A 57,671-nucleotide genomic window follows, 5' to 3' on the forward strand; every position below is an offset into this window, starting at 1 on the left:
GAATACATTAATTTTTTAAACGAAAGGAATTGTCCTAAATATCTTTATTAGTTCGTCTTTTTTTATTCCCCTAAAACTAAAAAGTTATTTTTTACATTAAAAAAATACAAAAAAATAACTTTTTGCTTTTTTCATTAGTTGTATAATTAATACATAAAAGGAGTAAATATGTTACACGAATCAAATAAAACTCAAGTAAATGAAGTTCTAACAACTAAACCATCATTATTATTAGAAGTATTTTATGCTTCATGATGTGGTCCATGTAAAATGTTTAAAGCTGTCTTAGAAGAATTAGCACAAAAAGATAATATTGAAGTTTACAGAATTAATATTGATGAAAACAGAGATTATGCTTATGAAGCAAATGTAGCTTCAATTCCTTATACACGTGTTTACAAAGATGGTGTTTTAGTTTCAACATTTTTAGGTTACAAACCTTATGCTGAATTAAAACAACTTTTAGGACTTTAATAATTAGTAGCTTAGGCTACTTTTTTATATTTTTGTTATCTGACTAAATTGTTACATTTTCAATTACTTTTTTTTTTTTTTTACAGTTACACCTTGAGGAAAAAGATATAATTTATATTATTAAATTTGAAATTAATAATATAAATATTATTAATAAATCAAGATAGGCGACATATCATGATCAAAGCAAAGAAAAGAAAAATATTAAAAACAAGTTTAATTCTCGGAAGTGGAGCACTATTAACTGGTGCTGTTTTTGGTGTAACCTTTGGAGTTATAAATCAACATGGTAAAGGATACATTTATTCTTCAAGTGATATTAATAAGCCAAATTTAACCAACGTTACAATTAAACTTATTCCCGCCCAAGTTTCAGGAACTGATGCAAATACTGAATCAGCTAAAAAGGATGATACTGACAAATCTCAAGTCAAAACCACCTTATCATTTACTGATTCTAAAAATAATAAGGTTGTTAAGAAAATAGTTTTATTAACTAACTCAGATGAAGAATTGCAAATGCAAATTCAAAACTTAATTCCAAATGGTTATAACTTTGATCCAGCTAAATATGCTGACTCAACCACTATAACAGCTGAAATTGGAAAAGATAATGTAATTTATGTGGTACCTGAAATTAAATCTCAAACTAAGACCACATTTGTTTTCTATACCCAAGGTGAAAATGGTACTCAAGAAACTGTTAAAACAGTTGAAAAAGATAACACAGATGTTAGTTCACAAAGCAATTTTGACCTTTCAACCTTGCTTCCAGAAGGTTATGGCTTTGTAAATAGTCAAATTCCAACCTTTATAATTGGTTATACTAACAGATTTAATGTTAAGAAACTTGAAATTGATGTAACTTTTAACCTTAAATTCATGAACAATGATAAGCAAGTGGGCCAATTAGTCCCAATAAAAGCTCATAAAGGTGAAGTAGTTAATATCTTACGTTATCTACCTGAAGGATATAAGCTTGCTGAAAATGTGCCTGAAACTGTCACAGCGGATAATAATACTTTTGAAATTAAAGTAGTTGAAATTCCAAGACAAGTTGTAACTACTTTAAACTTTATTGAAATGCAAAATGGTAAAGAAGTAGTTGTGGAATCTCAAAAGGTCACAACTGATCAGTTTGCTACAATTGATTACACTAAATACTTACCTAAAAATTATCAACTAGCGCCAGGTCAAGATAAATTAACTATTACTTTAGGTCAAGTTAATACCATTAAAGTAACTAAAATTAAGAAAATTATTACTACAACTATTCGCTTTATTGACTCTAAAGATGGAACCCCTATTGGTGAACCTTTAAGCTTACAAACTTATGATGATGAAAATATAAACTTTGATAATGCTTGAGTTCCAAAAGGATATAAATTAGTTCAATCTGAAATCAAAATTATTCCTGGACAAGTTAATAATATTTCAGTTGAAAAAATTGTTAATAAGGTAACTGCCACTGTTGAATATAAATGAAATAATCGGATTGTTTCAACTACTAAAATTGAAGGCGAAGAAGGAACTGATGTTGATCTTTCTTCTTCAAGTTACATGCCTCAAGGCTTTGAATTACCTAAAGATGATAAACAAACTGTGGTAGTTAAGTTAGCTAACCAAACTTTTGTAATTAATGTAGTTAAGAAAACTATTGAAACAACCTTCAAATTTATGTTGAATAATGTCCAAATTGGAAATATTGCAACTATTCAAACAGCTCCAGATGCTTCAATTACTATTGATCAAGTTAAAGAGTATGTGCCTAGTGGATATCAAATTGTGCCAAAGGCCTCTTATGGATTTAAACTTGGACAAGAAAACATTATTGAAGTAAGCAAGATTGTAAAAGAAATTACTACAACTATTGTTTTCATGGATAATGGAACTAAAATAGGAGAGGCTCGTACCTTTAAAACTCTTGAAGGCGAAGCTAAACCAATTGATTGAAAACCTTTTATTCCTAAAGGTTACCATGTAACAGCTACCCCTATTATTACTAAAGGTAAAACTAATGAAATTCAAGTTGCTAGAGACAAGATTGAATATAGTTATACTTTAACCTTTAAAGATGGTGATAAGATTGTTGGTCAAGTTACAGGTAAATACTTTGATGATGCTATTCCAAAAGTAACTCAATTTGTGCCTCAAGGATACAAATTAGTAAGCTCAATAGAAGCTAACCAAATGCCTCAAAATGGAACAAAAATCTACCAAGTTACCCCTATTATTCCGCCTAAACCTCCAGTAGTAACTAAACCTAATTTAACTCCTGAAGAAAAGAAACAAGTGCAAGAAATTGTTAACACTCGTCAAGGAAAAGCTGTTGATGTAAATAACTTGCAAATTCCTGATAAAGATCAAGCACTTCCTGATGTCCCAAAAGGAACAGTGCCTAAAGAAGTAGCTGCAGAATCTTCTAGAAGACTTAAAGAATATCGTGACTTATTAAACTCTAACAGAGATATTACAGCTAATGATTTAAAGGACATTTACAAAGAAGTTTGAGAAAAGAATCCTGACTTACTTGAAGTCTTTGCTCAATATCTCAATGGCGCTATCTCAATGCCTGGTCGTGATCCAATTCCTAAAGATCAAATTAGACAAATAGCACGTGCTCAACTTGAAGCTGCTCAAAGAATTATGCAATCAGAAATTGCAGCTGGTAGAGTACCTGTCTTTGAGGTTACTGGAAATACCTTTGGATATGATGTAACTATCAAATATGACTACATGGATGATAAATACAATCCATCTGTGCAAAGAATGATTAATGACAATAAACAACGTGTTCTTTCAAACAGCAGTAAATACAATCGTCAACCTAGTGGTATTTTAAATGGAGACTACTTTGGATGATACAAATCTGATATTTCAAGCAGCGTTAGAGGTCTAACTCCATGACAAGATCGTGATAAAACAATAATTGATCCTAAAACAGGTCAAAGAGTCAAGATGGATGATGGACTTAGAGTTTACCAATATGATCCTACTGGTCAAGATGAATTTAGCAAAAATAAACCAAGTCAAAAAATGCTTACAGTTGATGCATCTAACCGTGCTGGATATGATAAATTCTTAAAAATCCTAAAAGAAAATCCTGATATTACTATGGTACGGGTAGATAAGATTGGATATGGTGATAAAAACGAATCATTAAGAAGCCTCTTATCACAATTACCAAATTCAGTTAAAGTTGTTAACTTATTCTTCTACACGAAAGATACTACAGCAATTGCAGGTCTTGAAAATATTCATCTAGATGAAGTTGGAATTTACACTACATTGCCTAACTTAGATAAACGTTCAGATAAGGATGATTGAGGAATTGACCCTGTTGGACTTAAGAATACTAAATTTGCTTCATTTGAAGGTGGAACAATTGAATCTTGAGAAGCTACTGCGCCTGGACAAAGAGCTGCTTCAATCTTCTTTAACACAATTAGACCTTCAAAACATGATAACTTTAGCGATATTAAAGAAGGATTTAAAATCGCTTTAAAAACAAAAGAAAATTGAAAAATCTTCAATGGTACTTTTGGAGTTGGGGGATACCCAACTGGAATTGACCTTTCTTTAAACCACAACATTAAATCAATGAAAGATCTCCCTCTAAATCAAAGAGTATTTAGAAAATTAACCCTACATGCTGATGGAGAAACCTTTACCTTACCAATTGGCGAAATTGTCTCAGGACAATTTGGCTCTCTAGTAGTGCAAGGTCCAGATCGTGCCAAAATGTATTTTGATAACCCAACTACCCACATTTTACATTTAACTGGTACAGCTAGTGATATTGGTACAAATTACGGAATTCATTTATATGGATTACTTGAAGCTGGAAAACAATCTTTAGATACTATTGTGGTCGATAATTTAGAAGCTAAACAACTAATTGAAAGCTCACAAGCTTGAGGACAATTTGGTTCAAGCTATAAACTTATCGTAAAAACTAATTAGAGGTATATATGAAAATAAAACTTAAACAAAACACCTTATTTTATTGACAGAATATATTTGGCTATTTGCTGCTTGGAATCCTGCTTCTTTTTAGCCTATTTTCTCTCTCAAACTTACTTGGCTGAAATCCATCCAAAACAGGTTTAAATGTTTACAAGCCTTTCTTACCAATAGAAAACTTTTTAGATATTTCACAGCCTAATTTCCAAGGACGCAATTTCGTTATTATCTATAACTTTATTGTTTTAATGGTTCCATTAATTCTGGCTCCATTTTGACTTGCCCGCAATGCAAGTAAGCAGCCACTCAGCTTTAGTAAATATTTACCATGAGCTTTTGGTTACTTAATCATTATGCTAGCTTCATTTGGATTGCTTATTGCTCTTCCTATTACTGAAGATAGCTCAATGATACTATTACTAATTAAAACTATTCCATTTACAGTCTTAATGCTACTTAATTTAGGCTTTGAAATTTATCACCTAACATATTGCACTAAAGTGTATACTGGAGCTAAGAAGTACATTCGTAACTTCTTAATCTCTAATATAGCAAAACTTATTATCCTAATTGCAGGTTGAATTCTTCTTACTTTCTTCCTAGTTGGAAATAGCCCTGAAACCTTATTTACAGATAAAAATAATCTTAAAGAAGGCTTTAGAACCCTATTTTATAACTATACAGCAGCTGGTGTGATAACAATTATTGCAATTGTTCTTACCTTCATGCTTTATTGAGGATTTAAGATTGCTAACTTATTTGAACTAGAGCCAAATAATGCACAAGCTAAAGCATTATCTAAACAAGCTTTAAACTTTAACTTCTATGTCCTAGCCTTATTTACTCTATGAATGTTTATTAACATCTTCATTATTAATATTAATGATGGTCCATTAATGAACCGTAAGCCAGCTCACATCTTATGAGCTCTTACATTAGTGATCTCACTAGTTTTACTAGTCCCTATATACTTCTTATTAAAATGAAAACCACTTAATAACTTAAGTAAAACAGCTAAAGGCTTTATCTTAGTTATTCTTTCAATTATATACTTATCAGCTTTACTAATTATTCGTATGCTTAATGCTGATAAGTTCAACAACTACATGGTAGTTTGAATCCTAGTTATTTCTTACTTTGCATTATTATTAGTCTACAAGCTAGCTGGAAATAACTTATCTTACATTACTCGCTATACTTTAGTTCTAATCTTTGCATCATTAAGCATTGCTATCTTCTTCTCAGTATTAGCAGCTTTACTAAATCAAGGAGACAATAATTTAACTGCCTCAATACCATTTAAATTTACTTTAGTTGATATCTTTATTATCATTCCAATTATTGCTTGCTTGCTACAAGTAATTATCCAAATTGGTATTTGAGCTAAAGCAACCTATGTTGTTTATAAATACAATAAAACTCAAGGAGCATCTCATGAAACTAAACTTTCTAAGTAATTTGAAAAACAATAAAGCTGCGCAAGCACTACTTGATCAACAGCAAGCTTATTTAAAGCAAATTTATTCAACTTATAATCAAGTAAAAACAGAAAGCAACTTTATTTCATATCAAGTCTTTACTAACCAATTCCTTATTTTAAATAACATTCAAAAACATGGTGGTCTTTGAGAGGAATTAGTTAATGAGCGTGATGAATTTATGGCCCATAAAAATCAAATCGCTTATCGAGACTTCTTTATTTCTTGAAGTATTAATCCAAGATTTAGTCAAAACATACTAGTACCTGTGATTAGTCACCAATTTGATTCAAATACTAAAGTATTGTCATGAGCTCAAGCTGAAAATGATGATATTGCTGCTATCTTAACTAAATATAATGATTATCTAGCTCAATATTTAGTTTCTAATGATTGTGCAGTTGAAATCATTCCTGGCATTATTGTTAAATACAATTTCGATTTAAAGGATTACAACTTATACTTCTCACCTGAGTTAATTTCTAATGCACATAAAGAAAATTAAACAAAAAGCTGAATCACTAGACAAAATATTAACCATTGTTGAATCACAAAAGAATATTAATTTAATTAACATCTTACGTCTTTCTCAACAAATTGGGATGTATTTCCAAAGAGCTAATCAAGCTAAATCTTATATTGATTATCTCGCTAGTAATTATGCAATTACCAATCCTTTAATCGAACCTGTTAATAATCATTACCTTTCTTTCTTAAATAAACTCACAGCTAAAAGTGCTATTAGTTATAAAACTATTTGAGTTTACATTACTGAAGAAGAAAAATATGAGACTAACTCATATCGTAAGTATGAAAACTACTTATTACAAAACGCCAATAAAAACGACTCTTTTGTTGTTATTGGCCAACGTGCTAAAACTTTTGCCCAAGAAAATAAGCTAGATATCATTTTTGAAAACAGCTTTAATGATGTTACTTATTTAACTGATGTACTACCAGACTTTTTAGAAGCTTATCTAGAAACTAATGGTTTTTGCAAAATTAAGTTTGTCCTCAACTCTTCTAAAACTAAACAACTAAGCTTAAATGTTATTCCACTTAGTGAACTAAACTTTGATTTAGACTTATACCGTAAGGAAAATAACTTTCTATCTATCCAAGGTTTAAATATTTATCCTGATATTAGTAGCTTTGTTAAGTCACAACTTAAGTCATATTTAACTTATATGACTCTAGCACTATTAAGTGAATCAAACTTAATTTATCAAAAATACGCCTTAGTTGCAATTAATCAAAAGATTAATGATCTTGAAAAGAAACAAAAACGCCTAGCGCTAGAAGTATTACGTGCTAAACGTGAATTAGAAGTTGAGCAAATTTCTATCTTATCTAAGAAAAAAGACTTGCTTCATGATGAAAAAGGAGATAGTTATGAATAGTATTAAATGTACCTTTATCTCTGAAAATTCACAAGAAACAAAAGAATACATCTCAAGTCTTGAACTTAACTTAAATCTTGAAGGTCAATGAAGTTTACTAAAACCTAATTCTGTTGGTTCCTATACCAAAGCCTTCTTTAGAATTAAGACTAAAGAAAACACTACTAAATACTATATTTTAGATAACGTCTTTATCACTTATATAAATAATGAAATCAACATCACTTATAGAGGATGCTTTAGAAGTTATTTACAAATTAAAAAGAGCAATGACTTCATTATGCAAAATGAAGCTAAATTAAAAACATTACTCACTGATTTAAATTATTACAAAAGTTGTAAACAACTTTCAGTTGATAATTTAAACAAAATTGCCATCTATAAACTTGAAAATGAAATCTTTATTCTAAAAGCTATTACCTTATTTAATCTCAACCCAGAGGAGTCTAAATGCGCAGAAAACTAAAATGACTAATTCTTGGCCCAGTGACTAGTGCTCTGCCACTAACTGTACTTTCAGCAGCTAGCACTAGCGCTTCTGCTACAGATAATAATGGTGACAATAACAACAATAATCAAGGTAAAAACTTATCCCCAGATTTCGATCAGTTTGCTAAACTAGAAAAAGATTTTCAAGCTGAAAAACTTGGCAAAATTCTAGAACAAGGAATTAAAGATTTACACAATGAGGCTAACACCTTATTAAGTAATACCACAATCAAAGATGCTCAAGATATCTTAAAAGGTATGTATCTTAAAAAAGTAGCTATTTACCTAGATACTCACAAAGCTGCTATTGTTAAGAATCCCAGAGATAATGGATTCTTTACCTTCTATCCTGAAATATTAGCTAACTCAAAAGCTTTTAAAAGCATGAGTCTAAGCTTTGATGATAAAACTTATCAACAAGTTTTAATTGATGCTAAAGAAGGCTCAATTAACCCATATCAAAACCTTCCTTTAGTTTCATCTCAAATTTCAGATCTAAAAGAATTTAGTAGCGAAACGCTAACTAACACTTTAACTAAAGAACAATTCAATTCTAAAATTGATGATTACTTCAAAAAGTTAGCTGGTGAATTTGACGATATCTTCCAAAACAGTGATGATATTCCTACTTTTGAAACTACCTCAATTGATTTTAATTCTTCAGGTGACTTTAATTTACATGCACCTAAAGAATACAACTCTTGAGATGACTATATTAAATCTAAATATAGCTCACGTTTCTTAAAGTTCGACCTTGATCAAAACTCTAAAGAAGACCAAGATCAAGACAAACCACCTTCACCTATTATTCCACCTCTTCCTCAAATTGAGGATCCTGCAGTGAAATCAAATGAAATTCAAAACATTCCTTCACTACACCCAATTGTTTCAGCTGCTATGTATGATGCCTTTAAAGCTCTAACTAGCATAGAAGCTAAAAACACTTTTATTACTAAATATAACAAGAATGTAGAGAAGAATTCTCCTATCTACTTCTTCTTTGATAACAACATTAACACTAGATATCAATATCAAGTTACTGAATTAAAACTTGATTCTAATAATGAATTATTAGCTGATGTTAAAATTCAGGATAAAGTTGATAAAAACAACTTACGTACATATAGCTATAGCATAGATACTTTAGCAAGTAAACAAGTTACATTAGCTACTCAAGCTGCTAATGGATTAATCGAAAATATCTTTATTCAACTATATACAGCTTTAGGAGTTAATGCTCAAATTGATTATCAACAATTAGTTGATCAAGAATTAGCTAACGTATTATTTAATATGATTTCACGTGCTATGAAAAATACTTATAAGCCTGAATACAAGGCTGATTTAGCTAAAATCATTCAAGATAATGCCTCTAGCGTTTCTACTTTAGATCTAAAAGCTAACTTAGAAAGCAAATTTGGCACAGACATTAATTACTTCGTACTTTCAAGCCTTAAAAATACAGTAATTAATGATACTTACTATTTTGCTTTATTACCTAATGCTTACTTAAATACTTATAAGTTGATATCTGAAGGTATTAAAAATAAAATGGATTTAATTAAAGCCAACTTGAAAGTACTTAATGAGTACTACAAGATTGATTATTTAGACATGAGTTGAATTAATCAAGGCTTAGATGTGCTTAATGATGATATTTCTTTCTTAAAGGGACTAGCTATAAATAATAGTTTTAACCTTTATTCACAATATCTTGACTATACAGAGCTAACCTCTCGTATTAATAAGACTTTTAGAGACTTATACATTATTTTACACACTGAACTATTAGCTAATACAGCTGAAAACAAAAAAGCCATTAATCAAATGTTTAATTCAATTTGAGCTATGCCTCAAATTCCATATACTCAGCCAGCAGCTAATAAAACATTACTTTACACACTTGGAGCAATCTTCTTATCATTCTCTTTAATCTTGATTCTGATTGCTTCAACTCTTGGAATTACACACAAGAGATTCAATATTAAAAATACAAGAAATAAAACAATATTAATGAGTTCGCTAGCTTCAATTTTCTTAATAATAGCAATTATTTTACTTGCTATCGGACTTGGAGGTCTATAATGACAAATAATAACTATCCTAAAATAACAGGTATATTTGACTATGTTGTAGAAATCACTGGTAAGTATCCTTACTTCCAGAATCAAATTTTTACTTTAGCAAGTAACCCTGAAGTCAATTTAATTTTAATCTCAGCTACTCAAAATAAAGCTTACTGTCTTTCAGAAGGTAAAATTGGAGACTTTCTTATTGGAGAAAGTGTTATTCCAACTGATCAACAACACTATATTGAAACTTCTTTAAGTTACTTTGGAAAAATCATTAGCATTGATGGAAGCATTTTATATCCAGCTGCTAGTGATAGCAAAACTATGCTTTCACACAAGTCTCTAGCTTTCAATAAACCTAATGCATTACTTTCATATCAACCACTAGAAGAACAATTGCACACAGGTTACATGGCAATTGATTTACTTATTCCAATAGGTAAAGGGCAAAGAGAACTAATTATTGGTGATAGAAAAACAGGTAAAACTCACTTAACACTTAATACCATCATTAATCAAAAGAATCAAAACGTTAAATGTATCTATGTTGGTATTGGAAAGCAACAATCAGATATTGCTTCAGTTTATAAAACTTTAAATGATAATGGAGCAATGGATTACACTATTATTATTAATGCACCTGCTGATCAACCATATGCACAATACTTAGCTCCTTATGTAGCTATGGCGCATGCAGAAAACTTAGCTCACCAATATGATGTTTTAATTGTTTTTGATGATTTAACAGCTCATGCTAATATTTACCGTGAAATTGCCTTATTAACTAATAAACCTGTTGGAAAAGAAGCCTTCCCTGGAGATATGTTCTTTGCACATGCTAGATTACTTGAACGTAGTGGAAAATTTGTAGGTAAAAAATCAATTACTGCACTTCCTATCTTACAAAGTGTTGAAAATGATATTACTTCTTTAGTAGCATCAAATGATATCTCAATTACTGATGGACAAATCGTTATGAATACAGATTTATTTGCACAAGGTAAATTACCTGCTATTGATATCGATTTATCTGTTTCACGTATTGGTGGATCAGTTCAAAAACCTTACATTGCAAAAGTAGCTGGTAAAATAGCTAAAATTTATAAAGCTTACAAGAGACAAATTAAACTTGCTTCACTTAAATATGACTTAAACGATGAAACTAGCGCACTATTAACTAATGGTTCTTTAGTTGAACAAATGTTTACTCAAAAAGGTATCTCAGTTTACAAAGGTAGCACAATGTTCCTTACAGCTAAACTGATTTCATGAGGTATTTTAAAGAAAGTAACTAACATTCCACTAGCTTTAAAATTCATTGAAGAATTATGCGTCTTTAATCCAATTGCTAAAGATATCTTAGATCGCATGATTAGTAATCAAGCTTACGATGATAACATGGCTAAAGATTTCTTTGCCTTTGCTTTAGCACAATATGCAAAATACAAACAACTCAATTGACAAATTGAAATTAACCAAAAATTCATGGACATAGATGAAAACGTCTTAAAATACATCGATGATAAATTAGGAGATAAATAATGACAAAAGGTATAGTAACTAAAATTTGAACAGATGTAGTTGAAGTTTCTTTTCCTAAAGATCAACTACCTAAAATTAACAATATTCTAGCTTCTGCTAGTGACCAAACTCACTTATTAGTTAAAAAAATTGTTAATGAAAACATTGTTTATGCAGTTATCATTGATGCTAATGAAACTATTGCAATTGATCAAGAATACTTTGATACCAACAATACCTTTATGGTACCAGTTGGTCCTAGTGCTAAAAATAACATCTTTGATGTTATGGGGAGATCACTAAATAACCCACAAGCAAGCTTTAAACGTGTGCCAATGGATTCAACCATTGTAACTAATAATGACTTTAATTTCGAACCTCAAATACTTGAAACCGGAATTAAGGCTATCGACTTCTTTATCCCTATTTTAAAGGGTTCTAAAATTGGAATCTTTGGAGGAGCTGGAGTAGGTAAAACAGTTTTAATGAAAGAAATTATCTTCAACCTTTCTAAGAAAGAAAAGAATACCTCTTCAATCTTTATTGGGGCAGGAGAACGTTCTAGAGAAGGGGTTGAATTATACGATGATTTAACTAAATCAGACCTTATGAAAAGCTCTATGATGTTTATTTCTAAAATGAACGAAAGTGCTGGAGCTAGAATGAGTATTGTACCAGTTGGAATTACAGCTGCTGAATACTTAAGAGACAATGAAAAAGAAAATGTCTTACTATTTATCGACAACATTTTTCGTTTCCTACAAGCTGGAAATGAAATCTCAGCTTCACTTGATAAAAAGCCTTCTTTAGGTGGATATCAAGCTACATTAAACACTGAAATTTCTTCAGTTGAAAACAGACTATTCTCTAACCAAAATGGGTCTATTACTTCATTCCAAACTGTTTTCTTACCAATGGATGATTTATCTGACCCATCAGCTTTAGCTGTCTTTAATCACCTAGGTGGTTCTCTAGTATTATCTCGTGATGTAGTAGCTAAAAACATTTATCCTGCTTTTGATCCACTTGAATCATCATCAGCAACTGTTGATGTTAAAATCATTGGTCAAAAACACTATGATGCAATCATGGAAGTTAAAAAGATCTTACAAAGATATAAAGAACTTGAAGATGTTATTTTAATTTTAGGTATTGAAGAACTTGATGATGATTCTAAAATCATTGTTAAGAAAGCCTTACAATTACAAAACTTCTTCTCTCAATACTTCCACACTACACAACACTTCACTCAAATGCCTGGTGTGTATGTTCCATTATCTAAAACAATTGAATCAGTAGAAAGAATTATTAATGGTGAATTTATCGATGTTAACCCTGAAAAATTCTCATTTATTGCTACTGTGGATGACATAAGAAATGAAAACTAAAATACTGAAAAATTCACTTTTAATCCTTGGAGCTAGTGCTTTTAGTTTACTACCTGTCTCATGTTTTCATGATTATCCAGTTAGACCTATAACTAAGCCCCTAGATCCCAATGATCCAATCAACAAACCAAAAGAACCTGAAAAGGATAAACAACCTACTAACCCTAAAGAAGGAGATCCAGTAGAACAACCACCTGTAGGTGGAGGATTTAATCCTTTTGATCCTAAACCAGTTAAGGATCCAACTACACCTCCAAGTGCAAATAGCCCTGAGTATCAAAATGCTAACTTCTTAAATAAATATTATGCAGATGAAGCTGCTTATATTAATTCACTTGTAAAATCACTTTGACCTGATGGAAATAATGAAGCATATCAAGAAATCTATGAAAGTTATAGCAAGTCTCATGTTGAAGAATTTGACACTAAAGCTTCAGATTTACACTTGCCAGCTTTCCTAGATTCATATGCTAAAAACTTTACAGTTACTGATAATAACAATAATTTAGTGCTTAATCCACTTGGTCAAATCAAGAGAAGAAAATATTGAGCTGATACTATGGGAGATAGAGGAACTGCTAGATATATTCCTAATAATCTTTATAAAGAAGTACTAGGAGAAACTTATTCAATTATTCTTTCTAACAATAACAAATATCTTGAAGAGCTCAATAATCCTCAAATTCCACCAGGACGTTTAGCTCAAGGTACTGCTTGAATTCTAGACTATGCAACTAATGAGGCTGGAGTTATTACTAAGTTGTATTTAGCAACTAACTTACACGTAGCTAGCGACCTAATTACTGCAAGTGATAATGGCAGCATTTATACCAATATTTTGCCAGATTCAGTTATGAAGCAAAATGCTGATAATTTAATCCAAGCTAATAGCAAGCTTCAAGAGCTAACTCCTGAAACTGCTAAATTAGAAAAAGAATATAACGATATTAAAATCAAATATGGTGAAAACTCACCTGAATTTAAAGCAATTAATGAAAAGTTTAGTAAAGCTTTAGTTCCATACAATGAAGCTCAACAAGCTGTAAAAGCAGCTGAAGATAGCATAATTGGTGTAACTAAAAATGTACGCCTAGCTCACTTTAATCCAAGTACACCAACTGAAACTGAACTTAAACGTACTGTTCTAGATCCTAGAGTTGATTTCTTTGATTTTGATCCTAAAAATGTCAAGATTGTGTATGCTGGAGCTAACTTCTTATCTACATCACCAAGTGCTTATTTAGAAGTTTCTTCTCCATATGCTAACTTAGAAGAAATGGCTGATTTTGCTGTATTAGAAATTACATTAGATCAAAATCAGTCTCAATATAAATATGAAAGTCCAACTGAAGCTGCTGGAATTAGTACAAGTACTATTGATTCATATTCAGATTATGTTTTATATCTTACTTCAGCATATCAAAACAAGGATAATCAATCAAAACCTGCTAACTTTGATTTATTAACTAATTATGATACTTTAGTCAGTGATAAGTTAACAGTTAATAATAAAGAAATTTCTAAAATTGATTATGACTTCTTAGCTTTAGGATTTCCTAATGCTAAAAGTGATGATGATTTAGTAACTTCAATTAGTAACAAGGATGAAATTCCTTCTCTTAACACTACTTCTTCAGTTTGAGTTAATAAATCTAAGAATAATAAGGATAATCAATATGGTGGAGGCTTATCTCAAAACGTTGCCTTACGTACCTTTATTGATAAGCCTGGATTAACTGATATCTTCCTTTCAAACCCATTAATTAATGCTCAAGATAAAAAAGGATTTGAAGTTAGATACCTTAAAGAAAAAGGCTCAACTTACAGCGGAAATTCATATATTAACTATGGTCTTGGATATATCTTACATAACTGAGAACCTGGTCAAGGTGGTTCAGGTTCTTCTGTAAGAGATATTAATGGAAATATATTAGGATTAACCTTTGCTGCAGCTGATGCACAATTCAATTCTCTTATTTCCTTAACTCAAGCATTAAGATCACCAGGATATGATTACCATGGACAATATGGCAAATATAACCTTGAACAATACGACTTAGTTTATGGTGGTGGACCAAACCAAAGAACTTCATATCGTCAAGCTCTTCAAAAAATGTATGGGGATAACTATAAAACCAAACTCTTCCCACAAGGAGTTTCAGTTATTCCTGAAGAATATAAGTTTAATAAATAACTTTTTATACCTAGGAGATAGCTTTCTAGGTATTTTTTATTCTAAAACTAAAAAACAACCCAAGTTTGAGTTGCTTTTATAATGTTTATTAATTAGCTTTCTTATAAATAGGTAAGCTAAGATCTTTAAGTTCTTGAATAGTTAATTGTTCTCAGTTTGTTTTTGTAAAGACAAATGTTAAAGAAGAAATAACTTTATATGACGTATTTGTTTTCTTATCAGTAATAGTATAAACTACATAATAAATTCCACTATTACTATTGCTAATTGTTCCTAAAAACTCTCTTCATTTAACTGCATTACCAGTAACATTGCTAAATGATTTAATTACTTGATCATTCTTTGTGTCAAAGTCTACAAAGTGAATATCAGCACTAATTGGATAAGTATCACTGTTAAATCAAGCAAATGTAAATTCTAGCCAGTTATCTTGATCTCAATTTTCATTTGTAGCATTATAGTTAGAACTTTGTGAGTTTCCATTAACTGTTACCCGAGAGAATCAGTCAAATATTGGTGCTGTATTACTACATTGTAGTTGTAAAACTTCGGAATTTACAGTATCACTTGGGAAGATTTGATTATATATCTCTACATAGTAATATCCATTAGGTGACTCTATAATGTTTTTAGTTAGTTTTAAGGCATCAATAGCACTATTTGAAATAATTTTTCTTCAACCACTAGCTCCTGGAGTCAGTTTTGTTTGAGAGTAATATACATTGGCTCTTAATGATAAATTACCTTGTAAAATTTGACTTTTACCATTAATTGCTGAAATCTCAATCTTATAGCCATATTGATCATATTGATTTAATGATAATGAGTCAAACTCATTTAAATTACGAGTAATTAAAATAGTTTTAGCCTTATTATAAGCTGGATTTAGTAAATTATTAGTATAGTTTTCTTCTAGTTGTTTAATTAATGCTGCAATTTGGTCTTGGCTTAAATCTTGTTGGCTTTGCAGTTGAATTTTATTTCAAGTAGCTAAATATGCATCGTGATTTGCTTGAGAAACTTGATATACATCATTCCCTACAACATATCCACCCATAACAAATTTATAGTAAGCTAATTGATTAATTAAATCTTGTTTAGTGAATTGAACTTGCTTACTAAATCACCTAGCTAAACCAGTATTTTCAATAGGAGTTTCAATCTTTTTATTATCTGCTCAAGTTACATAAACTTGATCGTTTTGAATATTAAAGTTATATAGATGTTTATCCTTATGTCCTAGGGATACAAGTTGATGTGACTTGTCTTTTAGATTATAAATTACAATAGAATATCCATTCTTATTATCATATATAGGGAATGATATTGTATCCTTGTAGCTATAAATATTAATTGCAAAGTTAGGTTGTTGTCAAAAATTACCATATGAATGTGCAATAGCAGCTGCAATTTGGTCTTTATATAAGGATGCTACATCTCAAGATACTTCGTCTCCATAAGCTTGTGAAAAATCTTGTTGAATAATTCTTGCTGTAGGGGCTACTTGTTTTCCATTGCTAGTTATCATCTTTGGAGTATATACAATTCCATATCATTTCTTATTATTGTAAACATAGTTAGGTAATACTCCATATGGAACTTGCGTATTTCCACCAAGTATAGTTTTAGAAGCTAAATAATCACGTTCTGAATTTAGTGCGACTTCATTATTTAAATAGAATGTATTAAAAGGTAAATCATAAAGGTTATTAAAGTTATATGGATTTAAATTACCTGACATATTTGGCACAAATTGAGAGGTACTTGGTGAGGTAATAATACCTCCAAAATCACCTCTATAGTGTGATAATGGGTATAAGTAATATGGTTCTGGAGCTTCATAAGTAATATCTGAGTCAAATCATTTATAGGTGGTTGAATTAGGATCTGGCATATTGTCTTGATTTACTGGTAATTTCATTCACGTTACCATGTGAGCATCAGCATCTTGTCCACCTGGTAAATTATTTGCCTTTCCTGTTGGTCAAGCAAAAGCCTTAATACCAGCCATTTGCAGTAAGATGGCATATGAAGTTGCAATATCTCTACATACTCCTGTGTGTCCTGCTATTGCAATATCTAATCTAGCTACAGCTTGATATACAAATCACATTCTTACAAATTTCCATAAAGTAAAAGCTTTATCTCATTGGCTCATGCCTTCTTTAATTTGACTCATTCCTTGTTGAATAAAGTCAAATACAACATTTTGCACTTGTCCAGGAGTTCTAAAATCTTCCATATAGGTATACTTAAATGATCCTGAATCTACATATCATTTCTTGTCATTAACATACTCTGGAGTATTTGGGAAATATCCATCAGAAACAAAGCTGCGATCAGCATTCTTATATCTAAATCCCATTTGGTTTGAATCTACTGTAAAGTATGAATAATTTGCTTTATTAGTAAATTGCCATTGTAAGAAAGCATTGTTTCAGGTATCGGTATCAATTAGTCTATCTCCTAGAGTAAAAGTAACTACTTTGTTACCAATTAATGTATCAAACATCTTAATTAACATCTCTTGTGTAATTTCATTATCCTGAACTCTAGGTAACGGAACGCTACCTCAATTGAAGTTATCAGGTTGTTCTTGATTGATATCTTTATATTGATTATAAATTGCTTGTAAGTTGTTTATAGCTTGCTGTAAGGTAGCTACATTACTATTTTCATCATAAGAATTATTTTCAATAGCTTGCTCAATTGCTTTAGCTGCTTGTGGATGCTTTTTACTATCTACATGTAAATCCTTAAGGGCTTGGATTGCACTTGAAACTTGTTGTTTTAAACTTGTAACTAGTGCATTATAAGTATCAAAAGCAGCTTTGATAGCACTTGAGACTTTTGCTTCTAGTTCTTGCAATTGTTCAATGGTAAACTGAGTTAAGCTGCTTGTGCTATTTTGATTTAACAATGTCTCTAAAGCATTATCTTGATATCCTTTTTGTTTTAATTCATCATAAGTGGCTTGGGCAGTAGTTAATTTAAGTTTAACATCTCTTATTAATTGCACTTTAGGATCAACTTTAGGTACATCTTTATATTGCTTATAAACATCTTTTAAGTTTTCAAGCATAACATTAAGTTCTTTTAAGTTTGTTGCATCAGTATAATTATTTTGGTTCAAAGCTTGATAAATAGCATTATAAGCCTTTGGATTATCTTCTTGGCTAAATCCTAGGGATAAAAGTTTATCTCTTTGACTTGATATTTGATTTCTAACTTGTAAGCAAGCTTGATTATAGCCTTCATTTGCTTGCTTTTGTTGTTCTTGTAATTGATTAATTATTCCAAGCAATTCTTTATAACTATCACTTGTAAGTGATTCTTCTTTAATACTTTGTACATAAGAATCTAAATTACTTGCTTGATATCCATTATTTGCTAATAGAGTAACTAATTGCTTACTTTGGGCAAGTAATTCTTTAATGTTGATTAGTGCCTCATTTTTCTTAGTTGCTGGAAGATCTTTATACTTGTTGTAAAGAGTTTGTAATGCAGTTACTTTGTTCTTTAAACTGCTTAAAGAATCTAACTTACTATAAGTATTATTGTTTAAGCCTTCTGTTATAGCTCTAGTAGCACTAGCATCCATAATTTGGTCAATTCCTAAAGCTTTAATCTTACTTATTAAATCTTCAATAGTAGTAATGGTTGCATTAACTGCTTGCGCGTAAGCATTATTAGCTTGCTTTTGTAATTCTGCTAGATGTTTAATAGCATCATTTAATTGAGCTAAATTTAGCCCATCAATATATTTTGTTGTTAAACTAGCTAAATATGTTCCTAATTCAATTGCATTATAGCCATTATTAGCTAATGAATTAACAATTCCTTTAGCTTTAGCTATTTCAAGATTTAAAGTAGCTTTAGCTTGTTCCTTTAAAATTTGTTCATGAGTTAGAGTTTTATTGATTTCCTTATATTCTTGATATAAGTTAGTTAAATTAGAAAGATAGATTTTAAGTTGTTTTAAAGTATCATTGGCACTGAAAGCATTTGCTTTTAGGCCTTGAACAATAACTTTATAAGCTTCTGGATAATTATTTTCAGTAACTCCTAAAGCTTGGATATTACTTACAATAGCCTTTAGTTGTTCAATTATTGCATTGCATGCAGTATCATAAGCATTATTTGCTTGTTGAATTTGTTGTTTTAAATTAGCTAATATAGTTTCAAGATTAGCTAAAGACATAGTTGTTAATGCATCTACATTAATGCTACTTAGATATTGACTTAATTCACTTGCTTTATAACCTTTTGTTTCTAGGTTAGATACTAGTGCACTAGCAAGTTGCATTTGTTTATTAATTTGGGTAATAGTTTCTTTCTTAGCTGGTTGTTCTGGATCTATTGCTGGTTTATTAGCTAGTTCCTTATATTTATTATATAAATTAGCTAGTTTGCTATTCCAATCTCTAATGTTATTTAAGCTATCTTTATTTGTAATTTGACTAGCTTGGCGTATAGCTGACGTTATTTCTTGTTTAGCTAACTTGTCTTCTTTAGTTAATTTGCTATTTAAGGTTGTTAGCTCTTGAATAATTTCTTTTAAATTATTTAAAGCAAAAGCAACTTGGTTTTGATACTCAGTTTCTATTTGATTTAGTAGTTCAGTACCACGAGATACTAAATTCTTTAATTTATCTAAGTTAGCTTGCTCATAGTCTTTATTTTGCTTTATAAATTGTCTAATTTCTAGTTGAACACTAGAGATTTCAATATCTTTTAATTGATTATCATAAGATTGTAATTGAGCAATGATTTCTTCAAAAGATTTAAGTTCTTTATCTCTTTGTTCCTTTTCTTCTTTAGCAGTATCGTTGCAACTAGTTGCAATAAAAGCTATTGGAGCTATAGCGCTTGCTCCAAGTAGTGTACTATTTACTGTTCTTTTCATTTTCTTATTCATATCTACCTCTTTTTTATAATTCTAAAATATTATTTTTAAAAATATCAAATTTTAACTTCCTTTTTAGGCAATAAAAAACTTATTAGAATCATAGTTCTAATAAGTAATATTAGCAAAACATCTTTTCTAATAAAGCTTGCTTAATGTTGTTTAGCTTTTCTAATTTTTGTTCTTGAGAACGGATAAGAGAGTCTAGATTTGAGAAGAATTGACCTATTTTTTGTTGTTCAGATAAATTAGTCATGGGAATGTTTAAAAGTTTATAATCACCTAAATTATAATTAGTTCTACCATCACCCGTTGAGATTTGAACTGCTCATTTTTTATGTGTTTCTGTATTTAAAAATACAGACAAGAAGCTAGAGTCTAATTTATTTTTATCTGGTCTTGTAACAATTGTGGCAAAACCTATTGATTTTGCTTCTTTTTCAGATACCACTGCTGAAGTTCCGACATCACCTGTATGCACAGTTACCACGTCGCCTACCATATGCATACGAGACTTATTTTTCATAGCAAAAGATTGTTCTAAATGAATTGGATTTTCATCAAATTCAAAACGCCCATCTTTTATATCAGAATTCCTTATTAAAAGTACTCCGTGTTTTGAATAATTAGTCGTCATAGTAGTCACAAGGCCAATAAATACTTTGCTACATTCTTGAATATTTACATAATACCAGTTATCATAATAGCTATTAAATCTCACACTTGGCATATGTTGGTTATTTTTTATAAACATTTTATCAAGCAATGATTGTTTCATTGATTGAAGTTTTTTAAGTTTTTGCTCTTGAGAATTTATATATGAATCAAAAGAAGATAATAAATCATTTATCTTTTTCTGTTCTAAAAGTGATGGTTTAATTACTGATAGTGAATTAAAATGTTCTCTATTTAAAACAAATCTTTGAACACCTTGTGCACGCAACATATATTGAGCACAAAGTCTTTTTTGATCTAAGCAATAGTTTGCAAAATTTTCACAGAATTCTTCAGAATTTGGACGAAAGCGCACTAAATGGTATGAATACACAAAATTAGGAATTGTTTCTTGAACAACAAATGTATGTCCTATATCATCAATAGTCTCTGACGATGGAGTGAATAAGATGTCACCTTTTATTAGATTATTTTTTAATAATTGAGAATTATTTGCAGTTGTTATCATAAAACTATCTATGTTATTTGATGTAATTGCTATTTTATTGTAGACATCCATGTAATTAACCATGTGAACTACATTATCTTTTTCTCGATAAACCTTATCAACTCCATTTGAATTGAAAGTTCCAATATTACCCAATTTAAATTCTTTTCATTCTTCTTTAAGCCCTTTAAACCTTATTTCTGGCACCATCTTTTTATCCAACATATTTCCTCTTTCATCGATTACTTAATTTTATCATATCTATAAGTAATATTTTTGCCTCAGTTGGGCTAAAAAATTGCAATAAAAAAATCCATTACTGGATCAATTTGGTGCCGGCAACTGGACTCGAACCAGCGACCCCTTCCTTACCATGGAAGTGCTCTACCTGCTGAGCTATGTCGGCAAATCGTTAATAATATAATACCAAAATATTATTAACGTATTAGAAAATTAATCTATGATTTCTAATTTTCTTAGTAATTCTAAAAATTCTTCAAGTTTTACAATTCTTTTTTGTAGTTTCTGAGCCTTAATATATTTAGAAGTTGTGGTTTGATCATCACAGCTGATTAAAAGGTTTGTCGATTTTAACACTGAGTTATTTACTTTTCCACCATTTAATTCAATAACATTTTCAAGACTTTCTCTGCTATAAGTACCATCACCTGTGATAGCAATATTAAAGCCTTCTAATAAGTTAGAAGTTGAATTCTTAGCCTTAAGAATAGGTTTTTTATTAATTTCTAAGTCAGAAGAAATTGGTGTTCTTGACACTTTGCGTCTTCAGCTTTTGTCCTTTTCTTGGCACAATCTTTTATACACTTCTTGAGTGCAAAGTACATCAGCTAAGGCTCTATGGTTCTTTTGTGCTGAATATTCAATTTCATAATAAGCACATAAGTCACCAAGTGTATTATGAGGTAATGACAATTTCCATCTAGCAAGTGCTAATGTATCTATAATTTCATTTTGGATATTTCAATCTAATTTATTAGTTGAATAATGATTTAAAAAGCGATAATCAAATGATTTTATATTGTGACCTATTAAAGGTAAATCATCAATAAATTTTAGAAATTGCTCTAGTACAATTTCAATCGGATCCTCATTTTGCAACATTTCATTTGTTATATGGGTCTTTTTAACAATAAAAGGAGGAATTTGACCTTCTATTTTAACTAATTTAGAAAATTCCTCTACTATTTGACCATCTTTTACTTTAATTGCTGCAATTTCAGTAATTTCATCATTATAGGGATGAAGTCCTGTGGTTTCAATATCTAAAACTATATAACTATTTGGATACATAAATTAGAATAGTCCACCCATTCCACCAAATCCTCCAAAACCACCTGTTTTCTTGAAGTTTTGTGCAATTTGAGTCATCTTTTTGCTCATTGCATCAAAGTCATTTAGTAGCTTGTTATATTCTTGGGCACTACGACCACTTCCTTTAAGGATTCTTTCTTTTCTTGAAGCTTGTTTAAGTAATTTAGGATTCTTTCTTTCAGCTTTAGTCATTGATGACATGAGAATTTGATATAGTTGCATTTTTTCTTCAGCTTTATCAATTTCAGCCTCATCAATTTTACCAGCTATATTTCCAGGAAGCATTTTAAGGATTTTTGAGAATTTTCCCATTTGTTTCATTTGCTTAATTTGTTCCATTAAGTCATCTAAAGTAAATTGTCCTGAGAAAATTCTTTCAACCATGTTTTTGGCTTTATCTTCATCAATAGCTTCACTAGCTTGTTCAATTAATCCCATTACATCACCCATACCTAGAATTCTTTCAGCCATTCTATCTGGGTGGAAAAGTTCTAAGTTAGAAGTCTTTTCTCCAGTACCAATAAATCTAATTGGGATATTTAGCACTTGTCTTAAGCTTAAGGCTGCTCCACCACGAGCATCTGAATCAAGTTTTGTAATAATTACACCAGTTAATTTTAATTTATCGTGGAAAGCACTAGCAACATTGATAATATCTTGCCCAGATAAAGCATCTGCAACAAAGAAGATTTCATCAGGATGAGCTATCTTTTTAATATTTGCTAATTCATCCATGAGTTTTTCATCAATTGCAAGTCTACCAGCAGTATCGATAATAATTAAATCATTCTTATTATCATGTGCTTGTTGTAAGGCGTTTTGTACAATAGTTTCAGCTGGTACATTAACTCCTTGTTCATAGTAATCAACTTGAATTCCTTTTGCTAAAGTTACTAATTGATCTACAGCAGCTGGACGATAAATATCAGCAGCTACTACTAAAGGTTTAGTAACAAATTTCTTCTTTCTTAAGTAGTAAGCTAACTTAGCACTTGCAGTAGTTTTCCCACTCCCTTGCAATCCACACATCATTACGACATAAGGCTTTTTGTCAATTTTAATTTCTTTAGTTTCTTTTCCAAGTACATCAACAAGTTCATCTCTAAAGATCTTAATCATAGTTTGAGAAGGGTTTAATCTTCCAATAATTCTTCCTTCTTCTAAAGCCTTTTCTTTAACGTTATTAACGAATTCTTTAACTACCCGTAAGTTAACGTCAGCTTCAAGTAAAGCCATCTTAACTTCACGAGTTACTTCTAAAATATCAGCTTCATTTAAGGTTGTTTTCTTAGCCATTTTTGCTAAGCTTTTTTGTATTCTTTTTTCTAAAAAATCTAACATAAAATTATTATACAACACATAAGTAAATAGCTAATAAATTTCAAAAAACTTATATAATATCTTTTATGAAAGAAATAGAAGTAAAATATCCAGAAAGATTAGACAAATACGTTTCAAATAATAGTGATATCTCACGTAATGATATTAAACAATTAGTTGAACAACATTGTGTCTATGTTGATAACATTTTGGTCAATAAACCAAAATTTACTGTTCGTGAAGGACAGATTATTAAAATTACAAAAGTAATTGACAAAGAAATTAAGATCGAACCTAAAGAAATGCCTTTAGAAATCTTATATGATGACGATTACTTATGTGTTTTAAACAAACCAAGTGGACTAACAGTTCACCCTGCCCCAGGTCATTATGATGACACGTTAGTAAATGGTTTATTACACCATTTTAAAAACAACTTATCAAATGAAAATGGATTACTTAGACCAGGAATTGTACATAGAATAGATAAAGATACTAGTGGACTGCTAATTGTTGCTAAAACAAATGAAGCTCATAATTTATTAGCTGATATGTTTGCAACTCACAGCATCAAGCGTTCATACTTAGCAATTTGTGATGGGATTATTGAAAATACTAAACTTAAGTTAGTACTTCCAATTGGACGTTCTACCAAAGATAGATTAAAGATGGAAGTAACTAACCACAATTCAAAACCTGCTGTTACTTATGTAACATTAGTTAAAGGTTTTTATTTAGATGGATTGCCAAAATCTTTAGTTAAATGTGAACTTGAAACCGGAAGAACTCACCAAATTAGAGTTCACATGGCTCACATTAAGAATCCAGTATATGGAGATCCTGTATACAATAAAGCCATTGATGATAAAGGGCAAAGATTACATGCTTATAAATTAACCTTTATTCACCCTGTAACGAAGGAAGAAATGGTTTTCTTTGCTAAGCCACCTAAAGAATTTGAAATTGCAGATTTTGACTTTGATCAATTCCTAAAAGAAGAAGCTCAAGGAGGTAAAAATGAATAATAATCAAGCTCTTGAATTAGAAAAATACGAAACACCAGAAGCCTTTTACCAAGATTATAAAAGCAAATTTAATCAATGAATGTGAATTTGATTAGCTGCATTAATTGCTTGCTTTGCATTACTTGTTGCAGACTTTGTTATTACACTTGTTTTCCAAGAAAGTTTCTTAAAGACTTTTTACTTTAAGTTAGGAACAAATGCAGCAGCTGAAGTTGGAAAATTAACTTCTAATATGATACTTAATACCTACATCTATAGAGTGGCAAGTATTGTAGCTTATATGCTTATCTTTGCATACTTAATTTATGCAATTATCAGTTATAAAATTTCAGCTAACAAAAATCAAACTTTTATTAGACAAAATATGTGATTAGGAATTCTTACATTTGTTGTTGCTATTTATGCAGTATTTAACTTAGTTCAATATATGTATAACAATGCATTAAACGAATATGCACCATTTGCAATCGCAATCTTTGCTGTTGAATTAATCTCATCAATTTTATATGTACTAATATACTTTATTCCAGCTGGACAAATTAGAAAGCTTGTGAAATACAATGTATTTGTAGTTCAAAACATTCAATTCAAATTAATCCAAAAGAAATTTAGAGAAAGCCAAGCCAATGGAGGAAATAATCCATTTGATATCTTCAACATATTTAACAATATGGCTGCAGAATTTAATGCTAATGCACAAGATGCAAGCGAAAGCAATTCCGAAGAAGAAGATGAAATGGCTCGTCAATACCATGAAGCAAAAGAAAAGGCTGCTAAAAAAGAACCTTATAATCCTGCTACATCAATGGATGAAGAAAAAGATCAAGCTATGGCAAAATTGCTATCAATGCCAAATCAACAATTATTCCAAATGGCAGCTATCTTAAACATTTCTGGATATGAAGACATGTCTAAAGATGAACTAGCTTCTTTAATTTACAATTACACCAAGCAAGCTCAAGAAAGATATGCTCAAACACAAAAAGAAATTCATCAAGATAATAATGATAAGAAGTAATCTCGCATTGCTTCTTTTTTTATTCAACATTGTATAATTAACTTATGAATTACAACACACTAGCAGACTTTAAATTAGCCACTATGACTATTAATAATCATCCTTATTCTTATTACTACTATGAAGTCAAAGATCGCTTAATGTATAAGTCTTTCATTAACAATAATGAGATTTATATTATCTACAATCCTAGCGTTCCTAAGTTACAAGATAAACTTATCAAAACTCTTAAATTCTATATTCCTAAATTAAAATATGAATTAAGCCCTAATTATGATACTTTCTACTTTATAGGCAAGCAATATAAATATAAGTACAAAAGTATTGGTTTAATTCTGCTAGTAGAAGTAAATAACCCTAGTAATGTGCTTGCTAGCATACCTTGCTTGCAAGGAAAAGAGCAAGATACTAAATACATTGTCAAGTGCATTACCATGCATCTAAATAAGTTATTTTGCACTTATATGCAAGCAATAACTAACCAAGTTACTCAAGCCTTTAAACGTGAGCCCATTGACATACAAATAGTGAATAACATTACTTCATATCATGGGCAATATAGATACAATAAAATTCACAATACTGAATTAATTAAATACAGTTTAAAGTCTTCTATTGCTAACCCTGATTTCTTACATTATATCGTTATACATGAAGTTGCTCATTCACTTAGTCATGGGTATGATAAGCATAGCCAAAAATTTTGATCCATAGTATCTTTATTATTACCAAACTACAAAGATTACAAAAATAAATTTATTTTTGATTTTATGTCAATTAGTAAATAATTTTAATAGAAGTCATATTAGTGGCTTTTTATTTTAGTTGAAAATAACGTCCAAATGCTTGTTTTGATTCAAAAACCCTTAATTATCACCATTATAATATCTACAAAACATAGATTTTAATATTTGTTATGTAAGTGAAAAAATCTTTCACAGTAGTAGCATAATTTTTTTATTATTATCAAATTTTAAATTCATATAATTTTTGCATGTTTTTTTGTTACTTTTCTTGTCAATCACCTTAAAAACACTTGTTTTTGCTCAAAAATTAACAAAAAATAGCCTAAACTAGCAAATTCTCAGAAAAAAACATGCAAAAAATTAAAGTTTTAATTTATGTTATATAGACAAAAAGCACTCTTCACAGCAGTAACATGATGTGAGCATATCATTTCTTTTCCAAGGAAAATATGGCTAAAAACTTTTATCCCTAAAATATAGGGATTTTTGTTTTTTATATACATAAAATTACATAGAAAAATTCTATGTAGATCTTTCCCAATAGTAGCATAATGTTTCATAATTACATTAAATTTTAAATTCATATAATTTTTGCATGTTTTTTTGGTGCCTTTGTCAAAAATCACCCACAAAATGCTTGTTTTTACCCAAAAATTGATAAAAAATAGCCTAAGCCAGCAAGTTCTCAGAAAAAAACATGCAAAAAATTAAAGCTTTAATTTATGTTATATAGACAAAAAAAGGGGCCTTTCCTAGCAGTAGCATAGTAGTTCTTTATATTTAGCCAACAGCAATTAATGGATTTGTTATAAATAATTAAAAATAGTCCATGCTAAATGGACTATAAAATTATATTTTTTATTATTGGTAATAGTTCTCTTGAGAATCTGGCTTAGATGGTATAAGTGATTCTATTTGTCATTTTAACATATTAAATGGATATTTGCTTCCGCATAAGTTAAATAGCATTTTAAGATAAAAGTTCTTAAAGTCTTCACAATTCATTCCATTTCATTTTATTGGGAAGTAAATACTTATTTTGGTTGAATAGATTGTTCACAATAGACCTAAGACAAATGTTGATAAATAAAGGTAAAATATTGTTATATTGACACTAGCAACATAGCTCATTAGTCCAAGTATTAGAATTGGTATTATAACTGTAAAAATAGGCATTATAGCAATTATAAACTTCACTAAATCACACTTTGCTTTAGATGATTTTACTCATCTTACATTATTAGCTTCATCAGCATTTAAGATATAAAAGTATCTATAAATAAATGAAATCATTTTACTTTTGTCTTCAGGAAATCTATTTTTTAGATTTCTGGTACTCTTCTTGAATCGAATCACGAAGTTAAATGAACTATATGTAAAATAGTAAATTACCGTAATTGATAGTGGGATAAATCAAATGGCTAGTAAACTAACTAATGCAATGTTAAATGCGTTTTGATTTGTGCCAGTTTTAAATACAAGTCATGAAGTATATCCAAAACATACACCTCAAATAGCAGCAACTAAGATAATGATTAGTAAAAAGAATGTTCACCAAAGCGTTAATATATTTTTCTTTTGTTCTTTTGAATTCATTAGTACCCACCTCAATATGAATTGGTAATTTCATTGTTTAAACTTGATAATTTCAAAATTTCTTCACGTTCTAAGTTCTCTTCTCTATTAAAAACATGTATTATATTGTCAATATTTTCTAAGAGATTTTTATCAAAAAAACCATTATTTGTATATTTATCTTTAATAAATGTTTTTAAATTGTTAAAACCACTAAGAATATCCTTAATAGCATCAAGTATCTTAGATTTTTTATTAATATCTGTTGATGAGTCAAATTCTCTTTTATAAATGTTATATTTAGATATTGATAATGATATTTTAATATTAATATCACTAAATTTATCAATATTTCTTATTAATGGTAAATACACTTCTTTATAAAGTTGCTCAACCTTATTATTTTTATACAGATCCATTATAAATAAATATCATCCAAGTCATGAAGACAATGCCGATGATGCCATTGATTCAGGAGCAATAATTATTGGTGAAAGTGTGATTTCATTTATGGCAATATCTTCAGCAACATCTTTTGAACTGCTGTTATAATTTACGAGAACATTATCACTAGTACTTTTGAGTTTTGCCTCATAAATTTTTAGTACATTATTCATCGCATTTAAGAATTCTCTCAAGCTTAACTTTTCATCCTTAGATAATGATCTATTTGTAAGCTTAACGAAACCGGGAAATTGATTCAAAAATTTATTTTTATTACTTTTTGACACCCCAAAAAATGATTCAAATGCATCATCTTCCATCTTAATAATATAATTCATAATAGTATTATATAAATTATTAGTTTCAAGAGTTTTTTCTGATTCAGTATTATACACAACCATTTATGCTCCTAGTAACTTGAATATTTCGTATTAATAAGATGACCTATTAAAGCATATAATCATTTTGATTCATTATCTATACGTTTTTTAAATTCATTAATCAATGATATTTCATCATCAAAATATTTAGTATTGTTGCCAATCTCATTTTTTAAAAAATTAAGTTCTTTCATTATGCCATCTAATGATTCTTTCATTTTTCACAAGTGATCAAACATACATGTTGCAGCCCAAATTCTATCCCATACATCAGAATCAGGATCTATGTTATATTGTGCTCATGCATTATTGAATTCTGCAAGCCTTATTGACATTCTACTAATGCTATCACGAATTTCAATTGCCTTTTGAGCTTTTTTATCTCTTTCACTAGATAATGCATAAGATGATGCTGCGGTAGATATTGTACCTACTATTGGTACAATAATGTTTACTATTGGGATTCAAGACACGAATGCACTAGCTGTTGCAGTGCTAGCAGCACTAACTGATGCAGCGAGAGCAATTTTTTTGTTTAATTCCTCTTTTTCTTTTTCTAAATTTTTTCCCTCTTTTTCTCCTAGAACCTTTAAGAATTCATAAATAGCATGCAATTTATTATATGCATCAACATCATCTGATGAAAATGTTCTTTCATTTGCATTTATTCTGTTCCCATCGAGTAATTCTTCTATTGTCTTATATAATTTTGAATTCTTAAAGATGTCGACATTTAGTATTGAATCTAACGTATCATATATGTATAACCAATTACTAATTTGTAGATTATCCATTTTAGATAAAATAGTAACTGTTCTATCTATATAATTCTTTTCGTTAATGATCTCTGATAATTCTTTTAACTGCACAGAGCTCAATCTTTGAATTTCTTTTTTTTCTATTTGTTCATTTATTTCATAATTAACTATCATAATAATCTCCTTTTTTATTTTATTTCACTTTAATTATAACTTTAGGTAATTAAACATAATTAAAAATAATTTATTTTGTGAAAATTTCCATATTTTTTCGCAATTTGTGGAAATTTTCACAAAATAGATTTTGATTTAAATAATTGAACTAAGATATAATATAAATATGAAAATAGATATTATTTATTCAGAATTCTTTAATAAAAATTGAAATCCCAAATATATTATTCAAGGGAGTTTTTCATTATATTTACATAATATTATAGAACGTATGCCAAGAGATATTGATATTTTGCTTGACTTCGATGATGAAGCAACTTTATTCGATCGAAATGCATATTGAAATGAAATTAAAAAACAATTTACTATAATTGATAAAAACGTTGAAAATGAGTTTTTTAACTCCCTTACTTTAAATGACAACAAAGAAAATGTTGAATTAGAATGTATGATATTTAAGAAAATACCTGAAAAAATGATAGTAAAAATTGACTCAGGTCAAAAAACTATTTCTCCTTTATATATGATTGGATTTAAATTTTGCCAGTTGTGTACAAATGCTATTAAAACTAAAAACAACTATCTAATGTCAAAAATACAAAACTGTATTTCAGATATAGATATACTTTTGAATAGATATGATTATCTTTCTGTATCGGAAATAATAAATATTTTTAAAGAATGTATATTAATTAATCTTCCTTATGAACTTCTAGCATATACAAATTCACCGTATAATTTTATTTGCACTCTAGATATCATTAATTTATTTGATACTTTTAATATAAGTTTCGAAAATAATCGTCGTGCTTTTTATATCCTAACTAGAATTTCTGAATCAAGCCAATATACAGACTTTATAGCATCCTTAAATAATATTTATAACAAAAAAATGGAATTAATATTGATGATTGAATTATTCGCATATAAAAATAATTTAAATTATAAAGATGTGGATAACTTCGGACAGTATTTTAGAATAAAAGACAATTATATGACAATGGGATGTGCAATTTATTTATATAATACATTTATTAATAATAAATTTTCTACTACACTTAATTCATTTATTGATGATAACACATATACAATTAATAATTATCTTTACATAAATATACTTAACATATTAGTTTCATTTTTTGGCAATGGCTTAAATTTTAGCTATACACCCTGCTAAAAATAAATAATATTTCATTGAACAACAAAAATTATAAAATAAGTACAAAATGATTATTTCATAAGCTACAATATCATCCATTTTAATTATGCATTAAAACAACCTATCAAGAGTGCTTGTTAGAAAAAGGCACAGTCTCCATTATCAGAAATAGCATATTGATATATGCTTTTTTTATTCATCTTTATAAAAAATAGTTGTCAATTATTGAGTTAAAGTTAATTTTTGATGTGTGTGCATTACCTCCATAATAAATGACATTTGTTTTATTAGTCTGAGCCATTTATATGTTTTCGAGATTGCAGAAATATTGAATCATTGTTGCAACAAGATAAAAACTATTTTCCTTTATTATATCTTTAATGCTTAATAAGAGTTTTATTTTTATTGTTTTGCAAGAAACTTTTATAAGTTTCATAGACAAATTCCAAATTTCAACACTTCTTAATATTTTTACCAGTAAAAGAAATAAAAAATACCAGAGTATAAACTCTGATATTTAACGATTAGTTGTCTAAAGACAATTATTTGTTAAGACCTTCTCATTTTCAGTATCTAACTTCATCAATGTCAATTCCAACTTCTTTGATGTATCTGTTGTGGTATGCAATTTTTTCGTCCATTAAAGCAACGAATTCTTTTGCTTTATCACCGTAAACTGCGTTAGCAGCTGTAATAGACATGTGGAATCTGTCCATTTCTGACATTAAACGAATGTCGAATGATGTTGTAATATCACCATTTTCTCTGTATCCGTGTACGAATAAGTTGTGGTTCTTACGTGAGAAGAAGATGTCACGAATTAATCCTTCAAATCCGTGGAATGCGAATAGAACTGGTTTGTCTTCTGTGAAGATTGCGTTGAATTCTGCATCACTTAATCCACGTGGGTCAATACTTGGGTGACGTAATCTTAATAAGTCAACAACGTTAACGAATCTGATTTTTAGTTCAGGGAAGTATTTGTTTAAGATTGAGATTGTAGCTAAAGCTTCTAAGTTTGGTTCTGTACCTGATGCAACTACTACTAAGTCTGGTTCTTCACCTTCTTTAGTTGTTGAAGCTCAGTCGATAACTTTAAGTCCTTTATCTACTAATTCTTGTGCTTCATCCATGTTGAAGAATTGATCTCTTGGTTGTTTTGAAGCAACGATAAGGTTAATAACGTCTCTTTCAGCAAATGCTTTATCTAAAACAGCAAGTAATGAGTTTGTGTCAGCTGGTAAGTATTCACGAATTAATTCTGGTTTCTTGTCAGCTAAGTGTCCTAAAATACCTGGATCTTGGTGTGTGTATCCGTTGTGGTCTTGTTGGAATGCTGTAGATGTAGCAATAACATTAAGAGATGGGTAGTCTTTTCTTCATGAAATTTTACGTGCTTTAGCGATTCATTTCATGTGTTGTGTTAACATTGAGTCAACAACTCTTAAGAATGATTCGTATGATGCAAAGAATCCGTGACGTCCTGTAAGAACGTATCCTTCTAAGAATCCTTCTGCTTGGTGTTCTGAAAGTTGTGAGTCAATAACTCTTCCAACTGGTCCAACAGCTTCATCTAATTCAGCATCAACTCTTTCAAGTCATTGTCTGTTTGTTAATTTAAGTACTGCATATAATCTATTTGATTTTGTTTCATCTGGTCCAAATACTCTAAAGTTATCTGGGTTTCTCTTGATTACTTCAGCAAATCAGTTACCTGCATTAACCATATCTTGGTCTTTTATTTCACCTGGTTTGTTAATTTCTAATCCGAATTCTCTTCAGTTAGGTAAGTTAAGAGCTCTAGGGTTTACACCACCATTTGTAATTGGTTGCATAGCCATTCTCTTGTTACCTTTAGGAGCGATTTCAGCGTATTCAGCTTTGAATTTTCCATTTTCGTCAAATAGTTCTTCTGGACGATATGAAGCTAATCAAGCTTGTAATTCACCTAATAATTTAGGATTTTCTGATGTTACAGGAAGTGGAACTTGGTGAGATCTAAAGCTTCCTTCGAATGTTTCACCATTAATTTGATGTGGACATGTTCATCCTTTTGGTGTACGAACAACAAGTGCTGGTCAGATTGGTCTTGTAGCAACTTCTGCTGGTAATTTTCTAGCTTCTGTTTGGATTTCTAAAATTCTTTCCACAGCTTTGTCGAAAGCATCAGCCATAAGTTGGTGAATACCTTCTTGGTCGAATACGTTAGCTTCTACAAAGATAGCTTCTCATCCGTATCCTCTTAACATTGAAGCAAGTTCTTCATCTGTTTTACGAGACATAATTGTTGGGTTTGAAATTTTTCCACCGTTAATGTGAATGATAGGTAATACAGCACCATCATTTACTGGGTTAATGAATGATGTTGAGAATCATCCAGCAGCAAGTGGCCCTGTTTCAGCTTCACCATCACCAATAACAGCAGCAGCGATAATGTTAGGGTTATCTAAAATAGCTCCTGTTGCGTGTGAAAGTGAGTAACCTAATTCTCCCCCTTCGTGAATTGATCCAGGTGTTTCAGGAGCAGCGTGTGATGCTGTTCCACCAGGGAATGAGAATCTTTTACACATTTTCTTAATTCCAGCTTCATCTTGTGTGATTTCTGGGAATAATTCTGTGTAACTTCCATCTAAGTATGAGTTTGAAATCATAACTTGTCCACCGTGTCCTGGTCCTTCAATGTAGAACATGTCTACACCATATTTGTTAATTACCCGGTTTAAGTGTGCGTAAATTAAGTTTTGTCCTGGGATTGTTCCTCAGTGTCCGATTGGGTACATTTTAACGTCTTCAGCTTTTAAACCATCTTTCATAAGAGGGTTGTTTCTTAAGTAGATTTGAGCTACTGAAAGAAAGTTAGCTGCACGCCATCAAGCATGTACTTTATCTAAATATTGTTTTTCATCAAATAAAGTCTTTTTCATAAATATTCCTTTTAAATTTTTGATATTTAACACATTAAGTTTAATGTCCAAAAAATTCCAACTCAATATGTATCCATATTTTACATTTTTTCCTATTTTATCCTCATAAAAATATTTTGCTTTTTATTGCCCTTGTTTTTTCCTAAAAAATAGTTTTTTTCAGTCCCATTTTAAAGTTACTTAATTTCTATATATTACTTAAAAGTACTACACTAAAGCAATAAGAGCACAAATTAGCTAAATAAAAAAATATTTTATTTCAATTCAAAAGTCTAAAAATCTGTTATTTTATTTATATTGAAGTTTAAAAATATTCAAACTATAATAAATAAAATTTTAAATAAGGAGACAAAATGAAGAAGCCAGAAATTATTTTTATTGACTTAGATGGAACTACACTTGATACTCAAGAAATCAAATTTTGACAAAGAAGTGCTACACCATATACCAGACAAGTTTTAACTGAATTAAATAAAACAATCCCAGTTGTTGTTTCAACCGGAAGAGGGGTTTCACCTAAAACAAGTAATCTTGTTAAAGAAATTACAGGAGTAGATACTTATATTGCTTGAAATGGTGCTAAAACAGTTGAAAATGGTGTTATTGTAAATGAAGAAGTTATGTCAAAAGAAGTTGCTCAACAACTTTTTGATGAACTTTCTAAAAACTTCTGCTTTGTAGTTTATAACTCAAACGCAAGAGAACAAGCTTATGTAAAAAATAGAGTATTTAGATGATTTATGGGAGGCTTTGGTAAAAAGACTGCTCACTCATATAAAGAATACAACAATGATTTTCCAGTTTATAAAGCACTTGTATGATCTCTGTCAGGTAGAAAAATTAGAAAACTTGCTTTAAAATGACAAAAACAATTTGCCGGTAAATTAGAAGTTTCACTTTCAGGTTCTAAAAATAATATTTTAGAAATTACTAAAGCAAACTGTTCAAAAGGTGATGAAGAAGTTCGTTACTGTTTATCAAAAGGAATTAATCCAGCTAATGCAATGCACGTTGGAGATTCTATGAACGATGCTTCAACTAAAAACCGGATTGGTACTTTAGTTGCTATGCAAAACTCGGTTGATGAATTAAAAGAAATCGCTGATGTAGTTACAGAATTTAGATGTGATCAAAGTGGATTAGCTAAATTCCTAGAACAATTTTTACCAGAAGAAAAATAGAGTTAGGTTTCCTAACTTTTTTTGTAAAAAATTTATTTTTGAAATAAAAAAATAACAAAAATAAACTTTTTGAGTTTTATAACGCTTGACTATCTTTTCGAAAGTGTTACAATATATTCGAAAAGAGGTTAACATGAATAATAAACAAGAATTAATTACATTACAAGCTTCATTATTTATTTTGCAAGCTAAAATTAAAAACTTCCACTGGAATATTAAAGGAGCTGATTTCTTTGAAATCCATGAACAATTAGATAAATTGTATGATGATACTACTGAACAACTTGATGCAGTAGCAGAAAAACTTTTAATGTTAGGTTACAATGCACTTGGAAGCTACCAAGAAGCAGCTAAATACTCATTAATTAAAGAAATCGAAGCTAAAGATTTTGTTTCAAGTGAAATCTTTGCTCATGTAGTTGATGATTTAAACACACTTCTTGAATATATTGGAAAAATGGATAACATTTCATATAGAGTTCAACCATTACTTGATGAAATCGTTATTTACTTAGATACATGACACTGAAAATTTTTAAAATCAACTAAATAATAACTTAGCAGTCTATTTATAGACTGTTTTTTTATACCTGTATAAGAAAATGCACCTATTGCTAGGTGCATCAGGAATACGTCTAAATATTTTTGGAGAAACGTATTTGTCCGAATAAAAAACTAACTTTTACATCCCTTAGGATCGTATACCCACAATATTTACTTCATCATGGATATACATTAATATAGTACAACAAAAATATAAAAATGGTACTAAAAAATATATTAAATTTAACTTTTTTAGATTTTTGGCCTAATAAGTAAATTTCAATATTTTTACATCAAAAAGCCCCAAAATTAACAAAAAAGTCACTTTTTAGTGACGATTTTGGAAGTGTGCCTTATGATGTTTATATGTACGATTAACTTGTCTAAACATATCTCCTTCTTCAGAATAATGTTTTTTGCCAAGTCTTGTATATCTTTCTGCTGCTTTATCAGTAATTAATTTATCAGCACGTAAAATTTCAAGATAATAATTTATTATTTCGTAGTTAAAGAAGTATTTATATTCACTATAAAGTTGCATTATTACTTTTAATTCCTCAAATAACAGATTCTTAAGCAATTCAGGATACTGCATTTGTCTTGAGTGTAAATTAAACTCATCTCTATCTACAACTTGCAATTCTTTATCAGGATAACATTTTACATCTAGGTCATAATCTATAAATTTAATGGTATTATCTTCAAATATAGGCTTAGAAGCCATATTAATGTAATAATAAGGACCAGAATCCTTTAATAATACAATCGCATTATACATGGCATCTTTTGGAATAAATCAGATGGCGTTTTCATTATATCTTCATCCATTTACATCTTTTTCGTATTCAGCTACTTTGGTATTTTTAAGGAATAATACTATATGTCTCTTATTATGAAATACTACTTTGGCTGAATTTCATTGACGATATAAATAACCATTATGTTTATAACCTTGTACATTAATCATTGAGCCAACTTTTAGCTTACTAAAATCTCATTCCATTGTTATCCTCCTTTCTTAATAATAATTTAATTATAACATTAGCGAGGGCTTTCTCACTTGATTGTAGTTTGATTATTTTTATTTTCGACTACATAATAATAATTAGCATTTTCAGCACGATAGGTAGTTACTCAACGATTAGAAGGAAGAGTAATTTGATGATCCTTTACTAATTCATTGTCTTCTACCAGACCATTTTTATTTAAATCATCTCAAAAGTATATAGTTCCTAATTCTCCAGGTATAATGTAATCTTTTGTAATGTAACTAATATAACCTTCTGGATAAATCCGGTTAGCTAGTTGTTGTTGTCTTCAAGCTTCACTTGCTTGTGTTTCATTTTCTATTCTAGCTCCCATATCAAAGTTATTATGTCCAAAGAAATTAAAGGTATCAAGATAAATAATATCACTATGAGCCACTACTTGTCCATCTGGATTAACTATTGCAATACCGGTGTGACTTTTATCTTTTAAGTATCCACTAAATTTTATTTTAGTAATGTTATTTTCATCTTTTTGCACTTGGGCATAGTTCTTTCCAACTCATTTTCATCCTGAATTATCATAATAAATTTGAGCTATTTCGCTACCATATCCCATAGTGTGTAAAAACATTTTATAAAAATCATGTGATTTATTATCTTTAATTTTATTTGCTTGATTAGAACTAATTCGATCAAGGGTTTTGTATGAATCAAGTGCAAAAGGTGAAGTTGGAATCATAATAGAACTTGATCCCTTAACTATTTTGGTTACTCAAGTCTTATTATATGGATCATAATAGGTTACTGGATTACTTGGATCAATATAACCTGAATTATCATTTATGTATCAGCCACTTCTTGATAGAGTGTCAAAATTATTCATAAAGACTTTACCATAGTCTTCTGCTATTGAACTCGGTCTAATTTCATATGAACTTGGTCTAGAATTATAGCTAAATTTCATGTTTCCAAAGAAACCTGAAGAAAATTCTTGATGGTTTTTTTCAGCTAGCATAGCAGGATTTGGTTCAGCAATATTATAGTAAGATTCAAAAGCATATTTAAGGTATTCTCTTGGCACTAATTCAGTTAATGAGTAATAGTATCTTAAATCACCATTATTCAGAGCAAATTTTTCATCAGGTGAGTATCAAAAGCCTGGTTTACTTTCTAGTTTTCTTTGTAATGCTAAGGGGTCTTTTGGAGATCCTTGTCAATTATATAGTCCATTAGAAACATCTCAAAGGTCTTTAGGTGAAAAGTTTGTATATAAGGCATCGGAAACATCTTGAGCTGCAGGTTCACCAAATCATCTTTCTCTTAATAATGCTAGAATTTCAGGTTTAATATATGATTTTGCGCTTACGTCATAGTTTAATAAGTATCTAAAATTATCAGCAAAATAGGCATTTCAATATTGCTCATTAGCTGATGAAAAGATCTTGTCTAGCAAGCCTGTCTTTTTACTTTGCCCAGGTTCATAATATTTGACAGTAACCATTTCTTTATCTTGAAGATTTGCCACTGGTCCAGCTACATTTCCAGTTGGAATAACTTTATCACCAGGCAGAGCTATTTCAGCATAGTTATTTGCTCAATGGTGCATATATTCATGGAATAAAGTTTGCATAATTGTTGCAACTCTATCATACAATGTTGCATTTGTTTCACACATGAATGCTCCATTAATATAAATATTCTTAGTACTTGGAATATAAAGTCCATTGGCAGTAGCCGGAATAATAGTGAAATCATTAATATTTATTGCTTCGAGATCATAAACTTCAGGGCCAAAGGTTACCTTACGCTTAAATTCATTAGCTAAGTAAGCTAAGCCACCAGGGCCAAGTAAATATCTATTATTAGCTGGATTTTGTTTATCAACACTATAAGCAAAATCTCTAAATTTGATCTTGGTATAAGGATCTATGTATTCTACATAAGTTCCTTCATCGTTAGTTTTTGCTTCTCAACTTATACTTCCAAGACTATTTACAAGTGCTAAAGCTTCTTCTTGTTGTTTTTGATCTAACTTATTAAAGATAGCAACTTCATTTGGCCCAATCTTTAATAACGTTGGATTTTCTTGCCAACTTGGGACATCATAATTAGGCTTAATATTAATAGTTTCTTTATTATCATTATCCTCATTTGAGCCTAAATATTGAATAGCAAAATAAGCACTAGTTGCAATCGCACCTAGTCCTAAAATCACTCCAGCTGAAAATACACTTCATCATATTATTTTTGTTTTCTTACTCATATTATTTATATTCTAATACATTTTAATTTTTATACTAGTTTTATATTATTAAGAAGTAATTCGTCTAAGTCTTATTTGTTCTTTTTGTTCCACATTATTCCACAAAAATGTGGAAATTTGTGGAAACTTATTCATTTTTGCTATATCATGAATTAATTAGGATTATAATAAAGATGAACAAACGGAGGTACTCATGTACAAATACAAAGCAAAATTATTAACAAATGATGAAATTATCGCCCAAGCAAATACAATTGAAGAATTAGAAGGGCTAATTAAAGGATTCCGCCGTGGTCAAAAACATGGATTACACACAATGGGTAATGAAAAAATTGAAATAATTCGTGTTGAAAGAAACCATCTTGAAGGTAAAGAAGGTTCAAAAGAAGTTTTACTTAAAGTAGTTTAAAATATAAATTAAAAATGAGGTAACCCCTCATTTTTAATTTATGCTATTTTATTTTCTAATGCAAACATTGGAATAGATTGTGGAATTTGAATTGTAGTACTTGAATTATTATTTCCTGTAGCATCTTGTATTTCGATTTCTAATGTGAAATTTCACTTGAAGTTAATTCCATTATTTCCATCACTAGGTTTTTGTAATGTAAAATCGCTTAAGCTTTTTGTATCAATAGCAATTCGACCAATTTGGAAGTATTTACCACCTAGAATTCTACTTTCTAAACTTGTTGCCAATTCATTTAGCGATTTATTCTTGTAATATACGTTAATATATTGTTTAAATGAATCAAGGAAGTATTCAAGTTTCTCTCCACTATTATTGTTTCAAGCTAGACGTGTTAATATTGCATTTGAGCCACCTAGTTGTCCCATAATTCTTTTAAGATCATCACTATTTGTAATTTCAAATGTTTTTTGTTCCTCAGGAGATAATGCCATAAAAGTATTAACTAGTTGTCTGTATTGTGTTCTTTCCATAAATCCGAATGAATCAGGAACCACCATAAAGTCTTTGGCTAATTCTGCTTCAGTTAATTTCTTAAATCCTGAGAATTTAAATGATTTATAGCCAACTTGGACATTTCCTAGACCATTTTCTGGATTATACTCTAATGAAACTGTCACATATAATTCACCCGTTAAGTCATTTGGGTAATATGAACAAGATACAATAATAGGTTCATTATTTAAACGTTCGTATTTTTCATTTAAGTCAAAAAAGTGATTTCAGAAGTCTAGTGTAATAGCTTTTTTACCAGCAAAGAATGAAGGATAATAATTGTAATCAATGTTGGCTTTTACTTTTAGCTGATTGTTTAGTACATATTGTAAATATTGCTCATTTGAATAATCAAGTCCAGATAAATAATCAAAAGTTCTATGATATACAGTAATTGGCTTTTGGATTACAACTTCACCATCCTGATTTAGCATTTCTGGATGGTAAGAAATGCTAATAAATGCACTTAATCTATTTCTTTCTTCACTTAGGTTAAATGAATTGACACTAAAACTGTCATCTTTTAAGACATCAAATGCGTTCCCGTTAAATGATAAAACAACTGAACTTAAATAAGGCTTAATTTCGCTAAATGGTTTACCAATGAAATCTTTTGAAGTTTTTTGTTCTTCCATAATCTTAGTTGTATTTCAATCAACATTTAATACCATTGTGCTTTTTACTATAAATAAATTTGAAATATTAAACACTTTATTATCAAGTGAAATACCTTTATAAGTTCCTTTTACAGTGAAACTTAATGTTCCTGTTAAGTCATTAAAAGCAGTTACTTCAACTTCAGATAACTTGTAATCATCATTGCTTAGAACTTTATCACTTAAAATTGAATATGCCTTGCTTGCAGTCATTTCACTATTTAAGTTATAAAGTGCAATTAATCCTTTATATTCGTTGATTGTAAGTCCATTATATATTCCACCTTGAGTATTTTCATCAACTGCTTTGTCACCTTGGCCTTGATTTAAATTTCCATTTCCTGTATCTGGTTCTTTAGCACCTGGAGTTGGGTTTGGTTTATCCTTATCAGGATTTGGCTTTTGTCCTGGTTGAGTATTTTTGCCTGGGTTGCCTTGATCTCCTTTACCAGGTTTGTCTCCCTCACCCGGAACAATAGGGGTTGGCGCAGGTGCTGGTGTTTCTTTATTATCTGTCCCTTGCACTTCTTTTTCAGTTCTACCACAAGCGATAGCTGCTAGTGGAAGTAAACTAAAAGATCCTAATCCTAAAAGTGTAAATAGTTTGATTTTCTTCATTTTTCTCCTTACAAACTTGTTTTTTTATAAATTTGTATTATTTTATAGGAAAAAGTAAAAATTCCAAATAAAAATGTCCCAAAAAGGAACATTTTACATTATCAAATTTTAATTCTTTTTTCAGGTGCTAAATACATTTTGTCTGATTCTTGAAGTTTGTATGTATCAGCAAATAAGTCAAGGTTCATCATTAAGACATTTCCTCTTTCTTTAGCTGGTGAGTGTACATCTGTTTCAAGTAATCTTCTAGCATAACCTTCACCAGATTTTTGCCTTCAAACTCTAACTCAGTTTTCGAAGAATTTTTCAGCTGAGAAGTCAGCTTCTTTTTGTGCAGCTTCAAGTGCACAAGCAACACCACCAATATCAGCAATATTTTCTGATACTGTTAATTTACCATTAACTTTTCCATATGGTGTTTCACGTGTGTCATATAAATCAATAACTGCTTGAGTTTTTTCAGCAAATTTAGCTCTATCATGATCAGTTCATCAGTTTACCATTGAACCATTTTCATCAAATTGAGCTCCATTATTGTCAAATGCGTGAGAAATTTCGTGTGCAATTACTGCTCCAATTCCACCAAAGTTAGCTGATGAAGATTGATTAATATCGTAATATGGAGCTTGTAAGATAGCAGCAGGGAATACAATGTGATTTCCAAATGGGTTAAAGTAAGCATTAATTGTATCAGGTGACATTCCTCAGTATTTAGGATTTACATGTTCTAAATATTGTGACATTTGATATTCATACATAATTTGATCGAATGCAAGTACATTTTCAAATACATTTGAGCCTTCTTCATAGGTGTGAGTGATTAATTGAGCATAGAATGGTTGGATTTCTTCAGGGTATCCTACCATTACACCTAATTTAGAAAGTTTTAAGATGGCTTTATCTTTTGTTGCTTGAGTTAATCAGGTATTTTCTTCTAAACGCTTCTTATAAACATCAATCATGCTTGCTACCATGTGTTCAACATCTTTTTTAGCTTTTTCACCAAAGTACTCTCTAGCATAGTACATACCAAGAGGCATTCCGAAGTATTTTGTAGCTACGTCATAGGCATATAATTCTAAATCACGTGGTTTAGCAATTGAGTAAAGTACATTTTTAAAGTGTGAAGCTTTTAATCTAGTTTCTTCAGACATAAATGAAGCAGCATATAATAAGTTTTTAATAAACATTAATGATCTGAAAGCTTCAAAGTTAGCTTCTGTATAAATCTTGTCAATGTTTTGAACAAATCTTGGGTTTGAACATGAGATTTCTTTAACTTCTTTGTTTACTAGCTCTTCAACAATTTTCTTAATATCAAATGTTTTAACTGTTTCTTGATATCATGCAATATCTTTTAGGTTGTATAAAGAAGTGTAGTCAGCTTTTTCTTCATTAGAAAGGACAAAGTCTACTAAGAAATTGTCAAATTCTAAAGCTTGAGCAACCATTTTGTTAGCTTGTTCAGTTGTTTTACCATATGAAATAAGTAAATCAAATGACATTTCTTTTCAAGCTGTTAAAAGTTTTTCTTTTTGTGTTGGGTTTGCATATGTTTCTTTAGATCCTAAAATTAATCTTGGATCTTCTAATCATAAAATGTATTTTTTATTATCAATAAAGTCTTCACCGATTCCAAATGGTAATGGTAATGAAGAATATCTTTTATCAAAAGCAGCATAATTATTTGCTAAATCTTTAAAACTTGTTAAGCTTTCAATTTTATCTAAGTGCTTTCTAGCTGGTTCTCATCCAAGTTGTGCTCTTTTTTCAGTATTAACAAGCATTTGATATAGTTTGACATATTCATGAATCATTTTATCAGCTGGTAAAGGTTGTTTTCCTGCAGCTCAGTTTGCAGTTAAACCTTTTAATAATTTTTCAATTTTAATATCTAATTCACCGAAACAAGAAATTGAAGCACGATCTGCTGGAATTTCTGTATCTCTTAATCATTCGAAGTTGACATATTCATAAAAGTCATCTTGTAATCTAGGTTTATTCATTTTGTCTCCTTGTTTTTAAATAATAATATTTAAATTATACTTTACTTTTCAGTTATGAAAACACAGTATATAAATCATTAGTATCTGCTTCACTTAAATACTTTATCACTTAAAATAACTTATCTTAAAATAAGCATACTCAGTAATTATTGCGATAATAATAGTAATAATTTATGCAGATTAATACAATACTTATTGTTTTTAAATTCAAGGGCTTGCATCGCAAGTAATGATTTACTATTATCACTTATTGTCATGTGCGCGACAATATAACTGAAAATTTGTAGAGTCTTTTCATCAGTTTCAAACCAGTAATAGTAACCATATCTTTTAACATCAATAATCCCCATTTTCGTCATTGACATATCTATATAAACGCGAAATTCTTTTTTTAATTGAAAAATATTTTCAATTTGTTTTATTGTTTTGATTATTTCTTCATCATTTTTTAATTTATTAAGTAAATCAAATACTCGACTCAAGCTTTCAATATATTCTTGGTTTGGTAGAATGCTAATCAAAAACTTGTGAAAATTTTCATCGATTAAATTACTATAAGGACTATTTTTATATACATACATTTCATACGGAATATTAAAAAACATAGATTCTTTTACTATATTTATGAAATTCATATTTGGTAGTTTTTCTAGAATTTTATTCAAATCCAAAAGGCTATTAATTATTTTTTTAGTTCTTGGTTTCGTTTTATTAATAACATAGCTTGTGAGTAGCTGACAAACTTTAAAACCAACCATCATATCTAATTTAATTACTTTAATATCACCAATTTTTTCTATATATGAATCAGGTATAGCTTTGAATTTCATACATTCTAGGTTTAATATTTTATTTTTATTACCGATGATTTTTATAGAATTATAGAATTCGTGATTAATAGATTCTTCAACTACTTTGTAATTCTTTTTACATATTTCTCAATATTCATTTCTTTTATATAGATCATTATCGTTAAACAATAAAATATCAATATCATTTGGCATTCTTTCTATAACTCCTCTAATATATAAGGAATAGCTTCCTTGAAGAATATAGTTTTTATCTCAATATCTTAAATCCTCGATCAAATTAATTATCTTTTCTTTCATAATTAAATTATATTTTTATTTTAGATAATTGCTAATAAGATAAATAACATATACACACTTATCCAAATGTATATCTTATATAAATTAAAATTTTTGACATTTTTATAAATTTTTCACTTATATTCAATTAAAAAGATTTAATTAATAAACGCCTTAAAGAAAGATTTTTTATTAATTAACAAAATAATATAAATTATATTTGCCTGAATTTTTTAAAAATACTAAGAACTATTTTTACTAAAAATATGAATATAAAAATTGATTTTTCTTTTCTCAGCGCACTTTTATGTCTATTTATTAGTATAAAAAGTTATGCATAAATATTATCCTTAGAACAGAAACCATTTCCGGAACAATCCCCTTGATATGACGTGTAGGCTATATTATTGCTATAATAAAATTGGACAATTGTCCGAAAGGAGTAAGATGAAAAATGAATTAATAAATTTAGTTGTTGCTGTCGCTAATACAACAAATGCGATTAATCCAATCAACACAAAAACCACTGAATCAGACAATGAGCTCAGTTCAAAATTAAAACTATATATTAGCTCTTTTTCTGAATATGAAAAAAACGTACTATTAGCCTACTATGATGAAGTAGATGAATTATCTAAATCTCATTTTTTGAGAAATTTATGAATCTATAAATTTACAGAATCTACATTGACTACAAAGAGATATAATTTTGCCACTAGAAATCTTCATGAATCTGATTTAAATAATTCAGATAAATTAAAAGAACTCGCAAGTAAGCTAACAAAGATTCTTACCAATAAAGCTAACGAATACCAAGCTGAATCAGATAAAAAATATAAGGATGGTGGAGCTACATTAGGTGCAGGAAACGCTGGCGTAGCACTGCTAGGGGCATTTTTGTGGTTTGCACCATGAATTGCTGCTATTGCTGCTATTCCTGTAAACGCAGCTGGTGGAGCTTTAATTTCTGAAGCAAAAGACTTAAAAAATAAAGCTAATCAGTTAAATAACAAAGTTGCTAATATAAATAAGACTTTTTCAGATTTAGGAAACGATTTTGCAATTGTTTCTGCAATGCAAACAACAGCATTTGAAAATATGACAGATTCTGAAAAAAATAAATATAAGACCATACTACAAGAAATCATAAATAATTGTGTGCTTGTTGTCTCACAATTGGAAGGAATTGCTGTAGAAATCGATGACAAAAATGCTAAAAATCAAATTAATGAAGTCAAAAATATTGTTTTTGAATTAAAAAATTCAATTATTAATGAAATTGACTCAATACAGCCAAAAGTTGTGCCATCAACATATTCAACCTATAATTCAGATGATTACGATGAAGGTTATTAATATTTTAGGAGAAATATGATCGCTTATACATATAATGTAAATAATGATAAAAATAGTGATAGCCCATATATATTGTATTCAATTGCTATGAATGCATTTTTTAGGCTTTCTGACAAAGATAAAAATAAAATATTAAATAACCTTAATATTACCATTGATAAATTTAATAGTTTGTTTCCGGGATGGTTGCGCATTAAAGAAAAAACTCTCAGTAAAGATGATACTATATCAATTATTGAATTTAATAAGCTGTTAAAATTAATATCAGATAAATTACAACAAATGAATAATGATAATTCTGCAATTCTTAATTCACATACTGACTCTGAATATGCAAAGCTAGGAAATGATCTAATTTCAGCTGCCTCTTCATATTTAGAACATTGTGGAAGTTTAGCTTTAACTCGAGTAGGGGCTAAATGAGTCAATTGATTAAGTTTCATTTTAACATTGAAAGATGCACAAGATTTTAATGCAGATTATCTTAAATTTAAAAACTTAATTGATAATTCTAATAAATTTTATGAGTTAAATTACAATCTATCTATGTCAATAGCAAGATACTTTGTCTATATTAACGATAATAAAGAAAATTCGATTTCCACTTATAGTGAGACTTTGGAAAGAGTAAATAATATTTTGATTAATTTAAATAATTTGTTCTTATTTCTCAAACAAAATGGAATTCCATACGAAAAAAAGTCAGATGTACTTTCAGCACTATTGCAAATTAATGAAATATTTATCAATGAAAAAAATCAATTAGTTACAAAGATAAATGATTTAAAAGAAATAGTTAATGATGATGAAGATTATGGATGAGGATATTAAAATGAAACGTGAAAACTCCTGAATAATATTCAGTTTTTTACTCATAAGCTTTGCCTATATAGCAATATTTACCGGACAATTTGGGGCTATATTAGGACTATCACATTTTAATTGAAAAGACAGAAATAATACAATCGGGAACATTATTTATCTAATCGACCTTGCCTTTGTCTTTGTCACCGAACTTTTATATTTTATATATCGTGTTATCAGCGATTTTAATGTACAAGTTAGATTATCTAGAAAGTTTAGAAATCAAGAATTTTGTTTTAAAAACAGAACGACAAATAAATTTATAGGTTGGATCTATAAATATGTTTATTTCAAAAAAACAGATAATACTGAACAAACAAATTTAAAATTACCATCACTGAACAAAAGTAAAATTAAGCTACATATTTATTTAGTTTTTTGATGTTCAGTTGTTATCAGTTTATTATCATTGATAATGAATATATCATATACAGCATGATTCTGTAGTACAAATCAAAATGCATATCAATCAATATTTATATATACTATTTGAGTGTATCAAGTAGTTGCAGTATTATGATTATTTTCTTATTTACGCTTTCGTACTTATTACTATTGTAAGAAATATAATTTACAATATGATATGTTTGATGAAAATAACCATTTAATCAGATGGATTCTAGGCAATTATAGTAAATGACCTTATCTACATTTTTCAACTGTGTACAATGCGTTTGGCTGAAATGACGAATACAAGTAAGAAATATAGATACTATATTTAAATGAAGCTGGCATAACTGCCAGTTTTTTTTCTTAGCCTATAAAAACCATTGAATAAAAGTTACATTATTAGTATTTTTAATTCCAATTTTATAAGACATTTTTTCTAAAAATACAAAATTACCACTTTTATAATAATGCTATAATTCTAATAATCTTTAGATAAAGATTAATTATTTGCAAATAAGACAAAATCTTAAATTTAAAAAGGAGACAAATATGTCAGCAATTACAAAAATTCATGCACGTGAAATTTTAGACTCACGTGGAAACCCAACAGTTGAAGTTGAAGTATTCACAGAATTTGGTGGATACGGAATCGCTAAAGTTCCATCAGGTGCTTCAACAGGTTCACGTGAAGCTCTTGAATTAAGAGACAAAGGATCAGAATTTGAAGGTAACTGATTCGGTGGTAAAGGTGTTATGTTAGCTGTTAACCACGTTAACAACGACATCGTTCCTCACATCTTAGGAATGGAAGTTACAGACCAACGTAAAATCGACATGAAAATGATCGAATTAGATGGTACAGAAAACAAATCTAAATTTGGTGCTAACGCTATCTTAGGAGTTTCTCTTGCTGTTGCTAGAGCTGCTGCTAATGAATTACAAATCCCTCTATACAAATACTTAGGTGGATTCAACGCACACGAATTACCAGTTCCTATGTTAAACGTTATTAACGGTGGAGAACACGCTTCAAATACAATCGACTTCCAAGAATTCATGATTATGCCAGTTGGTGCTAAATCATTCAGAGAAGCTTTACAAATGGCTAACTTTGTATTCCACAACTTAGCTAAATTACTTAAAAAACACGGACACGGTGTTCAAGTTGGTGATGAAGGTGGATTTGCTCCTAACTTCAAATCACACGAAGAAGCTTTAGACTTCTTAGTTGAAGCTATTAAAGCAGCTGGATACACACCTGCTAAAGAAGGTAAAAATGCTGTTGCTATTGCTATGGACTGTGCTTCATCAGAATTATACGAAGATGGAATTTACACATTCAAGAAATTAAAAGCAGCTATCGAATCTAAAAAACCTGGATTTGAGCACTTAGAAGATGTTAAATTATCATACACATCAGATGAAATGGCTGAATACTTAAAATCACTTGTTGCTAAATACCCAATCATCTCAATCGAAGATGGATTTGCAGAAAGTGACTGAGCAGGATTCAAGAAATTTACAGCTGAAATGGGTGATAAATTACAAATCGTTGGTGATGACTTAACAGTTACAAACACAGCTATTCTTAAACGTGCTATTGAAGAAAAATCAATGAACTCAATCTTAATCAAAATTAACCAAATTGGTTCAATTACAGAAACATTTGATGCTATCCAAATGGCTCAAAAAGCAAACATGACAGCAGTTGTTTCACACCGTTCAGGAGAAACTGAAGATACATCAATTGCTGATATTGCTGTTGCTATGAACTCAGGACAAATTAAGACAGGTTCATTATCACGTACAGACAGAATCGCAAAATACAATCGTTTATTAGCTATCGAAGAAGAACTTGGTTCATCAGCTGAATTCAAGGGAATCAAAGCTTTCTACAACATTGTTAAATAATTTATTCAACATAATAATTACGTTCCATTATATGGAGCGTTTTTATTATCTTTTGCACTATGTCCTAGAGATAAAGATAATAAAAAGCTCAAGGATATAAGCCTTGAACTAACTATTTAAATTACTTTTCGTATAGATATATTTAAGCTTTATAAAACCATCTATTTTACATTTTAAATTAAAGAAAAATGCACTATTGTGCATCCTTTTGTTCTTTCTTGTTTTTGCTTCATTTTCTTTCTTCACCTTTTAATAGGCGTTGAATGTTACCTCTATGTGTAAATAAGATAAGTGCAACAGCACCTAAATATATAAATCCAGTATAAATAGAAGCATAGTTAACAACATATGTTCCAATGTAATGTATAAATCCTCTTTGATCCGGGGCAATTAGTTGTAAATCAATTGTTTTAGTTCATCCAAGTCATTGATAATTTGTAGCTCATGCTATAACGCTATTGCTCATTCATGGAACAAATACAAATGGAATTAATAATACAGCTGCACTCATACTTGCAAGTGAAATATATTTCTTTCAGAATGCTACTGTAAAGAATATTACAGCTGCAATAGGTAATAATACAATGTTATAACTAATTATTAATCCAATGCTGCAAGCTACTCCTTTTCCACCTTTAAAGCCAAAAAAGACTGGGAAGCAGTGGCCAAGCACAACTCCAAAACCAGCTAGCATTGGCACAGCAATAATTGCTTGGTATTGTTGAAATGACATTTGGTTTACTGGTCCTCTTGAAGAAACTTGAGGAGCAGCATTTACTCAATAAGCAATACCTGTAGCTATTGCAACAGCTGCAATTGTTTTGAAAACGTCTATGAGCAAGATTAAAACACCAACTTTTACCCCAAAAACTCTAGATGAATTTGTGGCTCCAGCATTTTGTGAATGTTGCTCACGCACATCTTTCTTTAAAAACTTACTAAATATGATTGAAGTATTTAGCGAACCAATTAAATATCCCATTACTAAAAAAGCTATATTTAGGACTACAGTGGTAAAAACTACAATATTATAATTTCCGTTCATATTCACCTTTCTATAATTAATATATTAATTATAGTAATTTTCTATATATATTATAATTTAAATATGAACAAAAAATATGATATTAAAATAGTACAGTTACCAGACCCTGTACTTAGAAAAAGATCACATGATGTTCCAATTCCTCTTACAGATGAGGATATTGATTTAGCAGAGAGAATGATCTATCACATTGATGATTCTCAAACTGAAGGAACACAATTCCGTCCAGGAGTTGGTGTTGCTGCTGTTCAATACGGAATATTAAAAAATGTATTCTATGTTTTTGTCCAAGACGATAAGGGTAATGTCTTATTTAAAGATGTTTTATTTAACCCTCGTGTTGTGGCAAAAAGCAATAAAAAAATAGCCCTAGATGAAGGAGAGGGTTGTTTATCAGTTGATGAATCATGGCCAAACCAAGAAGGCTATGTACATCGCTCAGATCGTGTTGTAGTCGATGCTTACAGCTACTACAATAGAAAATGATTGCGTTATGAAGTATCAGGTTACATTGCAATTGTTTTCCAACACGAATTAGACCACTTAGATGGTCACTTATTTATTGATCGCATTTCTCGTAAAGATCCTTGAAAAAAATTACCTAAGGCTCAATACTTATAATGAACACATTATTTGAAGCTGCTGCTAGTGCTTCAGCACAATCAGCACCTAATTCAACCACAGGAATTCAACAACTTGATGATATTGTTAAAACATTAAAAAATATTACTACCTCAGTTGGTAATGCTGGAGTTTGACTCCCAATTGTAATTGTTGTTTTATTTGCATTAGCTTTTGTGATTGGATTTTGATTCAATTACAAATGATCTATCTTTAAAGTAGTCGCAATTGTTTTAACAATGATTATTTCTGCTGTGGTTTATAAATATGGATCAGATCTTGTACATTCACAATTAAAAGATCAAAAAGAAGTCGATCAAATTATTAGGTCAGGACTACCATTTGCCTTGACTGTTTTAGCAATGATAATTTACTTATCTCTTAGAGGATTCTTCTTTGTTATTACATTTATTATTCACTTATGTACAATTAATAAACGTAAAGATAAGAAAACAAAAAGAATCGCATCTGGTAAAAGAGGAAACAGAATTTGAACTAGATTTTTATTTGGTACCACTAATGCTGTTTTAACTTTACCCGGAACACTTTTACTTTCAAACGTTGTAACTACAGCTATGGTTAATGATACTTCAACCTCTAAAGCTACAACTTTTGGTGTTAAATTAATGACAGCTGGTAAAGGTGCTTCACTTTCAGGAATTGGGGTTGGTACAGTTTCTCTAATTGAACTCTTCCAAAAAGGTTCTAAACTATTCCAAACTCTTCAAAACCCTGAAAATAAATGAACTAAAGAACAACTAAAAGAAATAGTTGATACTTTAAATTCTTCAGCTGCTTTATTAAATAACCCAGATGTTAGAAATGTTATTTCTCAAGCTGCTAAAGAATATGCTGCAGATAATGCTAAATTAATTGCTACTGCCTCAGGAGCTCTTGACTACATTAGCAATACTAGAGATAAACTTAGAGAACAAAATCCATTGTTTGATACATTATCTGCTCAAGAACAATCTAAACAAGTTACAGATTATGCAATTAATCAAATTAATTCAATTAAGAATTATGAAGATTTAGGCATAAATAAAGATGTTGTTTCTTACTTAAATGTTGCTAAATATGTAATTTCTTCTGTATCTGATGATACAAGAAAAGCTATAGCACACATTGCTGCTGAAACTCTTAATGCAGATAAAGAAATTAAAGATCAAATTAATACTGAAGCTGTAGTTAATGCTTTATTTGAAAGCTTATCTAAATTTAAAGTTACACAAGCTGAAGATAACAAAGAAAACGCAGACAAACCTAAAACAGCTCAACCAGAAACAAACACTAATACAAATTCAAACGCTAATGCTCAACCAGCAATAGCAAATAACTAGGAGAAAGTGATTTATGAACTATTCACAAAATAATGGTGATTTACATCAAATCACTACTCAAGTACCTCAAACACTTGAAACAACTGTTGAATCACAAGTTGCTTCAGATCCTCAAAGAATCATTGCAACACCTGTATATAACGTAATTAGAAGAGAAAAACGCCTAACTATCATGCAATTTCTTTTCTGATTCATTCTATTTTTAGTGTCAATAGCTGGAATCTTAACCAACTATTTCCTAAATAGTAGAGTTGATAAAAACCAAGGTATTGCTTGATATGTATTAGTTGGAATTGTCTTTCTAGTTTCTTTAAGCTTATTTGCTAAAGCTTTAACTAAAAATAAAGCTTGAAGACGCACAGAACAAATGTGTCGTGATAACTATCGCAATGGTAATCTAGCTGCTGTAACAGTTATTTCTGATACTTATCGTGCTATTCGTTTTAAATTATTACGTTTATCATGATTATTTGCTTTCTTCATGACTTATTTTGCTCTCTTTAATGGAGTTATCTTATTACTTCTAAACCTATGAGATGGGCATTGAGTGCTCAATGTTGATAAAGCAAACTTAAAATTAAATCTTGATTTAGATTGAGAAAAAATCCTTAATGGTGCCTTTGGTAATGTTCATGTATTACTTTATGTAGACTTAGCAGTTGCAATTGGATTTACAGTACTTTTTGTTCTAATGGTTATGTATGATCGCAAACGTTACATTGAAGCTTCTACCTTCCTTGGAACTGATGCTACAGCTATTAAGAATGCAGTTAATGCAGAACTTAAAAGTGAAAATAAAGCTTGAATTAAAGCTTATATCATTGTCTTTATTATAGTTGTCTTATTACCATTAGCTCTACTATGCTACTTAATTTGAAAAGGTGTCCTAAAAAGAGGTAAGAAATAATGAAACTAAAATTACTAGTTATAATAGAAGATAAATTTAACGATGTTGAATTAACATCAACTCTATCAGTGCTTAAAGCAGCTGATGTAATTGAATCAATAACTTACTATGCTCCAGAAATTTCTTCAGCTACAGGTCAATTTGACTTAGCTCATGTAGATAATATAGTTCACCAATATAATCTTGAAGACTATAATGCTATCTTTATTCCAGGTGGAAAAGGTTGTCAAACTTTAAGAAACAATCCAACTTCACTAGCTGTTATTAAAGAATTTTATCAAGCTAATAAATACTTATTTGCTATCTGTGATGCTCCAAATGTTTTAATGGAAGCTAAAATTTTACCTCCTTACATTCACTATTCTTCATATCCATCTCAATGAAGTCTTCCAACTCGTGGAAGCAACCGTTCAGATGAAATGACTAGTTGTGATGGTAAAATCATTACAGGTAAAAATGCTTTTGCAGCTCCTGAATTAGGACTTAGAATCATTCATGAACTATTTAGTGAAGAATTATCATTACGTACCTACATTAAAATTAATGGAGATCAATATTAAATATAATTTCTGCCTTCGGGCAGATTTTTTTATGCCTGCAAGCAAAGTATAAAAAAATCGCTATTGCTAGCGACTTAATTACTATATCAAGCTACTATTTGTTAGCTTGAAGTGAACGATTTACCCCTTTACTTAATAAGTACTTATCGTGAAGAGTATATCCAAGTTGAATACTGAAAATTGTTAATGAAATTATTTGTCAAATTAGTCCAGCGATTAATGATCCGTAGTTTGGTTTTGGTTCATATGATTGTAATCCCATTCCAAGTCCTCATCAAATGATTCAGATAATGTTGTTTACAACATATAATACATACATTCAGTATGTAACACCTTGTCATTCATTTGTTTTGAATGATTGAATTAATTGAGGTGTGAATGCTAATGTTGTAGCAGCAGGGAAGACAAATCCCATTACTGTTGAAACTGTGTCTGGTAATTTGAAAAAATAGTGACCAGGTAGTCTATTGTAGTCTACGATGTAGAATACAATAAATACTGTACCAATTAGGTATGTAGCAAGAACACCAAGGTATCCTCACATTTTTTTCTTAGCTGAAAATTCTTTCTTGTGTTTATAAAGAAGAATAGTCATAACTCCATTTACAAATAAACTGATTCCGTCAGCAAACATAACGTTAAGCATAGCTTTATTTAAGTTGTTTGTTGCCCCTCAGATAACTCATAATAAGATTCCAACGTGGAAAATTCAGAATGAAGTGAAACTTACGTTTCCTGTTCTTTTTTCTTTGATAAGTTTAATTAATTGAGGAACACTTAAGGAAATAATGAAAACAACAGTTAATCAAATAAATACTTGAAATGATACATCTAAAGCTTTAGGCGCTTTAGTAACTGCTGCTTGTGCTCCTTCACTAAAAAATTTAACTATATTTTGCATACTGTTATATTTTAACCTATTTTATTTTTTGTATTAATTTATTTTAGACTTATTTCAGGGCAAAATAGGCCAAAAAATCAGCCTAAAATAAAAAAGATGCCTAGAATAAAGCACCTTCAATTATTTGATTTAAAGTGTGACCAATTGTACCTGTTTGGTGATCATCAATTACTAAGTTAGCTGCCTCTTTAGCTTCTCTTGTAGCATTTCCAACTGCTATTCCAAACTTAGCTCCCTGAATCATATTTACATCATTACCACTATCTCCAAAAGCCACTAAGTTTTCATCACTAAGTCCAAGTAATTCTAGAACCCTTTCTACTCCTACAAATTTGGAAATATCTTTTGGATTGACATCAGTATAAACTGAATTAGTTAGGTAAACTACACAAGGTAGATCTTTAGTAGCCTTTCTAATATCTTCGGTAATTTGTTTAGCCTTTTCTAGTGGGTTTCTAAGTGCTATTTGAGTTATAACACTATCTTTAGCTAGTACTACATTTTCTAGGTGATCTAAGGTAGCAATATTTAAAATATTCATATCCATAATTTGTTCCTTAGACATTCATTTTGGAAAATGATTGTTAGGAAGATATGAACCATTGTAATCAATGGTATCTACAGTTAAGATTAAATCGTTTTCCAAAGCCTTTTCCTTTAAAATATAAAACACTTGGTTAGGCACTGTGTTTAATACATTAATACTTTGCTTGTTAACATCATAAATTAAAGCCCCATTAGAACATACTATGTAATCAACATACTTAATTGTTCCATCTTTTAGTAAAGGTAAAACTTTTTGTAGCCCTCTCCCTGTAGCAATAATATTAACATTTCCTGTTTCTTGCACACGCGCTAAAGCTTTTAAGGTATCAGGGTGTATTGTATTATTCTTTCTTAATAATGTTCCATCTAAATCATATGCAAATGCTAATTTCATAAGCCCTCTTTCTCTTTTTATTTTACTCGATTTTATTATTTTTCTCATACGCGTAAAAAAACCAAAATAACTAGGACATAGGTATTTTGGTTAAATTATTGTGTGACTTTTATTTAGAATCTTCTTCACGGTAAGGAATTACGTGAATATGTGTATGGAAAACAACTTGGCCTGCTGTTTTTCCAGTATTAATCATTATTTTAAAACCAGGTATTCCTTTTTGAATAATTTCTTTATCAGCTAATTGGCGAGCTATTTTCATAGCATATAAGAAGTCATCTTCACTATTAGCTAGAATATTTTCTTCTTGAACTTTAGGAATAACTAGGAAGTGCCCTTCTGTTTGAGGAAAAGCATCATAAATAGCTATTACTCTATCATCTTCATAAAGAACTTTACTTGGAATTTCTCTTTTAATAATCTTTGTAAAAATTGAATCCATTATTTAGCAATAATTGCCATTCCTTCTGTTTTAGCTTTTAGCGCATCATCAACTGTAATTACATAACCTAAAGCTACAAAAGCACTTTGAGCTTTCTTGTATAAGTTATCATCGCTAACAGCAAGTAATATTCTTAATCGATTTAGATCACTTGCAAATGGTGTTTCATCAAATGAAAGAATCTTGCTTTCAACTTCTTTTTCTTTGCCATCTTCAGTGGTTTTGGTTTTTACAGTTTTACCAATTGGAGCAATTTGACTCATGTATGCTACATTAATTGTTTTTCCATCTGCAGAAGCAGCAATTGAACTAGCTAATTTTCCATTTTGATCTACTGAAACAATTTTATTATTAATAGCATCATAGAATCCGACAAAAATCTTATCTTTAGGTGTATTTAATAAATCATCAACTGAATATGATATGTTAAATGAGCTAGGCATAGCCATTAATCCTTTAAATCCACCCATTGTGCTTTGATATGGAGCAGTTTGATTTAGTAATAAAGCACTTGTAGCAATATCACCTGCTGTAGTTGATTTCTTAATTAAATCTTGATATTGAGCAATAGTATCAATTTGATAATTTCCCATAGTAAAGATGTTGTTTGCATTACTGTCTTGGTATTGTCATAATTGCACTGTTTTGTTATTTACAACATAGTTAATTAAATTGAATTGATCTAGTTGGAATTTTGTTTTATATAGTGAAGCTGATGAAGAATCAACCTTTTCTAAATCAGCTAGATTACTGATTTGGAAGTATTTGTTAATTAATAATAATTTATTAACTGTATAAGCTACATTAGTTTGAGCATTATTATATAGTACATTGAATTGTTCTTGGCTTAAGTTAGCTTTGTAGTATTTACTTGAAGTTCCTTGAGCATTTGAGCCATCTAAAAAGCTTACAAAAGCTTTTTGGTCATCATTTGAAAGAATTCCAGCAGCTGCTCAAGTATTTAATTGAGTTAATAAATAAAATGGATTGTGTTTTAAGTTCTCATTAGCCACAAAAGCTTGGTATGCTGCAAATGCATCAGCTTTATAAGCATCATTTGAAATTAAATTTTGGTCTTGAGCTACTGAATATAAGTTTTTTAAAGTAACATCAAGTCATTTTCCTTCAATAATTTGTGTAATTGAATCTTTACTAAAATCAGCATCTTGTTTTCTTTTAGCATCAGTATCTTTATCAACACCACAAGATACCATAGCCACAGGCATAATAGCTGCAGGAGCTAATAATAAAGCATGTTTAAATTTGAAGTTCATTATTTATCTCCTTTAGCGTTTTTTCATAAGTTTTGACTTAAGTATTGGTAAATTGTATCAAGTGCTGATTTTTCACTCATTGTTGTATTGTTTGCATATGAGTATACTAGTTTAGCAAGTCCATCTACAACTTCAAAGTTGTAACTTGTACCTGTTGCAAATTGTGCTTTAACTCATGTATCAACATTCTTTAATAAATCAAGTAATTGTTGTGTTTGTTTACCCACAAGTACACTAGCAACTTCTGTTTTAATGTTGTTAATATCTGTATCAGTGTACTTCTTGTTATCATTTGATGCATTATCTTGTGCTTTAATGTATGTTACAAAGTCTGAATTATTTATTAGTGATTCAATAACGCTTTCAGGTGAAACCTTAGTTGATAATTTATTTGTAACATTGAAGTAAGTCTTGTTTCCGGCTGCATAGTTTTGAGCATCCTTAGCAATAAATGCTTTAAAGTCTTCTAATGAATTAATTTGATCATATCTAGCTAATAAAACGTCTTTATCGGTTAATAATACATAAGCATTATCCATATCACTAACTCTTAGAACTACAGGAACTTTTTTACTTGCTGCATTACCAGCACTTGTTTCTACAGCAAAGTCTCAGTTATAGAATTGCTTAAAGAATGTAGTCATATCAGCAGTTTTAATGTTTGCAACTACTGTATCTACTACCTTGTTAAATTCATTAACTTTAGCTATTGCTTCTTGCATCGTTTTAGCTGCTTTTGCTTCTGTAAGTATCTTTGTATAAGCTGCAATCATAGCTGGTTGTACATTTGAAGCTGCTGTAATTTCAGTTAATTTTCCAAGTTCAATTGAAGGAATGTTGTTTGCATCATTATTTCCAAAAATTGCTGTAGCAAATACACCTAAACCTTGATCAATTGAGCTAGCTAATA

At 29.7% G+C, this 57,671-nt stretch carries 43 protein-coding genes and 1 tRNA gene (1 of these 44 running past the window's edge); 24 read left to right on the top strand and 20 right to left on the bottom strand.

Translation table 4 applies throughout. The annotated features are described in order from the left end of the window. Positions 1 to 168 precede the first annotated feature (168 nt). The 10 genes from ACNQ2T_RS01760 to mip all read left to right on the top strand — a co-directional run bounded on the left by ACNQ2T_RS01760 (position 169) and on the right by mip (position 14,979). A complete protein-coding gene (locus ACNQ2T_RS01760; protein WP_416755485.1) occupies positions 169 to 474 on the top strand; it encodes a thioredoxin domain-containing protein in 306 nt (101 codons plus the stop codon). A gap of 177 nt (positions 475 to 651) precedes the next feature. Next, complete coding sequence (locus tag ACNQ2T_RS01765; RefSeq protein WP_418035836.1) at positions 652 to 4,437, top strand: putative immunoglobulin-blocking virulence protein; 3,786 nt, start codon at positions 652 to 654, stop codon at positions 4,435 to 4,437. 8 nt (positions 4,438 to 4,445) lie between these two features. After that, entirely contained in the window at positions 4,446 to 5,894 is a 1,449-nt protein-coding gene (locus ACNQ2T_RS01770) for an MSC_0624 family F1-like ATPase-associated membrane protein (RefSeq protein ID WP_418035837.1), read from the top strand. Then, positions 5,872 to 6,420 carry an MSC_0623 family F1-like ATPase-associated protein gene (locus tag ACNQ2T_RS01775; protein WP_418035838.1) on the top strand — a complete coding sequence of 183 codons (549 nt, stop codon included), beginning with the start codon at positions 5,872 to 5,874 and terminating at the stop codon, positions 6,418 to 6,420. The genes ACNQ2T_RS01770 and ACNQ2T_RS01775 overlap by 23 nt, the downstream gene beginning before the upstream one ends. After that, complete coding sequence (locus tag ACNQ2T_RS01780; RefSeq protein WP_418006287.1) at positions 6,401 to 7,315, top strand: MSC_0622 family F1-like ATPase gamma subunit; 915 nt, start codon at positions 6,401 to 6,403, stop codon at positions 7,313 to 7,315. The genes ACNQ2T_RS01775 and ACNQ2T_RS01780 overlap by 20 nt, the downstream gene beginning before the upstream one ends. Beyond that, positions 7,308 to 7,781, top strand: a complete 474-nt coding sequence (locus ACNQ2T_RS01785) for an MSC_0621 family F1-like ATPase epsilon subunit (protein ID WP_418035839.1) — start codon at positions 7,308 to 7,310, stop codon at positions 7,779 to 7,781. The genes ACNQ2T_RS01780 and ACNQ2T_RS01785 overlap by 8 nt, the downstream gene beginning before the upstream one ends. Beyond that, the gene (locus ACNQ2T_RS01790; RefSeq protein ID WP_418035840.1) at positions 7,766 to 9,889 is read left to right on the top strand and encodes an MSC_0620 family F1-like ATPase-associated subunit; all 2,124 of its coding nucleotides are present in this window, start codon (positions 7,766 to 7,768) and stop codon (positions 9,887 to 9,889) included. The genes ACNQ2T_RS01785 and ACNQ2T_RS01790 overlap by 16 nt, the downstream gene beginning before the upstream one ends. After that, complete coding sequence (locus ACNQ2T_RS01795) at positions 9,889 to 11,418, top strand: MSC_0619 family F1-like ATPase alpha subunit (protein WP_418019695.1); 1,530 nt, start codon at positions 9,889 to 9,891, stop codon at positions 11,416 to 11,418. The genes ACNQ2T_RS01790 and ACNQ2T_RS01795 overlap by 1 nt, the downstream gene beginning before the upstream one ends. Next, positions 11,418 to 12,785, top strand: coding sequence for an MSC_0618 family F1-like ATPase beta subunit (locus tag ACNQ2T_RS01800; RefSeq protein ID WP_416755474.1), 1,368 nt, complete (start codon positions 11,418 to 11,420; stop codon positions 12,783 to 12,785). Before ACNQ2T_RS01795 ends, ACNQ2T_RS01800 begins: the two co-directional genes overlap by 1 nt. Next, a complete protein-coding gene (gene mip, locus ACNQ2T_RS01805) occupies positions 12,775 to 14,979 on the top strand; it encodes an Ig-specific serine endopeptidase MIP (RefSeq protein WP_418035841.1) in 2,205 nt (734 codons plus the stop codon). The genes ACNQ2T_RS01800 and mip overlap by 11 nt, the downstream gene beginning before the upstream one ends. 88 nt (positions 14,980 to 15,067) lie before the next feature. Here mip and ACNQ2T_RS01810 read toward each other — a convergent pair whose 3' ends face one another. From ACNQ2T_RS01810 to ffh, 5 genes are all read right to left on the bottom strand, one after another. Then, positions 15,068 to 19,897, bottom strand: coding sequence for a coiled-coil domain-containing protein (locus ACNQ2T_RS01810; RefSeq protein ID WP_418035842.1), 4,830 nt, complete (start codon positions 19,895 to 19,897; stop codon positions 15,068 to 15,070). A 109-nt stretch (positions 19,898 to 20,006) separates the two neighbouring features. Further along, the gene (locus tag ACNQ2T_RS01815; RefSeq protein ID WP_418035843.1) at positions 20,007 to 21,272 is read right to left on the bottom strand and encodes a restriction endonuclease subunit S; all 1,266 of its coding nucleotides are present in this window, start codon (positions 21,270 to 21,272) and stop codon (positions 20,007 to 20,009) included. 105 nt (positions 21,273 to 21,377) lie between these two features. Next, a tRNA-Thr gene (locus ACNQ2T_RS01820) sits at positions 21,378 to 21,453 on the bottom strand. Positions 21,454 to 21,500: 47 nt separating this feature from the next. Beyond that, entirely contained in the window at positions 21,501 to 22,358 is an 858-nt protein-coding gene (locus ACNQ2T_RS01825) for an exonuclease domain-containing protein (RefSeq protein WP_418035844.1), read from the bottom strand. A gap of 3 nt (positions 22,359 to 22,361) precedes the next feature. Then, positions 22,362 to 23,720, bottom strand: coding sequence for a signal recognition particle protein (gene ffh / locus ACNQ2T_RS01830; protein WP_418006411.1), 1,359 nt, complete (start codon positions 23,718 to 23,720; stop codon positions 22,362 to 22,364). A 65-nt stretch (positions 23,721 to 23,785) separates the two neighbouring features. Here ffh and ACNQ2T_RS01835 point away from each other — a divergent pair, with 65 nt between their 5' ends. Genes ACNQ2T_RS01835 through ACNQ2T_RS01845 form a run of 3 tightly spaced genes read left to right on the top strand, consistent with a single transcriptional unit; the run spans position 23,786 to position 26,530 of the window. Further along, positions 23,786 to 24,724 carry an RluA family pseudouridine synthase gene (locus tag ACNQ2T_RS01835; RefSeq protein ID WP_418035845.1) on the top strand — a complete coding sequence of 313 codons (939 nt, stop codon included), beginning with the start codon at positions 23,786 to 23,788 and terminating at the stop codon, positions 24,722 to 24,724. Continuing rightward, positions 24,717 to 25,742: a hypothetical protein gene (locus ACNQ2T_RS01840; protein ID WP_418006409.1), complete on the top strand. Its 1,026-nt coding sequence runs from the start codon at positions 24,717 to 24,719 to the stop codon at positions 25,740 to 25,742. Before ACNQ2T_RS01835 ends, ACNQ2T_RS01840 begins: the two co-directional genes overlap by 8 nt. Before the next feature lie 44 nt (positions 25,743 to 25,786). Further along, complete coding sequence (locus ACNQ2T_RS01845; RefSeq protein ID WP_418035846.1) at positions 25,787 to 26,530, top strand: M48 family metallopeptidase; 744 nt, start codon at positions 25,787 to 25,789, stop codon at positions 26,528 to 26,530. Positions 26,531 to 27,349: 819 nt separating this feature from the next. Here the strand turns inward: ACNQ2T_RS01845 and ACNQ2T_RS01850 are convergent. Genes ACNQ2T_RS01850 through ACNQ2T_RS01860 form a run of 3 tightly spaced genes read right to left on the bottom strand, consistent with a single transcriptional unit; the run spans position 27,350 to position 29,819 of the window. Continuing rightward, entirely contained in the window at positions 27,350 to 28,084 is a 735-nt protein-coding gene (locus ACNQ2T_RS01850) for a hypothetical protein (protein WP_418035847.1), read from the bottom strand. Beyond that, positions 28,084 to 28,908: a hypothetical protein gene (locus tag ACNQ2T_RS01855; protein WP_418035848.1), complete on the bottom strand. Its 825-nt coding sequence runs from the start codon at positions 28,906 to 28,908 to the stop codon at positions 28,084 to 28,086. Before ACNQ2T_RS01855 ends, ACNQ2T_RS01850 begins: the two co-directional genes overlap by 1 nt. Before the next feature lie 8 nt (positions 28,909 to 28,916). Further along, complete coding sequence (locus tag ACNQ2T_RS01860) at positions 28,917 to 29,819, bottom strand: hypothetical protein (RefSeq protein ID WP_418035849.1); 903 nt, start codon at positions 29,817 to 29,819, stop codon at positions 28,917 to 28,919. A gap of 166 nt (positions 29,820 to 29,985) precedes the next feature. On the opposite strand from ACNQ2T_RS01860, the gene ACNQ2T_RS01865 reads away from it, so the two are divergent. Beyond that, on the top strand, positions 29,986 to 30,996 hold the full coding sequence (locus ACNQ2T_RS01865; protein WP_418035850.1) for a hypothetical protein: 1,011 nt from the start codon (positions 29,986 to 29,988) through the stop codon (positions 30,994 to 30,996). Positions 30,997 to 31,520: 524 nt separating this feature from the next. Here ACNQ2T_RS01865 and ACNQ2T_RS01870 read toward each other — a convergent pair. Beyond that, complete coding sequence (locus tag ACNQ2T_RS01870; RefSeq protein WP_418006406.1) at positions 31,521 to 33,902, bottom strand: phosphoketolase family protein; 2,382 nt, start codon at positions 33,900 to 33,902, stop codon at positions 31,521 to 31,523. A 353-nt stretch (positions 33,903 to 34,255) separates the two neighbouring features. On the opposite strand from ACNQ2T_RS01870, the gene ACNQ2T_RS01875 reads away from it, so the two are divergent. Beyond that, entirely contained in the window at positions 34,256 to 35,083 is an 828-nt protein-coding gene (locus ACNQ2T_RS01875) for an HAD hydrolase family protein (RefSeq protein WP_418035851.1), read from the top strand. A gap of 133 nt (positions 35,084 to 35,216) precedes the next feature. Then, a complete protein-coding gene (locus tag ACNQ2T_RS01880) occupies positions 35,217 to 35,636 on the top strand; it encodes a Dps family protein (RefSeq protein ID WP_416755434.1) in 420 nt (139 codons plus the stop codon). Positions 35,637 to 35,954: 318 nt separating this feature from the next. Here the strand turns inward: ACNQ2T_RS01880 and ACNQ2T_RS01885 are convergent, their stop codons facing one another. Both ACNQ2T_RS01885 and ACNQ2T_RS01890 read right to left on the bottom strand, forming a co-directional pair. Then, on the bottom strand, positions 35,955 to 36,629 hold the full coding sequence (locus tag ACNQ2T_RS01885) for a DUF402 domain-containing protein (protein WP_416755433.1): 675 nt from the start codon (positions 36,627 to 36,629) through the stop codon (positions 35,955 to 35,957). Between the two features lie 38 nt (positions 36,630 to 36,667). Next, on the bottom strand, positions 36,668 to 38,878 hold the full coding sequence (locus tag ACNQ2T_RS01890; RefSeq protein ID WP_418035852.1) for an MYPU_1760 family metalloprotease: 2,211 nt from the start codon (positions 38,876 to 38,878) through the stop codon (positions 36,668 to 36,670). Positions 38,879 to 39,071: 193 nt separating this feature from the next. Here ACNQ2T_RS01890 and ACNQ2T_RS01895 point away from each other — a divergent pair, with 193 nt between their 5' ends. Then, entirely contained in the window at positions 39,072 to 39,287 is a 216-nt protein-coding gene (locus ACNQ2T_RS01895) for an MAG6790 family protein (protein ID WP_416741717.1), read from the top strand. Between the two features lie 38 nt (positions 39,288 to 39,325). On the opposite strand, the gene ACNQ2T_RS01900 is transcribed toward ACNQ2T_RS01895, so the two are convergent. The 3 genes from ACNQ2T_RS01900 to ACNQ2T_RS01910 form a co-directional block, all read right to left on the bottom strand. After that, positions 39,326 to 41,116, bottom strand: a complete 1,791-nt coding sequence (locus tag ACNQ2T_RS01900; RefSeq protein ID WP_418035853.1) for a lipoprotein 17-related variable surface protein — start codon at positions 41,114 to 41,116, stop codon at positions 39,326 to 39,328. A gap of 98 nt (positions 41,117 to 41,214) precedes the next feature. After that, on the bottom strand, positions 41,215 to 43,122 hold the full coding sequence (locus ACNQ2T_RS01905) for a M13 family metallopeptidase (RefSeq protein ID WP_418035854.1): 1,908 nt from the start codon (positions 43,120 to 43,122) through the stop codon (positions 41,215 to 41,217). 146 nt (positions 43,123 to 43,268) lie between these two features. Continuing rightward, the gene (locus ACNQ2T_RS01910; RefSeq protein WP_418019953.1) at positions 43,269 to 44,231 is read right to left on the bottom strand and encodes a hypothetical protein; all 963 of its coding nucleotides are present in this window, start codon (positions 44,229 to 44,231) and stop codon (positions 43,269 to 43,271) included. Positions 44,232 to 44,657: 426 nt separating this feature from the next. Here ACNQ2T_RS01910 and ACNQ2T_RS01915 point away from each other — a divergent pair, with 426 nt between their 5' ends. The 3 genes from ACNQ2T_RS01915 to eno all read left to right on the top strand — a co-directional run bounded on the left by ACNQ2T_RS01915 (position 44,658) and on the right by eno (position 48,731). Next, positions 44,658 to 45,566: a hypothetical protein gene (locus ACNQ2T_RS01915; RefSeq protein WP_418035855.1), complete on the top strand. Its 909-nt coding sequence runs from the start codon at positions 44,658 to 44,660 to the stop codon at positions 45,564 to 45,566. Positions 45,567 to 45,581: 15 nt separating this feature from the next. After that, the gene (locus tag ACNQ2T_RS01920) at positions 45,582 to 46,397 is read left to right on the top strand and encodes a hypothetical protein (protein ID WP_418019951.1); all 816 of its coding nucleotides are present in this window, start codon (positions 45,582 to 45,584) and stop codon (positions 46,395 to 46,397) included. Positions 46,398 to 47,369: 972 nt separating this feature from the next. Then, positions 47,370 to 48,731 carry a phosphopyruvate hydratase gene (eno, locus tag ACNQ2T_RS01925; RefSeq protein ID WP_418035856.1) on the top strand — a complete coding sequence of 454 codons (1,362 nt, stop codon included), beginning with the start codon at positions 47,370 to 47,372 and terminating at the stop codon, positions 48,729 to 48,731. Positions 48,732 to 48,924: 193 nt separating this feature from the next. On the opposite strand, the gene plsY is transcribed toward eno, so the two are convergent. Next, entirely contained in the window at positions 48,925 to 49,776 is an 852-nt protein-coding gene (gene plsY / locus ACNQ2T_RS01930) for a glycerol-3-phosphate 1-O-acyltransferase PlsY (RefSeq protein WP_416755428.1), read from the bottom strand. Between the two features lie 63 nt (positions 49,777 to 49,839). Between plsY and def the strand changes: the two genes are divergently transcribed. From def to ACNQ2T_RS01950, 4 genes are read left to right on the top strand one after another with little or no spacing between them, the layout of a single operon-like run. Continuing rightward, a complete protein-coding gene (gene def / locus ACNQ2T_RS01935) occupies positions 49,840 to 50,397 on the top strand; it encodes a peptide deformylase (protein WP_416741712.1) in 558 nt (185 codons plus the stop codon). Beyond that, complete coding sequence (locus tag ACNQ2T_RS01940; protein WP_418019931.1) at positions 50,397 to 51,737, top strand: TrbJ/VirB5 family protein; 1,341 nt, start codon at positions 50,397 to 50,399, stop codon at positions 51,735 to 51,737. The genes def and ACNQ2T_RS01940 overlap by 1 nt, the downstream gene beginning before the upstream one ends. Positions 51,738 to 51,750: 13 nt before the next feature. Then, positions 51,751 to 52,644, top strand: a complete 894-nt coding sequence (locus tag ACNQ2T_RS01945; protein ID WP_418035857.1) for an MSC_0882 family membrane protein — start codon at positions 51,751 to 51,753, stop codon at positions 52,642 to 52,644. Further along, positions 52,644 to 53,204 (top strand): DJ-1/PfpI family protein, encoded by a 561-nt coding sequence (locus ACNQ2T_RS01950; protein WP_416755425.1) that lies wholly within the window; start codon positions 52,644 to 52,646, stop codon positions 53,202 to 53,204. The genes ACNQ2T_RS01945 and ACNQ2T_RS01950 overlap by 1 nt, the downstream gene beginning before the upstream one ends. Positions 53,205 to 53,298: 94 nt before the next feature. On the opposite strand, the gene ACNQ2T_RS01955 is transcribed toward ACNQ2T_RS01950, so the two are convergent. The 5 genes from ACNQ2T_RS01955 to ACNQ2T_RS01975 form a co-directional block, all read right to left on the bottom strand. Next, positions 53,299 to 54,105: a PQ-loop domain-containing transporter gene (locus ACNQ2T_RS01955; RefSeq protein ID WP_418035858.1), complete on the bottom strand. Its 807-nt coding sequence runs from the start codon at positions 54,103 to 54,105 to the stop codon at positions 53,299 to 53,301. A gap of 100 nt (positions 54,106 to 54,205) precedes the next feature. After that, entirely contained in the window at positions 54,206 to 55,045 is an 840-nt protein-coding gene (locus ACNQ2T_RS01960) for an HAD family hydrolase (RefSeq protein WP_418035859.1), read from the bottom strand. Positions 55,046 to 55,154: 109 nt separating this feature from the next. Beyond that, positions 55,155 to 55,487, bottom strand: a complete 333-nt coding sequence (gene hinT, locus ACNQ2T_RS01965) for a histidine triad protein HinT (RefSeq protein ID WP_418006431.1) — start codon at positions 55,485 to 55,487, stop codon at positions 55,155 to 55,157. Continuing rightward, entirely contained in the window at positions 55,487 to 56,761 is a 1,275-nt protein-coding gene (locus ACNQ2T_RS01970; protein WP_418035860.1) for a HinT-interacting membrane complex lipoprotein P60, read from the bottom strand. The genes hinT and ACNQ2T_RS01970 overlap by 1 nt, the downstream gene beginning before the upstream one ends. After that, positions 56,761 to 57,671, bottom strand: partial view of a HinT-interacting membrane complex protein P80 gene (locus ACNQ2T_RS01975; protein ID WP_418035861.1) — the end only. 1,312 nt of this gene lie beyond the right edge of the window; only the last 911 of its 2,223 coding nucleotides appear in the window; its start codon lies off the right edge, out of view; its stop codon occupies positions 56,761 to 56,763. The genes ACNQ2T_RS01970 and ACNQ2T_RS01975 overlap by 1 nt, the downstream gene beginning before the upstream one ends.

The sequence above is a fragment of the Mycoplasma haliaeeti genome (assembly GCF_048284645.1).
Classification (GTDB): Bacteria; Bacillota_I; Bacilli_A; order Mycoplasmatales; family Metamycoplasmataceae; genus Mycoplasmopsis.